Source organism: Rhodococcus sp. NKCM2511 (assembly GCF_014905595.1).
GTDB classification, from domain to species: domain Bacteria; phylum Actinomycetota; class Actinomycetes; order Mycobacteriales; family Mycobacteriaceae; genus Rhodococcoides; species Rhodococcoides fascians.
This window is the reverse complement of record NZ_BNHJ02000002.1, coordinates 515,964-573,634: the sequence shown is the minus strand read 5'-3', so window position 1 is coordinate 573,634 and position 57,671 is coordinate 515,964. Positions and strand designations below refer to the sequence as shown.

The 57,671-nt window shown below is 64.1% G+C and carries 52 protein-coding genes, 2 tRNA genes and 1 pseudogene (2 of these 55 cut by a window edge); 30 read left to right on the top strand and 25 right to left on the bottom strand.

The window, feature by feature from the left end; genetic code table 11:
- On the bottom strand, positions 1-1,221 hold the 5' portion of the coding sequence (locus JLZ96_RS19340) for a nicotinate phosphoribosyltransferase (protein ID WP_230074693.1). The gene continues 36 nt to the left of window position 1, outside the view; only the first 1,221 of its 1,257 coding nucleotides appear in the window; it begins with the start codon at positions 1,219-1,221; its stop codon lies beyond the left edge, outside the window.
- A 150-nt stretch (positions 1,222-1,371) separates the two neighbouring features.
- On the opposite strand from JLZ96_RS19340, the gene clpS reads away from it, so the two are divergent.
- From clpS to JLZ96_RS19300, 8 genes are all read left to right on the top strand, one after another.
- A complete protein-coding gene (gene clpS / locus JLZ96_RS19335; RefSeq protein ID WP_228139244.1) occupies positions 1,372-1,731 on the top strand; it encodes an ATP-dependent Clp protease adapter ClpS in 360 nt (119 codons plus the stop codon).
- 48 nt (positions 1,732-1,779) lie between these two features.
- Positions 1,780-2,349 carry a DUF2017 domain-containing protein gene (locus JLZ96_RS19330; RefSeq protein ID WP_027497669.1) on the top strand — a complete coding sequence of 190 codons (570 nt, stop codon included), beginning with the start codon at positions 1,780-1,782 and terminating at the stop codon, positions 2,347-2,349.
- 9 nt (positions 2,350-2,358) lie between these two features.
- On the top strand, positions 2,359-3,444 hold the full coding sequence (locus JLZ96_RS19325) for a P1 family peptidase (protein WP_032399489.1): 1,086 nt from the start codon (positions 2,359-2,361) through the stop codon (positions 3,442-3,444).
- Between the two features lie 100 nt (positions 3,445-3,544).
- The gene (locus JLZ96_RS19320; RefSeq protein ID WP_371128990.1) at positions 3,545-4,126 is read left to right on the top strand and encodes a rhomboid family intramembrane serine protease; all 582 of its coding nucleotides are present in this window, start codon (positions 3,545-3,547) and stop codon (positions 4,124-4,126) included.
- Positions 4,127-4,238: 112 nt separating this feature from the next.
- Positions 4,239-4,997, top strand: coding sequence for a cyclic nucleotide-degrading phosphodiesterase (locus tag JLZ96_RS19315; protein WP_027497666.1), 759 nt, complete (start codon positions 4,239-4,241; stop codon positions 4,995-4,997).
- A 21-nt stretch (positions 4,998-5,018) separates the two neighbouring features.
- Complete coding sequence (rph, locus tag JLZ96_RS19310) at positions 5,019-5,804, top strand: ribonuclease PH (RefSeq protein WP_027497665.1); 786 nt, start codon at positions 5,019-5,021, stop codon at positions 5,802-5,804.
- Entirely contained in the window at positions 5,797-6,411 is a 615-nt protein-coding gene (rdgB, locus tag JLZ96_RS19305; RefSeq protein WP_032370160.1) for an RdgB/HAM1 family non-canonical purine NTP pyrophosphatase, read from the top strand. The genes rph and rdgB overlap by 8 nt, the downstream gene beginning before the upstream one ends.
- A 2-nt stretch (positions 6,412-6,413) precedes the next feature.
- On the top strand, positions 6,414-7,223 hold the full coding sequence (locus JLZ96_RS19300; protein ID WP_201011009.1) for a triacylglycerol lipase: 810 nt from the start codon (positions 6,414-6,416) through the stop codon (positions 7,221-7,223).
- 2 nt (positions 7,224-7,225) lie between these two features.
- Here JLZ96_RS19300 and JLZ96_RS19295 read toward each other — a convergent pair whose 3' ends face one another.
- The 5 genes and pseudogenes from JLZ96_RS19295 to JLZ96_RS19280 form a co-directional block, all read right to left on the bottom strand.
- Positions 7,226-7,579, bottom strand: a complete 354-nt coding sequence (locus JLZ96_RS19295) for a DUF3817 domain-containing protein (protein WP_027497662.1) — start codon at positions 7,577-7,579, stop codon at positions 7,226-7,228.
- Positions 7,576-7,977: a glucitol operon activator gene (locus JLZ96_RS19290; RefSeq protein ID WP_048318727.1), complete on the bottom strand. Its 402-nt coding sequence runs from the start codon at positions 7,975-7,977 to the stop codon at positions 7,576-7,578. Before JLZ96_RS19290 ends, JLZ96_RS19295 begins: the two co-directional genes overlap by 4 nt.
- 89 nt (positions 7,978-8,066) lie before the next feature.
- Positions 8,067-8,384: a hypothetical protein gene (locus tag JLZ96_RS25040; RefSeq protein WP_236254171.1), complete on the bottom strand. Its 318-nt coding sequence runs from the start codon at positions 8,382-8,384 to the stop codon at positions 8,067-8,069.
- 238 nt (positions 8,385-8,622) lie between these two features.
- Positions 8,623-8,727, bottom strand: a pseudogene (locus JLZ96_RS25035) (maleylpyruvate isomerase family mycothiol-dependent enzyme); the annotation flags it as partial.
- A 71-nt stretch (positions 8,728-8,798) separates the two neighbouring features.
- Positions 8,799-8,880 (bottom strand) — tRNA-Leu (locus JLZ96_RS19280).
- A gap of 83 nt (positions 8,881-8,963) precedes the next feature.
- Between JLZ96_RS19280 and JLZ96_RS19275 the strand changes: the two genes are divergently transcribed.
- A complete protein-coding gene (locus JLZ96_RS19275) occupies positions 8,964-9,722 on the top strand; it encodes a TetR/AcrR family transcriptional regulator (RefSeq protein ID WP_032374509.1) in 759 nt (252 codons plus the stop codon).
- Positions 9,723-9,752: 30 nt separating this feature from the next.
- Here JLZ96_RS19275 and JLZ96_RS19270 read toward each other — a convergent pair whose 3' ends face one another.
- Positions 9,753-10,241 (bottom strand): hypothetical protein, encoded by a 489-nt coding sequence (locus tag JLZ96_RS19270; protein ID WP_143544786.1) that lies wholly within the window; start codon positions 10,239-10,241, stop codon positions 9,753-9,755.
- Between the two features lie 676 nt (positions 10,242-10,917).
- Here JLZ96_RS19270 and JLZ96_RS19265 point away from each other — a divergent pair.
- Both JLZ96_RS19265 and JLZ96_RS19260 read left to right on the top strand, forming a co-directional pair.
- A complete protein-coding gene (locus JLZ96_RS19265) occupies positions 10,918-20,217 on the top strand; it encodes a type I polyketide synthase (protein WP_201011007.1) in 9,300 nt (3,099 codons plus the stop codon).
- Positions 20,217-20,609: a holo-ACP synthase gene (locus tag JLZ96_RS19260; protein WP_008715184.1), complete on the top strand. Its 393-nt coding sequence runs from the start codon at positions 20,217-20,219 to the stop codon at positions 20,607-20,609. Before JLZ96_RS19265 ends, JLZ96_RS19260 begins: the two co-directional genes overlap by 1 nt.
- A gap of 77 nt (positions 20,610-20,686) precedes the next feature.
- Here the strand turns inward: JLZ96_RS19260 and JLZ96_RS19255 are convergent, their stop codons facing one another.
- Positions 20,687-21,325 (bottom strand): TetR/AcrR family transcriptional regulator, encoded by a 639-nt coding sequence (locus JLZ96_RS19255; protein WP_080729227.1) that lies wholly within the window; start codon positions 21,323-21,325, stop codon positions 20,687-20,689.
- A gap of 358 nt (positions 21,326-21,683) precedes the next feature.
- Here JLZ96_RS19255 and JLZ96_RS19250 point away from each other — a divergent pair, with 358 nt between their 5' ends.
- Together JLZ96_RS19250 and JLZ96_RS19245 are read left to right on the top strand one after the other, a co-directional pair.
- Entirely contained in the window at positions 21,684-22,964 is a 1,281-nt protein-coding gene (locus JLZ96_RS19250; RefSeq protein WP_201011006.1) for a hypothetical protein, read from the top strand.
- Between the two features lie 74 nt (positions 22,965-23,038).
- On the top strand, positions 23,039-24,403 hold the full coding sequence (locus JLZ96_RS19245) for a dipeptidase (protein WP_201011005.1): 1,365 nt from the start codon (positions 23,039-23,041) through the stop codon (positions 24,401-24,403).
- On the opposite strand, the gene bcp is transcribed toward JLZ96_RS19245, so the two are convergent.
- Positions 24,392-24,865: a thioredoxin-dependent thiol peroxidase gene (gene bcp / locus JLZ96_RS19240; protein WP_045841316.1), complete on the bottom strand. Its 474-nt coding sequence runs from the start codon at positions 24,863-24,865 to the stop codon at positions 24,392-24,394. The genes JLZ96_RS19245 and bcp overlap by 12 nt on opposite strands.
- 78 nt (positions 24,866-24,943) lie before the next feature.
- Between bcp and JLZ96_RS19235 the strand changes: the two genes are divergently transcribed.
- The 3 genes from JLZ96_RS19235 (at position 24,944) to JLZ96_RS19225 (ending at position 28,088) form a co-directional block, all read left to right on the top strand.
- Positions 24,944-25,165, top strand: coding sequence for a DUF3618 domain-containing protein (locus JLZ96_RS19235; protein WP_027497653.1), 222 nt, complete (start codon positions 24,944-24,946; stop codon positions 25,163-25,165).
- A 92-nt stretch (positions 25,166-25,257) separates the two neighbouring features.
- A tRNA-Lys gene (locus tag JLZ96_RS19230) sits at positions 25,258-25,331 on the top strand.
- Between the two features lie 951 nt (positions 25,332-26,282).
- The gene (locus JLZ96_RS19225) at positions 26,283-28,088 is read left to right on the top strand and encodes an FAD-dependent monooxygenase (protein WP_201011004.1); all 1,806 of its coding nucleotides are present in this window, start codon (positions 26,283-26,285) and stop codon (positions 28,086-28,088) included.
- A gap of 102 nt (positions 28,089-28,190) precedes the next feature.
- On the opposite strand, the gene JLZ96_RS19220 is transcribed toward JLZ96_RS19225, so the two are convergent.
- Together JLZ96_RS19220 and JLZ96_RS19215 are read right to left on the bottom strand one after the other, a co-directional pair.
- Positions 28,191-28,952, bottom strand: coding sequence for a GntR family transcriptional regulator (locus JLZ96_RS19220; RefSeq protein WP_201011003.1), 762 nt, complete (start codon positions 28,950-28,952; stop codon positions 28,191-28,193).
- Positions 28,953-29,221: 269 nt separating this feature from the next.
- Positions 29,222-29,980: an IclR family transcriptional regulator gene (locus JLZ96_RS19215; protein ID WP_201011002.1), complete on the bottom strand. Its 759-nt coding sequence runs from the start codon at positions 29,978-29,980 to the stop codon at positions 29,222-29,224.
- A 47-nt stretch (positions 29,981-30,027) separates the two neighbouring features.
- Between JLZ96_RS19215 and JLZ96_RS19210 the strand changes: the two genes are divergently transcribed.
- From JLZ96_RS19210 to dmpG, 3 genes are read left to right on the top strand one after another with little or no spacing between them, the layout of a single operon-like run.
- Positions 30,028-30,819 (top strand): 2-keto-4-pentenoate hydratase, encoded by a 792-nt coding sequence (locus JLZ96_RS19210; protein WP_201011001.1) that lies wholly within the window; start codon positions 30,028-30,030, stop codon positions 30,817-30,819.
- Between the two features lie 40 nt (positions 30,820-30,859).
- Positions 30,860-31,807, top strand: coding sequence for an acetaldehyde dehydrogenase (acetylating) (locus JLZ96_RS19205; RefSeq protein WP_201011000.1), 948 nt, complete (start codon positions 30,860-30,862; stop codon positions 31,805-31,807).
- Complete coding sequence (gene dmpG, locus JLZ96_RS19200) at positions 31,804-32,853, top strand: 4-hydroxy-2-oxovalerate aldolase (protein WP_201010999.1); 1,050 nt, start codon at positions 31,804-31,806, stop codon at positions 32,851-32,853. The genes JLZ96_RS19205 and dmpG overlap by 4 nt, the downstream gene beginning before the upstream one ends.
- A 123-nt stretch (positions 32,854-32,976) precedes the next feature.
- Here the strand turns inward: dmpG and JLZ96_RS19195 are convergent, their stop codons facing one another.
- The gene (locus tag JLZ96_RS19195) at positions 32,977-33,504 is read right to left on the bottom strand and encodes a PadR family transcriptional regulator (protein WP_201010998.1); all 528 of its coding nucleotides are present in this window, start codon (positions 33,502-33,504) and stop codon (positions 32,977-32,979) included.
- A gap of 171 nt (positions 33,505-33,675) precedes the next feature.
- On the opposite strand from JLZ96_RS19195, the gene JLZ96_RS19190 reads away from it, so the two are divergent.
- Both JLZ96_RS19190 and JLZ96_RS19185 read left to right on the top strand, forming a co-directional pair.
- A complete protein-coding gene (locus JLZ96_RS19190; protein WP_201011041.1) occupies positions 33,676-34,656 on the top strand; it encodes an NADPH:quinone reductase in 981 nt (326 codons plus the stop codon).
- A 43-nt stretch (positions 34,657-34,699) separates the two neighbouring features.
- Entirely contained in the window at positions 34,700-35,119 is a 420-nt protein-coding gene (locus JLZ96_RS19185; protein ID WP_201010997.1) for an ester cyclase, read from the top strand.
- 122 nt (positions 35,120-35,241) lie between these two features.
- Here JLZ96_RS19185 and JLZ96_RS19180 read toward each other — a convergent pair whose 3' ends face one another.
- Positions 35,242-36,600 (bottom strand): MFS transporter, encoded by a 1,359-nt coding sequence (locus JLZ96_RS19180; protein WP_236254159.1) that lies wholly within the window; start codon positions 36,598-36,600, stop codon positions 35,242-35,244.
- 182 nt (positions 36,601-36,782) lie between these two features.
- Entirely contained in the window at positions 36,783-37,610 is an 828-nt protein-coding gene (locus JLZ96_RS19175) for an IclR family transcriptional regulator (protein ID WP_201010995.1), read from the bottom strand.
- Positions 37,611-37,753: 143 nt separating this feature from the next.
- Between JLZ96_RS19175 and JLZ96_RS19170 the strand changes: the two genes are divergently transcribed.
- Genes JLZ96_RS19170 through JLZ96_RS19155 form a run of 4 tightly spaced genes read left to right on the top strand, consistent with a single transcriptional unit; the run spans position 37,754 to position 42,312 of the window.
- On the top strand, positions 37,754-39,343 hold the full coding sequence (locus JLZ96_RS19170; protein ID WP_201010994.1) for a bifunctional 3-(3-hydroxy-phenyl)propionate/3-hydroxycinnamic acid hydroxylase: 1,590 nt from the start codon (positions 37,754-37,756) through the stop codon (positions 39,341-39,343).
- Between the two features lie 46 nt (positions 39,344-39,389).
- Positions 39,390-40,379, top strand: coding sequence for a gamma-resorcylate decarboxylase (gene tsdA / locus JLZ96_RS19165; protein ID WP_201010993.1), 990 nt, complete (start codon positions 39,390-39,392; stop codon positions 40,377-40,379).
- Entirely contained in the window at positions 40,376-41,470 is a 1,095-nt protein-coding gene (locus JLZ96_RS19160; protein ID WP_236254158.1) for a maleylacetate reductase, read from the top strand. The genes tsdA and JLZ96_RS19160 overlap by 4 nt, the downstream gene beginning before the upstream one ends.
- Complete coding sequence (locus JLZ96_RS19155) at positions 41,467-42,312, top strand: dioxygenase (protein ID WP_201010992.1); 846 nt, start codon at positions 41,467-41,469, stop codon at positions 42,310-42,312. Before JLZ96_RS19160 ends, JLZ96_RS19155 begins: the two co-directional genes overlap by 4 nt.
- A 261-nt stretch (positions 42,313-42,573) precedes the next feature.
- Here JLZ96_RS19155 and JLZ96_RS19150 read toward each other — a convergent pair whose 3' ends face one another.
- Both JLZ96_RS19150 and JLZ96_RS19145 read right to left on the bottom strand, forming a co-directional pair.
- The gene (locus JLZ96_RS19150) at positions 42,574-43,962 is read right to left on the bottom strand and encodes a S9 family peptidase (protein WP_201010991.1); all 1,389 of its coding nucleotides are present in this window, start codon (positions 43,960-43,962) and stop codon (positions 42,574-42,576) included.
- A gap of 16 nt (positions 43,963-43,978) precedes the next feature.
- Positions 43,979-44,728 carry an MBL fold metallo-hydrolase gene (locus JLZ96_RS19145; protein ID WP_236254157.1) on the bottom strand — a complete coding sequence of 250 codons (750 nt, stop codon included), beginning with the start codon at positions 44,726-44,728 and terminating at the stop codon, positions 43,979-43,981.
- A 96-nt stretch (positions 44,729-44,824) separates the two neighbouring features.
- Here JLZ96_RS19145 and JLZ96_RS19140 point away from each other — a divergent pair, with 96 nt between their 5' ends.
- Positions 44,825-45,730 carry a fumarylacetoacetate hydrolase family protein gene (locus JLZ96_RS19140; protein ID WP_201010989.1) on the top strand — a complete coding sequence of 302 codons (906 nt, stop codon included), beginning with the start codon at positions 44,825-44,827 and terminating at the stop codon, positions 45,728-45,730.
- A gap of 2 nt (positions 45,731-45,732) precedes the next feature.
- Positions 45,733-46,413 carry a TetR/AcrR family transcriptional regulator gene (locus tag JLZ96_RS19135; protein ID WP_201010988.1) on the top strand — a complete coding sequence of 227 codons (681 nt, stop codon included), beginning with the start codon at positions 45,733-45,735 and terminating at the stop codon, positions 46,411-46,413.
- 254 nt (positions 46,414-46,667) lie between these two features.
- Here JLZ96_RS19135 and JLZ96_RS19130 read toward each other — a convergent pair whose 3' ends face one another.
- The 8 genes from JLZ96_RS19130 to JLZ96_RS19095 form a co-directional block, all read right to left on the bottom strand.
- Entirely contained in the window at positions 46,668-46,853 is a 186-nt protein-coding gene (locus tag JLZ96_RS19130) for a hypothetical protein (RefSeq protein ID WP_201010987.1), read from the bottom strand.
- Positions 46,854-46,894: 41 nt separating this feature from the next.
- Positions 46,895-47,863 carry a fumarylacetoacetate hydrolase family protein gene (locus JLZ96_RS19125; protein WP_201010986.1) on the bottom strand — a complete coding sequence of 323 codons (969 nt, stop codon included), beginning with the start codon at positions 47,861-47,863 and terminating at the stop codon, positions 46,895-46,897.
- A gap of 133 nt (positions 47,864-47,996) precedes the next feature.
- A complete protein-coding gene (locus tag JLZ96_RS19120) occupies positions 47,997-49,169 on the bottom strand; it encodes a S9 family peptidase (RefSeq protein ID WP_201010985.1) in 1,173 nt (390 codons plus the stop codon).
- Between the two features lie 44 nt (positions 49,170-49,213).
- Entirely contained in the window at positions 49,214-50,047 is an 834-nt protein-coding gene (locus tag JLZ96_RS19115) for an SDR family oxidoreductase (protein ID WP_201010984.1), read from the bottom strand.
- Between the two features lie 66 nt (positions 50,048-50,113).
- Positions 50,114-51,355: an NAD(P)/FAD-dependent oxidoreductase gene (locus JLZ96_RS19110; RefSeq protein ID WP_236254170.1), complete on the bottom strand. Its 1,242-nt coding sequence runs from the start codon at positions 51,353-51,355 to the stop codon at positions 50,114-50,116.
- Positions 51,355-51,570, bottom strand: coding sequence for a ferredoxin (locus JLZ96_RS19105; protein WP_201010982.1), 216 nt, complete (start codon positions 51,568-51,570; stop codon positions 51,355-51,357). Before JLZ96_RS19105 ends, JLZ96_RS19110 begins: the two co-directional genes overlap by 1 nt.
- Before the next feature lie 16 nt (positions 51,571-51,586).
- Entirely contained in the window at positions 51,587-52,141 is a 555-nt protein-coding gene (locus tag JLZ96_RS19100; RefSeq protein WP_201010981.1) for an aromatic-ring-hydroxylating dioxygenase subunit beta, read from the bottom strand.
- Positions 52,141-53,520, bottom strand: coding sequence for a Rieske 2Fe-2S domain-containing protein (locus JLZ96_RS19095; RefSeq protein ID WP_201010980.1), 1,380 nt, complete (start codon positions 53,518-53,520; stop codon positions 52,141-52,143). Before JLZ96_RS19095 ends, JLZ96_RS19100 begins: the two co-directional genes overlap by 1 nt.
- A gap of 408 nt (positions 53,521-53,928) precedes the next feature.
- Here JLZ96_RS19095 and JLZ96_RS19090 point away from each other — a divergent pair, with 408 nt between their 5' ends.
- Genes JLZ96_RS19090 through JLZ96_RS19080 form a run of 3 tightly spaced genes read left to right on the top strand, consistent with a single transcriptional unit; the run spans position 53,929 to position 57,492 of the window.
- A complete protein-coding gene (locus JLZ96_RS19090) occupies positions 53,929-54,906 on the top strand; it encodes an ornithine cyclodeaminase family protein (RefSeq protein WP_201010979.1) in 978 nt (325 codons plus the stop codon).
- A gap of 10 nt (positions 54,907-54,916) precedes the next feature.
- Positions 54,917-56,413 carry an NAD-dependent succinate-semialdehyde dehydrogenase gene (locus tag JLZ96_RS19085; protein WP_201010978.1) on the top strand — a complete coding sequence of 499 codons (1,497 nt, stop codon included), beginning with the start codon at positions 54,917-54,919 and terminating at the stop codon, positions 56,411-56,413.
- Between the two features lie 59 nt (positions 56,414-56,472).
- A complete protein-coding gene (locus tag JLZ96_RS19080; protein WP_201010977.1) occupies positions 56,473-57,492 on the top strand; it encodes a dihydrodipicolinate synthase family protein in 1,020 nt (339 codons plus the stop codon).
- A gap of 10 nt (positions 57,493-57,502) precedes the next feature.
- On the opposite strand, the gene JLZ96_RS19075 is transcribed toward JLZ96_RS19080, so the two are convergent.
- Positions 57,503-57,671: the end of a LysR family transcriptional regulator gene (locus JLZ96_RS19075; protein WP_201010976.1), read on the bottom strand. 824 nt of this gene lie beyond the right edge of the window; only the last 169 of its 993 coding nucleotides appear in the window; its start codon lies beyond the right edge, outside the window; it ends in the stop codon at positions 57,503-57,505.

Genomic DNA, 57,671 nt, shown 5'->3' with positions numbered 1-57,671 from the left:
GCCCTGGGACAGGGCGAGCCCCTCCCACGGCAGGCTGACCAGGCGTCGCGCGAGGAGGTCCCGGGCTTCGGCGAGAGTCGGTAGATCGGCGACGCGCCGGCCGCCACGCATCAGCGGCGTGGTCAACGTCTCCACCGTCAGACCGTCTTCGACCGTCGGGGCGGCGTCGAACGGGTGCACTATTTCCTCGACAGCCGTACCGGTCCCACGCGCGGTCCGCAGCGCTGCCTTGGTACCCCCGCGCGATTCCTTGTGACTGCTGCGCTTGGCGACGGGTATGCCGTCCACGGTGACCAGCTTGTAGACCATTCCTGCCGTCGGCGCGCCCGAACCGGTGACCAGCGACGTGCCGACGCCGTACGAATCGACGGGTTCGGCGCGCAGCGCGGCGATCGCGTACTCGTCGAGGTCTCCGGAGACGACGATCCGCGTGTTCGGCGCACCGAGGGCGTTCAATTGGGCGCGGACCTGACGGGCGAGGACACCGAGGTCGCCGGAGTCGATGCGGACACCACCGAGCTCCGGACCGGCCACCTCGATCGCGTTGGCCACGCCCTGCTTGATGTCGTAGGTATCGACCAGCAGTGTCGTTCCCACCCCGAGCGCTCGGACCTGAGCGGCAAAAGCGGCCTTCTCGTCGGGGCCGTCGGCGGTGGTGTGCAGCAGCGTGAACGAGTGGGCCGACGTGCCTGCTCCGGGGACGCCGTGGCGTCGGACTGCTTCGAGGTTGGAGGTCGCGGTGAAGCCGGCCAAGTAGGCCGCGCGCGATGCCGCGACCGCCGCCTCCTCGTGGGTGCGCCGCGATCCCATTTCGATGATCGGCCTGGCCTCGGCGGAGGCGACCATGCGCGCTGCCGCAGAGGCGATTGCGCTGTCGTGATTGAGAATCGACAGCACCACGGTTTCCAGGACCACGCACTCGGCGAACGTGCCGCGGACCGTCAGGACGGGGGAGCCGGGAAAGTACAGCTCGCCCTCGCGGTAACCGTCGATGTCGCCGGTGAAGCGGTAGTTGCGCAGCCACTCGACGGTGTCGGCGTCGAGAAACTTCGACACGACACGCAGCTCGTCCGGGCCGAATCGGAAGCGATCGACGGCGTCGAGAATGCGCTCGGTGCCGGCCACGACGCCGTATCGGCGGCCGCCGGGTAGCCTGCGGGCGAAGACCTCGAAACTGCACGGTCTGTCTGCATAGCCGCTGGCCAGGGCCGCGGACAGCATCGTGTACTCGTACTGGTCGGTCAGCAGTGCAGTGCTGGCTCCGTCGCTGGAAAGCGTGTGATCGGTGGTCGCGTCATTGCTCACCTCGATCACACTACGAGCGCAGGGGCGAACGTGTGGGGTCGGCCCGACACGCCGTACCCTGTTGCCATGCCTTGGTTGACGGTGGATGGATCGCTTCTGCCCGTGGACGGCTTCTCGGCACTCGAAGTCGCGGCGGCGTCGCCGCAGGCGGTGCCGGCCGAAACCGAGGCCGTTGCTGCCGACGAAGCGCACGACACTCCGTGGGTCACCATCGTGTGGGACGACCCGGTCAACTTGATGCACTACGTCACCTACGTGTTCCAGAAGCTCTTCGGCTACAGCAAGGCCAAGGCCACCGAGTTGATGATGCAGGTGCACTCCGAGGGCAAGGCGGTCGTGTCGAGCGGCGAGCGCGATGCGATGGAGAACGACGTCAAAAGGCTGCACGCGGCGGGCCTGTGGGCCACCATGCAGCAGGACAAGTAGTCAGCAGTCAGTTCGCCACCTCTACGTCAGAGAAGGACATCACCGACAGTGCGCACGTGGACGAGACGGAATTCGTTGTCCGGGGTCAAGATCAAGTCCGAGATCGACGCTCGTGAGGCGGCGGTGCTCAAGTCCCTGGTCGCATCCGTTCTCGGCCTGCTACGCGATCGTTCCGCCGCGGCACCCACCGACGAGCTCGCCGCGCTGACCGGGCTGCGTACCGGCCACAACAGCCCGCCGGACGATGCAGCGCTGGCCCGGTTGCTGCCGGACTTCCACCGCGCCGATCCCGAACACGACGATCAGGATCCGGCCGATCTGAACGGTGCCCTCCGCGGGTTGCACGAGCCCGAGATCATCGACGAGAAGTTGGCTGCCGGGGCAGTGATCCTCGCGACCCTGCCCGATTCCGGCGGAAAGATCGTGCTCACCCAGGAACAGGCCGACGCGTGGTTGACGGGTCTCAACGACGTGAGGCTGGCGCTCGGGACCACACTGGGCATCAGTGCGGACACTCCTGACGTACTCGACGAGGGCGATCCTCGTGCTCCCCATCTGGACGTGTACCACTGGTTGACCTGGATGCAGGATTCCCTCGTCCAGGTCCTCGTTCCCTAGGGTGCCGACGTGACCGCAGCCTTCTCGAAACCCGGCCCCCGGGACTGCTTGACCGATGTGGCAGGTCTGTTGGTCGGCCATCATCACGAACTCGACGACGACGCCGCGATGGGGTCCGGTTCGGCCACCGGCTGCACTGTGGTGCGCGTTCTCGGTGGGGCGACGGCGGCCGTCGACGTGCGAGGCGGCGGACCGGGAACACGCGAGACCGATCTGCTCGATCCGAGCCATTCCGTTCAGCAGGTCGACGCCATCCTGTTGACCGCGGGCAGTGCGTACGGGCTCGCGGCCGCCGACGGCGTCATGCGGTGGCTCGAAGAGCACGAACAAGGGATCCCGATGGGCAGTCCGGCTCACGTCGTGCCGATCGTGCCGGCTGCGGTGATCTTCGACCTTCCGGTCGGCGACTGGGCCGCGCGCCCCACCGCGGAGTTCGGCTACCGTGCTGCGGCCACGGCGGCGACCGAGTTCGCGACGGGATCGGTCGGGGCGGGAGTCGGTGCTCGCGCCGGCGTGCTCAAAGGTGGGGTGGGCACCGCGAGCACGGTGATCGAGGGCGGTCCGGCCGACGGAGTGACGGTCGCAGCTCTGATGGTCGTCAACCCTGTGGGCGCGGTGTTCGATCCGCGCACCGGGTTGTTGTGGGGCACCGGCACATTGGGGCCCGCGGACTTCGGCATGCGCAATCCCGACGTCGACGAGGTGCGGACCGCGGCGGCGCTCGAACCCAAGGCCACTGCTCTGAACACCACGATCGGCGTGGTTGCGACGGATGCGCCGCTGTCGTCGGCGTCGTGCAAGCGAATAGCCGTCGCGGGTCACGACGGACTCGCGCGGGCCATCCGGCCTGCGCACTCGCCACTCGACGGCGACACCGTCTTCGCCGTGTCCACGGGTACCAGGGCCGTCACCGCCGAGTCCTCAGTGCCCGCAGCATTCTCCCCGGAACTACCGGTACTGGCCGCGGTCACCGAAGCCGCGGCGATCGTCGTCGAGCGAGCCATCGTCCGGGCCCTGCTCGACGCCACGTCGGTGGCCGGCATCCCCACCTATCGCCAGATCTTCCCCTCCGCATTCACGGCGTCGCGTCTCTGACCGGCAGGTAGCCGCTACCGGTACCGTGGAGAGACCGAGGTTGGAGGCGATCATGAGTGAGACCGGCAAGCTTCCCGGTGAGCGAGTGCGGCCCGCGTGGATGCAGGCAGCCGTCTTCGTCGGAGGATTCGTGGCGCTGTTGTGGATCATCGAGATCATCGATGTGGCCAGCGGATCACGGCTCGAGCAGAACGGTATCGAGCCTCGTTCCGCCGACGGGTTGTGGGGCATCCTGTTCGCGCCCGTGCTGCACGACGACTGGCAGCACCTGATAGCCAACACGGTTCCCCTGATAGTGCTCGGATTCCTGGTGTTGCTCTCGGGCATCGCGCGTGGTCTGGCTGCCACCGGCATCGTCTGGGTGATCGGTGGCGTCGGTACCTGGCTCACGGCCGGCACCTACAGCAACACCATCGGCGCGTCGATTCTGATCTTCGGCTTCATCACGTATCTGCTCGTTCGTGGATTCTTCACCCGCCACCTCGGCCAGCTCGCGATCGGGGTCGTGGTGTTCGTGCTGTACGGCAGCGCGCTGTGGGGCGTGCTGCCGAGCGATCCGAACATCTCCTGGCAGGGCCATCTGTTCGGCGCAGTGGGTGGGGTCGTCGCAGCTCGGCTGCTGTCCGCCGACGCCCGGGCCGACAGAGCGCGGGCCAGAGCACTCGATCGTCCCACTCCGTAGGCGGTAGGTAACCGCGAGCACAGCTGTGTTCGAGCGTGAAATTCGCCGACTCGCGCGGTCAATACTGCCCGAACGTTTCGAGTGACGCGCTCGGCGTGGCAGCATGGCTTACATGCGAATTACCGTCCTGGGATGTTCGGGCAGTGTGTCCGGACCCGATTCACCCGCGTCGGGTTACCTCCTGGAAGAAGAGGAGACCGCGCCGGTCGTTCTCGATTTCGGGCCCGGCGTCCTCGGGGCGTTGCAGCGTTATGTCGATCCGGGTGACGTGAGCGTTCTGCTTTCGCATCTGCACGCCGATCACTGCCTCGACGTTCCCGGTCTGCTCGTGTGGCGTCGCTACCATCCGAACCCGCCGGAAGGGCGCGCGATCGTCTACGGACCGAAGGACACTGCGTTTCGGCTCGGAGTGGCGTCGGCCGAGTGCGGCGGTCAGATCGACGACATGTCCGACACCATCGACCTACGCCGCTGGGTGGACGGTCGGACCATCGAATTCGGACAGCTGTCGATTCTGACCCGGCAGGTGTTCCATCCGCCGGAGTCGTACGGCATGCGGGTCACCACCGGCGGCGGAAAGACATTCGCGTACAGCGGCGACACCGGTATGTGCCAGGCGGTGCAGGATCTGGCTCAGGGTGCCGATGTCTTTCTCTGCGAGGCGTCGTGGACCGACAGCCCGGATCGGCCCGAGGGCGTCCACCTGTCCGGTATCGAGGCCGGTCGCATCGCTCGGGAAGCCGGAGTGGGGGAGCTGCTGCTCACCCACATTCCGCCCTGGACGTCTCGCGAGGATGTCATAGCCGAGGCCAAGGCAGAGTTCAGCGGACCGGTGCATGCCGTCGAGCCAGGGGACGCCTTCACCGTATGACGACGCGCTAGGCTTCGAGTCGTGTCCAGACGAGAAGACGGCAGAGCGGACGACGAGCTCCGCACCATCAAGATCACCCGCGGATTCACCACTCACCCGGCAGGGTCGGTGCTGGTCGAATTCGGCAACACCAGGGTGATGTGCACGGCCAGCGTCGAGGAGGGCGTACCGCGCTGGCGGAAGGGATCCGGTCTCGGCTGGCTCACCGCCGAGTACGCAATGCTTCCCGCAGCCACCCACACGCGTAACGGACGCGAGTCCGTCAAGGGCAAGGTCGGCGGCCGCACTCAGGAGATCTCCCGACTGGTCGGACGCTCACTGCGCGCGTGCATCGATCTGGCAGCGATCGGCGAGAACACGATCGCCCTCGACTGCGACGTGTTGCAGGCCGACGGCGGCACCCGTACTGCTGCCGTGACCGGAGCGTTCGTGGCTCTCAGTGACGCCGTCACCTACCTACGAGCAGCCGGACGCCTGGCCGACCCGCAGCCGATCTCGTGCATGATCGCCGCGGTCAGTGTCGGCGTCGTCGACGGCCGGGTGCGTCTCGACCTTCCGTACGAAGAGGATTCGCGAGCCGAGGTCGACATGAACGTCGTCGCGACCGATACCGGCACTCTGGTCGAGATTCAGGGAACCGGCGAGGGCGCGACCTTCCCGCGCACCACCCTCGACAAGCTCCTCGACTCGGCGTTCGTCGGCATCGACAAGCTGTTCGAGGTGCAGAGGGAGGCGCTGGCGTTGCCGTACCCGGGGGATCTGCCCGAGCCTGCCACCGCAGAAACGAAGAAGAAGTTCGGTGCCTGACACCAAGCTACTGGTAGCCAGTCGTAACGCCAAGAAGCTGCGAGAACTGCGACGGGTACTCGACGCCGCCGGCCTCGTGGGTATCGAGTTGGTCGGTCTCGACGAGGTGCCGCCGTTTCCCGAGGCACCCGAAACCGGAGCGACGTTCGAGGACAACGCGGCGGCCAAAGCGCGCGACGGTGCGGCGGCAACCGGATTGCCCTGCGTCGCCGATGATTCCGGGATCGAAATCGACGCATTGAACGGAATGCCCGGGGTGCTCTCCGCGCGCTGGTCCGGAACTCACGGGCAGGACGAGGCCAACACGGCGCTCGTGCTGGCGCAGTTGAGCGATACCCCCGACGAACGGCGCGGGGCGGCTTTCGTGTCGGCGTGTGCGTTGGTGGTCCCGGGCGGAGCCGAGACCGTCGTTCGCGGCGAGTGGCGCGGCGTTGTAGCGCGAGAGCCGTTGGGGGAGAACGGATTCGGGTACGATCCGATCTTCGTACCGGAGGGGGACGGCCGCAGTGCCGCGCAGTTGGCTCCGGACGAGAAGGACGCGGCCTCTCATCGTGGCCGCGCGCTGCGCAAGCTGGTTCCTGCTCTCGAAGCGTTGACGGGGCGATAGTCGTGGCGGCGCGGGCAGTGCTGACGAGAACCACGGCCGTATTCGCGGCCGCTGCCCTGTGCCTGCTCGGCACCCCTGCTTCGGCAGCGCCGGTTGCGGGATCGTTCGCCGAGGCGTTGGTCTACTCGGTGGCTCATCCAGGTGCGACGCCGGCGGGCGCGAACGATTATTCGTGCGTTCCCAGCGCTCGGCATCCCGAACCGGTGATCTTGGTGCACGGTTTTTTGGAGAACTCTTACGCGAACTGGTCGTCGCTGTCACCGGCCCTGGTCGACGCCGGATACTGCGTGTTCGCACTCGACTACGGCAACACCGGGCCGGTGCCCGCGTTGGGAGCGCTGGGAACGATTCCCGAGAGTGCCGCGGAATTGTCCACGTTCGTCGATTTCGTGCTCGCGGCGACGGGTGCGCAGAAGGTGTCGATCGTGGGCCACTCGAAGGGCGGCACGGTGCCGCGCTACTACGCCCGCTTCCTCGGCGGTGATCACACCGTCTCGCGCATAGTGGCGCTCTCTCCGCCGAACTATCCGACCGCCGGTCTGCCGGTGCAGGACGACGTGCTCAAGCGGTTGAACGAGGGCAGTGACACAGTCGCGGGAATCGATTACACGACGATCGTGACCCGATACGACCAGGTTGTCGTTCCGTACACGGCGTCGCTCCTCACCGGAGCGGGAAATACGAACGTGGTGCTGCAGGACGTGTGCCCCGGCAATGTCGTCGAGCACACAGGAATCTCGTACGATCCGCTGGCGCAGCGGCTGGTGGAAAACGCGCTGGATCCGGAGAACGCACAGCCGATCACCTGCTGACGTCAGACGCCGAAGTCGGCCTTGACCTGCTTGGTGCGCTTGTGTTCGACGTAGAACGACAGGAACGGAACAGTTCCGGCGAGCAGGGTGCCGATGGTCCGACCGGCCGGCCACCGCACCTTGATAGCAAGGTCGATCGTCAGGATCAGGTATACGAGGTAGACCCAACCGTGCACTACCGCAATCCAGTTGGGCACATTCTCGACCTTGAAAATGTACTTCGCGACCATTTCGGTCACGAGGACGAGCAACCAGATACCGGTGACGTAGGCGAGCACGCGATAGCGCAGCAGCGCCGACGCGATCTTCCGAGTCTTGTTGGTGGACGCCTTGGTCTTGTCCGGTGCCGAACTCACGTGGTGCTCCTGTCGGTCCCGCGGGATTCGTTCAGCTCCGCGAGGTAGCTGTTGTACTCGAGAAGTTGCCTGGCCTCGGGGTCGTCCAGATCGCCGACGTCGGGGTCTGCCGCGCGGCGCTGGGGGAGCAGGTCGAGAGGGACCTCGGTCGGTCCGTCGGGCTGCCCGGAGTCGGGCTCGTCCTGGTCCTCGTCTTCGAGGCGGACGAACTTGCGGTAGGCGTAGACGACGAACGCCGCGAACAAGGGCCACTGGAACGCGTATCCGAGGTTCTGCCCGTTACCGCCGACCGCCTCGAAGCGTTCCCACTGCCACCAGCCGAGACCGAGACACACCGCCGCGGACACGATCACCAGCGCAATGAGCGCGGGTCGACGCTTCGGGCGGGATGAGGTCACCACTCGACGGTACCGGAGCGACTACTACCGAAGGTAGTCACATCGGGTGGTCGGCCGGTGATTCTCACCATGGACGAGCCGGGTGCGACTCACGACCGACGACGGTTCGCCCGTGCTTCGGCAAGTTGCTCGGCACCCGGGCCGGTGATGTCGGCGAGAGCGCTGCTGCGCCCCGTCAGCACCAACGCCAGGGTGCCCGCCGATCCTTCGACGACGGGGCCCTCGCCCCGACTCCAGTCCAGATCGGTTGCGCGCCACTGCAGTCGAAGATCCGGTCCTTTGAACGGTGCCGCACCGCTTTCCGGCACCAGGAAGTCGAGAATCGTAACCATGCGGTGCTCGGGAACGTGGTGCTCGATTCCCAGCGGCCTGCACACATCGAGCCCGTGCACGATGACGTCGGACAACGGGGCCAGCGGACCCGTGGCCCGGCGGGGTGAACTTCTTGTCTGCGTGAGCTGTCAGGAGCGCGGGTAATTCGTCGCCGTGCTTGCGCTTGATTCGCTGGGTCATCATCTGATTGGCCCGGTCGAAGTTCCCTCGAGTGCGCACCATGGCGAGTCCGAACTGCCAGAGCGGGACGATCAGGGGCACCACGAGATGGGCGGCGACGTCGCGGACCGTCCAGGCGTCGCACAGCGATGGGGTGTCCCACTGTTCGGGTGTCAGGGTGTCGAAAGTGCTTGCGAGAGAGCGTCGTTCGTCGGAAGTTGCGGCGAAGATCGCGTCGTCGTCGGGATCGCTGGACATACGAGCCACCTTCACACGTTGAAACCGGTAGACCTGGGAGTCTCGAGAAAAGCCGGGTCGAACGACCGTTGTGCGCGAGGGGGGACTTGAACCCCCACGTCCTGAGACACTGGAACCTAAATCCAGCGCGTCTGCCAATTCCGCCACTCGCGCGTGCCGGTGAAGTCTACAACCGATGCTGCTGTGCGTGCGACGCGGTTCTTCGAGCCACGTCGACGTCCGATTAGGCTCGCCGGGTGGTGAAGAAGGAGAACTCGTTCGATCCGGCGCGCATCCTCGAACTGCTGTGGCGGGTCGACGCGAAACCGAGCCGAACCGGCCTGAGCGTCGACGCGATCGTCGACGCGGCCATCGAGATGGCCGATACGAACGGGTTGGAGTCGGTGTCGATGCGCAATGTGGCCGAGCATCTGGGGGTCGGTGCGATGTCGCTGTACACCCACGTGCCGGGGCGTCAAGAGCTGACGGACCTGATGATCGATCGGTCCCTGGCAGATCTGTATGCACACGTCGACGAGCCGGCATCGGTTCCCGGAGGGTGGCGGCCCGCGTTGCGATTCGTTGCCGAGCGCAATTGGGAGCTCTATCAACGACATTCGTGGCTGCTCGACGCCGTCGGTGCGCGTCCGGTGCTCGGTCCGCACACCAACGACAAGTACGAGGCAGAGCTGCGCACCCTCGTCGGTACCGGGCTCGGTGACGTCGAGATCGATTCGGTGTTGACACTGGTTCTCACTCACGTCTCGGGGACCGCGAGAGCCTCGGCCGCGGTCGATCGGGTGAAGAAGCAGTCGGGGATGTCCGACGCTCAGTGGTGGGCGGCTACCGCACCCGTCATCGAGCGGGTGATGACGCGCGAGCGTTTTCCGGTGTCGTCCCGCATCGGGACGGCCGCGGCGACGTCGTACGACGCCGCCAGCGACCCCGTGCATGCCTATCGTTTCGGTGTGGAGTGCATCCTCGATGGCGTCGAGGTGATGATCTCGCAGAGGTGATGATTTCGCAGAGGTGATGATCTCGCAGAGTCAGCTCGCCGATCGGAGCGCAGCCTCGGAGTGACGCTGCGGCGGCCTGCGCAGCTTGTGCTGGTAACGCCAGAGCGCGTGCTCGAGCGAGGCGAGATCGACGTGGAGTGCGTCCGCTACGGCGTCGAGAATCACGGGGGAGCGCTCCTCGGCGATGTCGGCGGCCAGGTCTCGATGGAGTGGTTCGAGAGCGTCGGCAACGAACGCGGTCAGATGTGCGGTCGCCTTGTCGGTGCGTACGCCCAGATGCATGAGCATGCACTCCCAGGTGGTCTCGCCGAGGCCAGGGATCGCGCGGAACGCATCGAAATGTTCCTTCGTGTGCTGCTCGAAATCGGTCGAACGGCTCAACCCCACCGAGATCAACGTCTGTGCCGCCACGGCTGCTGCCGCCGCCTTGGTTCGGCTGTTTCCTGGAACGAGCTGACGGTTGCACAGGATCTGCACGAGCTGATCCGGATCCGAAGTCAGTTCTGCAAGGGTTGTCAAGTCGTCGAGTCGGTTATCGCCTCGGTGTGACCGCCACCGTCCGATGACCGCTCGCACCCCACTGGTCGGTCCTCCATAAGGAGCGCGCGCGGAGAAGATCGCGTCGAGTAGCGCCGCCTCGGATTCGCCGCACCACCCCGGTGTCCAGTGCGGTGAATTCGATTGCGAGGCAAACGATTCGATGTGCAATAGCATTGCTTCGAGCTCGCCCGTCGTGCAAGTGTCCGTAACCGATGAATACATGAATTCCCCCCGGAGTTCGTCGACCGACCTATCGGATGCGGTTCGTAGGAGAAAGCTAGACGACCCCACCGACAGGTCACCGGACGCTCGTGGAGTGCTCGAGATCACATCACAAAAAGATAACGAAAAATGCGAGGGTTCCCTCATGTTTCGCCGTCGCCGCCGAGTCTCCCGCCAGGGTCGATGCGGGTTACTCGCGAGTTGGGTAAACAAAAAGTAAAGGCGCTTGCGCAGACGTACTCGCTGGTAGCACTCGGACGTCCGAGCAAACCTGAGGATTTCCTCATGATTTTGTGTCAACCTGGAGCAGCGCGAAGGAGACCTGTCGACGAAGACAGGCTCACGCTTTGCCCTGTTGCCCACGACGCACCACGGCAGTCATCACAGCGAACGCCTCGACCCCCCGAGACGTCCACGAGAGGAATCTTCAGCCTTGACGATCAACGAGAGCACACCATCACACGGACGCGGCTCGCGAAGCACAGGCAACGCAGGCAAAGCCCCTAGAAGCAGTGGCGGCTCTCGGACTCTGGCAGATCGATTCGCCGCGGGCGAGCCGTACGCCCTGGCGTTCGGTGGTCAGGGTGCGCCCTGGCTGAGTTCGCTCGAAGAGCTCGCGCGCGATTCCGCACTCGAGCCCGAACTGACCGATCTCGTCAACGAGGCCGCAGCAGTGCTCGCGCCCGTGTCCGACGAGCTGCTGGTCGTCCGCTCGGTCGGCTTCGACCCGATCGGTTGGATGCTCGAGCAGGACCTCGCCGACGACGGCACCGCCGGCTCCTACGGGCCCTCCGAAGCGGCACTGACCTCGGCTGCGGTGTCTCTGCCGGGCGTCTTCCTCACTCAGGTCGCCGCGTTGCGCGCGCTGAAGCTGCAGGGCCTCGACCCCGCCCAGACCCCGCCGGTCAAGGTGGTCGGACACTCGCAGGGCCTCATCGCCGCCGAGTCCGTCGCCGCGGACGGCGCACAGGACGCCAATTTCCTGGCCATTGCGCAGTTGGTCGGTGCGGCTGCCGGACTCGTCGGACGTCGCCGCGGCATCATCGGTGCCGGTGACCGTGCGCCGATGGTCTCGGTCGGCAACGTCGAGCCCGAACGTCTGCAGGCGATCGTCGACGAGCTAAGGATACCGGGAGCACCCGAACGCTCCGCTGCTCTGGCCATCCGCAACGGTCGTCGCCGCGTCGTGCTGTCCGGCCCGCCGGCTCAGTTGGCTCGCGTGCAGGAGAAGTGCGAGCAGATCGCGGCTCGGGAAGAGCGTGAGCGCGATGCCAAGAAGCGCGGCGGCGCGGTGTTCGCACCCGTCTTCGAGCAGCTCCCGGTCGAGATCGGCTTCCATCACCCCGCATTGACCGACGCAGTGGAGCTCGTCGACGCCTGGGCGCAGCGGTGCGGTCTCGACGCCGCCCTGGCCCGCGAACTGGCGCAAAAGATACTCGTCGATTCCGTGGACTGGGTCGACGCCATCGACGGTGTCGTCGAGGCCGGCGCGGACTGGATCCTCGACCTCGGACCCGGTGACCTCCTCACCCGCATGACCACCCCGGCGCTGCGTGGACAGGGCGTCGGCATCATAGCGGCATCCTCGCGCGGTGGCCACCGAAATCTACTCACTCCCGGTGCCGCTCCCGAGGTGCAGCCGGCATGGTCGGCATTCGCGCCCAAGCCTGTGACGCTGCCCGACGGCCGTGTCGTCGTGGAGACCTCCTTCACCAAGATGACCGGGCGTTCGCCGATCCTGCTCGCCGGCATGACGCCGACGACGGTCGACGCGAAGATCGTCGCGGCCGCAGCCAACGCAGGCCACTGGGCCGAGCTCGCCGGTGGCGGACAGGTCACCGAGGACATCTTCACCGACCGCGTCGCCGAGCTCTCCACGTTGCTCGAGCCCGGCCGTGCCATCCAGTTCAACTCGCTCTTCCTCGACCCGTACCTGTGGAAGCTGCAGCTCGGCGGTCGCCGCATCGTGCAGCGTGCCCGTGCAGCGGGTGCGGCCATCGACGGCGTCGTCGTCACGGCAGGCATCCCCGAACTGGACGAGGCAGTGGCTCTCATCGAGGAGCTCTCCGAGGCCGGCATCAGCTACGTCTCGTTCAAGCCGGGTACCGTCGCGCAGATTCGCGCCGTGATCCGCATCGCCAACGAGGTTCCGTCCTACCAGGTCAACGTCCATATCGAGGGTGGCCGCGCAGGCGGACACCACTCGTGGGAAGACCTCGACGACCTACTGCTGACCACCTACGCCGAGCTCCGCTCGCGCCCCAACCTGGTGATCTGCGTCGGCGGCGGTATCGGAACACCCGAGCGGGCCGCTGACTACCTGACCGGAACCTGGTCTGCCGTGCACGGATACCCGAAAATGCCTCTCGACGGCATCCTCGTCGGTACCGCTGCAATGGCCACTCTCGAAGCCACGACGGCTCCCGAGGTCAAGCAGCTTCTCGTCGACACTCCGGGGACCCCAGACTGGGTCGGTGCCGGAACCGCCAACGGCGGAATGGCCTCCGGCCGCAGCCAGCTCGGTGCCGACATCCACGAGATCGACAACGCGGCATCGCGTTGCGGTCGACTGCTCGACGAGGTTGCTGGTAACGCCGACGCCGTGGCCGAGCGCCGCGACGAGATCATCGCCGCACTCGACGGCACAGCCAAGCCGTTCTTCGGCGACGTCGCCGAGATGACCTACCAGCAGTGGCTCGCTCGCTACCTGGATCTGGCCATCGGAACGGACTCACGCAGTGATTTCGACTGCGGCGGCGAGTTCACCGATGCGGTGTCCGAAGCCCGTGAGTCGGTGTGGCTCGATGTCACCTGGCGCACCCGCTTCCTCGAAATGCTGCAGCGCGCCGAGGCACGCTTGCACCCGGTCGATCGCGGACCCATCCCCACCCTGTTCGCCGACGCCGAGGTACTCGAGCGTCCGCGCGCTGCACTGAAGTCGCTGCTCGCACAGTTCCCCGACGCCGGTGACGTGATTCTGCACCCGGCCGACATCACCTTCTTCACCTCGCTGTGCCGCATGCCGGGTAAGCCGGTCAACTTCGTCCCCGTCGTCGATGGTGACGTGCGCCGCTGGTGGCGCAGTGACTCGCTGTGGCAGGCACACGACGCTCGCTACTCCGCCGATCAGGTGTGCATCATCCCCGGAACCGTTGCCGTCGCCGGTATCACTCGCGTCGACGAGCCGGTGGGCGAACTGCTGAACCGCTTCGAGAAGGCCACCGCGGACCAGCTTCTCGCCGAGGGCGTAGAGCCGGCGGCCATCGCCAGCCGACGCCACGCCGAGATTGCACCGGGACTGCTGGGCATCGTGCTGGCAGCACCCGACGTCACGTGGGCCTCGCGTATGACGCAGAACCCCGTTGCACGTCTGGGCGATCCGGCCGACTGGACCGTCGACTCCGATACGGTCGCCTCGCATCCGCAGACCGGCTCCTCGCTCACCGTGCTCGATGCCGAGCACGTCGAACTGCTGGTCCCGCTCGCCCCGGGCAAGGAAGTACGCATCCGTCTGACGGTGCCTGCCTCCACGATCGACGGCGGCGCTCCGGTCGTCACCGCACAGGATGCACAGCAGGCCATGTCCGCTCTGCTGGGAGTTGCGGCAGGACAGGACCTTCCGACCGTCAAGAACGGTGTCGCGCGGCTGAACATTGCCTGGATCCCCGATCTGATCGCCGACCACGCCGGCGTCACCGGATCCGGACTGCCCGACACACTGACCGTCAGCGGAAAAGCTGTTCCCGACGTTCTCGTCGGTGCCTGCTGGCCCGCCGTCTTCGCCGTCCTCGGAGCGACGCGCAACGCCGAAGGCATCGACGTCATCGAAGGCATGCTCGACCTGGTGCACCTCGATCACAGCGTCAACCTCGTCGGTGAATTGCCGACCGACACTTCGATTCTCGTGGTCAAGGCCGCTGCAGGAGAGGTGCTCGACACCGATCTCGGTCGCGTCGTCGAGGTCACCGTCGAGATCGGTGCCATGCTCGGTGAGGGTCTCGACGCCCCGGCCGTCGCAACCCTGGTGGAGCGCTTCGCCATTCGTGGACGCACCGGCAAGGGCGAGTTGGTGGATCCGGCTCGCGCCGGCGGTTCGCTGAGCGCCGACGCCAAGGACACCCCGCGTCGTCGCCGTCGCCAGGCCACCATCGTGGCCCCGCGCAACATGGCCGCATTCGCGCAGGTCTCGGGCGACCACAACCCGATTCACACCTCGGATGCCGCGGCGTTGCTCGCCGGCCTCGGGAGCCCGATCGTGCACGGTATGTGGCTCTCGGCTGCGGCGCAGCAAACCGTCACCGCAGTCGACCACGAGGACACCAAGACTCCTCCGCGTCGTCTCACTGCCTGGACTGCTCGTTTCCTCGGGATGGTCCGTCCCGGAGCGGAGATCGACGTTCGCGTCGACCGCACCGGATTCGACCAGGGTGCCGAACTGGTCGAGGTGTCCTGCCGAGTCGGCGGCGAACTGGTCATGGTCGCCACCGCACGCACCGCCGCGCCGAAGACCGTCTACGCGTTCCCCGGCCAGGGCATCCAGCGCCCGGGTATGGGACTGGACGCACGCGCTCGCTCCAAGGCTGCGCGTGAGATCTGGGAGCGTGCCGACAAGCACACGCGCAGCGCGCTCGGCTTCTCGATTCTCGCTGTCGTGCGCGACAATCCGACGTCGCTCAAGGCCCGCGGGGTCACGCACAAGCATCCCGACGGTGTGCTGCACCTGACGCAGTTCACCCAGGTTGCGATGGCCGTTCTCGGTGTCGCACAGGTTGCCGAACTGCGTGAATCCGGTGCGTTCGTGGAGAATTCGATTCTCGCCGGCCACTCGGTGGGTGAGTACAACGCTCTGGCCGCTGTTGCCGGTGTGCTCCCGCTCGAGGCCGTTCTCGAGGTCGTCTTCCAGCGTGGCTCGGCCATGCACGCACTCGTTCCCCGTGACGAGAACGGCCGCAGTGACTACCGCATGGCTGCCATCCGCCCGTCCCAGATCGGCCTGGCCGACGAGGACGTGCAGGGCTTCGTCGCCGGTGTCGCAGAAGAGTCCGGTGAGTTCCTCGAGATCGTCAACCTCAACTTGCGTGGCTCGCAGTACGCCATCGCAGGCACCGTTGCCGGCCTCGGTGAGCTCGAGAAGAAGATTGTCATCCGCCGGGCAGAGTTCGGCGGCAAGGCGGCCTACATCATGGTTCCGGGCATCGACGTGCCGTTCCACTCGACGGTTCTGCGCGGGGGAGTCGACGACTTCCGCAACCGCCTGCAGACCCTGCTGCCCGAGCAGCTGGATCCGGCGATCCTGGTCGGTCGCTACATCCCGAACCTGGTGCCCAAGCCGTTCTCGCTCGACCGCGAGTTCGTCCAGGAGATCGCCGATCTCGTGCCGTCCGAGCCGCTGAACACCGTTCTGGCGGACTTCGATTCGTGGGCCGCACGGCCGAGCGATCTGTGCCGCGTGATTTTGACCGAGCTGCTGGCATGGCAGTTCGCCAGCCCGGTGCGGTGGATCGAGACGCAGGACCTGCTGTTCGCAGACGAGTCGGACGGCGGCATGGGCGTCGAGCGTTTCGTCGAGATCGGGCTCGGTGCAACACCGACCGTGGCCAACCTCGCGTCGCAGACTCTCAAGCTGCCGGGCCGCTTCGGCCACCCGGTCGAGGTGCTGAACCTGGAGCGCGAAGCCGCGATCGTCTACGGCACCGATACCGACCCGGCTCCGGCTGACGAGGACGAGGCGACTCCGGCTCCCGAGGCGGCTGCTCCGGCAGCTGCGGCGGCTCCGGCTGCAGCACCTGCTCCGGCCGCGGCACCGTCGGGTGGACCTCGTCCCGACGACATCGCGTTCGTGGCCGCCGACGCGACGAAGATCCTCATCGGGCTGTGGACCAAGCTGCAGCTCGATCAGATCGGGCCCGCCGACACCATCGAGGCTCTGTGCGACGGCGTGTCCTCACGTCGTAACCAGCTGCTCGTCGACCTCGGCTCCGAGCTCTCGCTCGGTGCCATCGACGGCGCAGCCGACGCCGACATGGGCGCGCTCTCGGGCACGGTCAACAAGCTGGCTCGTACCTACAAGCCGTTCGGCCCGGTGCTCAGCGACTCGATCAACGACCATCTCCGCAAGGTCTTCGGCCCCTCGGGACGACGCCCGGCCTCCATCGCCGACCGCGTCAAGAAGACCTGGGAACTGGGCGACGGCTGGGCGCACCACGTCACCGCCGAGGTCGCTCTCGGTACCCGTGACGGTGCCTCGGTTCGTGGTGGCGCACTCGGTGGCCTGGCCGACGGCGCACTCGCCGACGGCACTGCCGTCGACAACGTCATCGACGCCGCGGTTGCTTCGGTTGCCGCTCGTCGCGGAATCGCAGTGTCCATGCCGCAGGCAGGTGGCGGGGCCGGCGGAACCGTCGACGCTGCTGCTCTGGGCGAGTTCACCGAGCACATCACCGGTCGCGACGGCGTTCTCGCCTCCGCAGCCCGGTTGGTGCTCGAACAGCTCGGCCTGGCGGACGCACCCAACGCGCTACTGGCCGAGAACCCCGATGCTGCTCTGGTGGAGCTGGTTTCGGCCGAGCTCGGCTCCGACTGGCCTCGCCTCGTCGCTCCCGCGTTCGACGCCAAGCGCGCCGTGCTGATCGACGACCGGTGGGCCACCGCCCGTGAGGATCTGGCTCGGTTGTGGCTCGGTACCGCAGGTGATGTCGCTGTCGAGTCCTTCGCCGGTGCAGGCAATGCCGTTGCAGCTCAGGCACAGTGGTGGAAGGCCAAGGCCGACTACGAGAACAAGACCGTGCTCGCCGAGACCTTCGGACGCATCGCAGACATCGCGGTCGCATCCGAGGACAAGGGGCAGTGGGCCGACGACGTCGCAGTCGTCACCGGCGGCAGCAAGGGCTCCATCGCCGCGGCAGTGACCGCTCAGCTGTTGGCCGGGGGAGCGACGGTCTTCGTCACCACCTCCAGGCTCGACGACGAGCGCCTGGGCTTCTACCGCTCGCTGTACCGCGACAATGCTCGCAACGGAGCGTCGCTGTGGGTAGTTCCGGCCAACATCGCGTCGTACACCGACGTCGATGCCCTCATCGAGTGGATCGGCAGTGACTACATCGACACTGCCGGTGGCGCAAAGACATTGGTCAAGGCAGCTGCCACTCCGACGATGCTGTTCCCGTTCGCTGCACCTCGGGTCATGGGCGAGATGTCCGACGCCGGAGCTCGCGCCGAAATGGAGATGCGCGTGCTGCTCTGGTCGGTCGAGCGTCTGATCACCGGACTGTCGAAGGTCGGCTACGACAACGACATCGACACTCATCTGCACGTGGTGCTCCCCGGATCGCCGAACCGCGGAATGTTCGGTGGCGACGGTGCCTACGGTGAGTCGAAGGCCGCGCTCGATGCAGTCGTCGCGAAGTGGGGCTCGGAGAAGAACTGGGCCGAGCGGGTGTCCATCGCGCACGCTCACATCGGGTGGGTTCGCGGAACCGGCTTGATGGGCGGCAACGATCCCATCGTCGAGGCCGTCGAAGCCGAAGGTGTCCGTACCTGGTCGACCGAGGAGATGGCGACCGAGCTGCTGCGGCTGTGCACCTTCGACGCACGTCGTCAGGCTGCTCAGGAGCCCATCGTCGCCGATCTGACGGGCGGCTTGGCCAACACCAAGCTCAACCTCGTCGAGCTTGCTCGCGACGCTGCCGCTGCTGCGGCCGAGAAGACCGAAGAGGCCGTGGACAGTTCGGTCATCGCCGCGCTGCCTGCACCTCCGCGGCTCGCCCCCACCACTGCTCCGGCGTGGCCCGCCCTCGATGTCGATCCGAAGGACCTGATCGTCATCGTCGGTGCAGGTGAGCTCGGACCCTACGGTTCGGCGCGTACACGCTTCGAGATGGAGGTCGACGAGCAGCTCTCTGCCGCAGGCGTTCTCGAACTCGCGTGGAACACCGGCCTGATTGCCTGGGAGAACGATCCCAAGCCGGGTTGGTACGACATCGCGTCCGGTGACCTCGTTCCCGAGGAGGACATCGCCGACAAGTACCACGACATCGTGGTCGAGAAGTGCGGTATCCGCACGTACGGCGACGACGGCGCAATGGTCGGTAACACTGCTCCGCTGATGACCTCGATCTTCCTCGACAACGACCTCACGTTCGTCGTCGGAACCGAGATCGACGCACGGTCGTTCGCGGCTGCCGATCCCGAGCACACGCTGATCACACCGGTTCCCGATTCGAGCGACTGGCAGGTCACTCGCAAGGCGGGCACCGAGATTCGCGTTCCGCGCAAAATGAAGCTCACCCGTACCGTGGGTGGTCAGATTCCGACCGGATTCGATCCCACCAAGTGGGGCATCTCGCCCGACATGGCGAGTTCGGTGGATCGTGTTGCCCTGTGGAACATCGTCACCACGGTCGACGCCTTCATCTCCTCTGGCTTCAACCCGTCGGAACTGATGCGCTGGGTGCACCCGACGCTGGTCGCCAACACTCAGGGCACCGGCATGGGCGGCATGGAGTCCATGCGCTCGCTGTACATCGACACCCTGCTCGGCGATGCCCGTGCGAACGACATCCTGCAGGAGGCTCTGCCGAACGTCGTTGCTGCACACGTCGTTCAGTCGTACATCGGTAGCTACGGCGCGATGGTTCACCCCGTCGCCGCCTGCGCCACCGCGGCCGTCTCGGTCGAGGAGGGCGTCGACAAGATCAAGCTGGGCAAGGCGCAGCTCGTGGTCGCCGGCGGATTCGACGACCTGAGCACCGAAGGCATCATCGGCTTCGGCGACATGTCGGCCACGGCGGACTCGGCAGCGATGTCCGCCAAGGGAATCAGCGATCGACGCTTCTCCCGGGCAAACGACCGCAGGCGCGGAGGATTCGTCGAATCGCACGGCGGCGGAACGATTCTGCTCGCTCGCGGCGATCTGGCACTCGAGATGGGCCTGCCCGTCCTCGGAGTGGTGGCCTACGCACAGTCGTACGGCGACGGAGTGCACACGTCGATCCCGGCTCCGGGACTCGGCGCACTCAGCGCCGGTCGCGGCGGCAGAGATTCGGCACTGGCGCTCTCGCTCAACGCACTCGGCGTCAGCGCAGACGACGTGGCCGTGATCTCCAAGCACGACACGTCCACCGCAGCCAACGACCCGAACGAGGCCGAGTTGCACACGCGCCTCGCCAAGGCCATCGGCCGCTCGGACGGCGCTCCGCTGTTCGTCGTCTCGCAGAAGTCCCTCACCGGGCACTCGAAGGGCGGAGCGGCTGCCTGGCAGCTCATCGGCCTGTGCCAGGTGCTGGCCAACGGCGTCATCCCGCCGAACCGCAGCCTCGACTGCGTCGACGACAAGATGACCGGTTTCGAGCACTTGGTGTGGGCTCGCGAGCCGCTGCGCTTCGGTGACTCGGTTCCGCTGAAGGCGGGTCTGCTCACCTCGCTCGGCTTCGGGCACGTGTCCGGACTCATCGCGTTGGTGCACCCGCAAGCATTCCTCGAGGCCGTTCCGGCCGAGCGGCGTGCGGAGTACATCGCGAAGGCGAACGAGCGTCGTATCGCCGGTCAGCGCAGGCTGATCTCCGCGATGGTGGGTGGCGACTCCCTCTACGAGCGGCCCGACGATCGACGACTGGGACATGACGGGACGCCGGCCAAGGCGTCACGCGAACTGGAGGCCAACGTGTTGCTCAACGAGTCCGCTCGCCTCGGCGAGGACGACGTCTACTCCTCCGGTCTGCCGGGTGCCATCTGATGGCAATCCTGGGAGTGGGTTTCGACCTGGTGACGGTGTCCGACTTCGCCGAGCAGATGGAGAAGGTCGGCACGACGATGATTCGCGACAGCTTCACCGCGGGTGAACGTCGGCACGCGGCGACCAAGAGCTCCGACCCGACGCGGCACTACGCGGCACGGTGGGCAGCCAAGGAAGCAGTCTTGAAAGCTTGGGCGACATCACGTTTCGCGCGGCCGCCGCAGATCGGCGACAATCCGTACCCGTTGATCGAGGTCGTCAACGATGCGTGGGGTCGACCGTCCATCAAGCTGCACGGCATGGCACAGGAGTTTCTGCCGACGGTCAAGATTCACCTGTCGCTGACGCACGACGGCGATATCGCCGCCGCGGTGGCGATCCTGGAGGAGTAACTCCGCGCTGAACGACGACGAAGGCCCGTCCGATCCACGAGATCGGGCGGGCCTTTCGTATGGGTGAAGCGGCTGGGTCAGGCGTCGTCGGTGTTGACCGACCCACCCGAGCGCCTGCTTTCCTTCTCTGCGACGAGCAGATACGCCATCATGATTCGCTTGAGTTCGGCCACGGCATCTTCGTGGCTCTGGCCGTCCTGCACCGAGAAGTTCAGCATCGAGTAGACGATGTGCACCAACACCTGGGCCATCAGATTGCGACGATGCCGCGGTGTGCGCGGCGTCAACGGTCCGAGCATGCGTGAGACCTGATCGGCGAACTCGCGCTCGTGAATGACCCCGGTGGCGCGGGTGGACGGTGTCGACTGCATCGCGAGCCATACCTCGCGGCGCGACGGGTCCGTCATCCACATGCCGGCCATGTGGTCGACGAAATTGTTCAGGAACCGCACCCAGTCCAGGGACGGGACCTCGCCGTCGAACTCTGCCAATTCCTGTTGGACGCCCACGAGGTCCTGACGATTGAGTTCGCAGACGATGACGTACTTGTTGGCGAAGAACTGATACAGCGTGCCGATCGGCAGCTCTGCCCGTGACGCGACTTCTTCACAGGTGAACGACTCGAAGCCCACGTCGCTGAGCAGTTCACGCGACGCCTGGAGCAACGCGTCGAATTTGCGTTGGCTGCGTTCCTGCGTGGGACGGCGCCTCGGCATCAGCTCCTGAGTCTGCGCCGTCGACTCGAGCGCGGCGTCGAGACGGCGCGAGGACTGGGCACGAGCAGAGGATTCCACCCGGTCAGGCTATCCGTCGTGGGTGCACGGTATCCACTTCTGTCGTGCGGGTCGCATCGCCCACTCAGGATTCGGTCGTTCTTGTGGGGGACCGCTGTGTGCGTCGACAGCTGTCGGACCGTCTTGCTGTGACAATCTCCAAGTTCAATTTGGGCCAGCCAAACGGGCAGCCGGTATGGTTATAGGTATCGAATCAATTTTCGTGCAGGGTGGCCGTCGTTCGTGTCCGTGGGACGACGTTCATGGTCGGGAGCCTCACCCCGAGCACAGGGAGACTGCAGTGGCAACAATCGGTACAGCGATCGAATCCGGCTCGATGCAGACGGTCCTGCTAGAGCCGACCTCGGGGGAGGTGCTCGCGCACTCCACCACCTCGCTCGACCCCGACGTGACCGCCGTTCTACCGCGCGCGATCTCGGATATGCGTGCCGAGGCAGCAACGCTGAACGTGTCGGTCGACGCCGTCGCCGTCGTGCATCGGTCCGAGTCCGAGCGCGCCGAACTCGCCACGGCAGTGACCGACGAGTCGACGGTGTTCGTCTCGGCATCCCAGTCGTTCCTGTCCTGGTTGGCCCGTACGAAGGACCTCGACGCGAGCACGGTGCTGCTCTATCACATGGGCGAACGCGGCGTATCCATCTCTCTCGCCGACGCAGCCGATGCCACACTCACGCCCGCCAGGAATGCTGCCCTGGACTCGATGTCCCCCGAACGAATCGGCAGCACGATTCCCCTGGCATGGGAAGTGGTCGACGAATCCGGCAAGAAACCGCAGGCCGTGGCGCTGTTCGGAGACAGATCGAGCAACCGGGACTTGATCGACATTCTCTCCCTCGGTCTCGGTGTGCCCGTCGTGCGAGTGGGTGCCGCTGATCGGGTCGCCGCCTGCGGGGCAGCCTGGCTCGCGTCGGTTCCGGTCGAGGATCAGGCCGCTCTCGTGGAAACGGAGAGGGCCGACGACGCGGAAGAAGCCGCAGTGCCGGAGACGGTCCCTACGGTGGTGCCGGCGTCCCCGGTGACAGCAACGGGCAGGTCGAGTTCAGCGACCGGCGGCCGCAAACTGATCTTCGCTGCGGTGCTGCTCGCCGGGGTGGCCTCGGCCGGTGTCGCCGTTGCAGCCACGCTGCCGAGTAATGGGGATGCGACCGCCGGGCAGAGCGCCGACCGACGCGACAGCGGAACCGATTTGGCCGTCGCAACGCGATACGTCGATCCGACGACTATTGCGCCTGCACTGCCGGTCGACGCCCTGCCGAAGACGCTCCCGCCCACGGCGGATTCGGCCGTCGAGCCGACGACTACGCCGACTGGGACGACGCAACAGTGGACTCCACAGCAAGGGACTCCGCAACAATGGACGCCGCAGTCCTGGGTGCCGCAGGGCGCTGCGCCTGCAGGTACCCCGAAGCCCGCTGCGGCGACTGTGGATCCGCCGCAATTGACTGTGCCCACCGTCGTTCCCGAGCCGGGCAAATCCCAGGAGCAACTCGAGCAGGAAGCCTGGGATCGGCACTGGCAGCACACAGGTGAGTGGATCGCGCAGGAATTGGCCGGAGGCTGACGTGTCGCTTCGATAGGTGCGAGCAAATGACAGACTGGCGAGAGCCCGTCTGTCATTTCTCGTCTGGAGGAACCATGCCGACCGATGTACGCCCCGCCGACATTCGATCCGCGATCGCGGAGTCGATGCCTCGCGCGAAATCGGAGCTGGCAGAACTGGTCCGGTTCCGATCTGTGCACGATCCTCGGCAGTTCCCGGTGGAGGACTGCGTCGGTGCAGCGCAATGGGTGCATCGGGCGTTCGTCGACGCCGGAATTCCCGACGTGCAGTTGATCGAGACCAACGACGGCTCACTGGCTGTCGTCGGTTCTCGGCCGGCACTGGCGGGAGCACCGACCGTTCTGTTGTACTCGCACTACGACGTCCAGCCTCCCGGCGACAGAAGCTATTGGGACAGTGAGCCTTTCGAGTTGACCGAGCGTGACGGTCGGTGGTACGGCCGAGGTGCGGCCGACTGCAAGGGCAACGTCTTGATGCATCTGCTGGCGCTGCGCGCGCTGGGGGAGTCGCTCGACGTCGGCGTGCGCATCGTCTGCGAGGGTTCTGAAGAGATGGGCACGGGCGGACTCGAAGCACTCGTCGACGAGCGGCCCGAGTTGTTCGCTGCCGATGTCGTGGTGATCGGGGACACCGGCAACACTGCGGTGGGTCTGCCGACGGTCACCACCACCCTGCGTGGGATAGCCAACGTCGTCGTACATGTGGAAACGCTTGCCGGAGAAGTGCATTCGGGAATGTACGGGGGACCGGCACCCGATGCGCTCGGCGCGCTGATCCAGGTGCTGGCAACTCTGCGTAACGAGCACGGTGACACCACGGTCGACGGTCTCGATGGCACGCGGACCTGGGATGGGGTGCCGTACGACGCCGAGCAGTTCAGATTCGACGCCGGGGTGCTCGACGGAGTCGCACTGGCAGGTTCGGGCACCGTGGCCGACGCGGTATGGGCACGGCCGGCTCTGACCGTTCTCGGAATCGACTGCCCGCCCGTCGTGGGCTCGGCCGCCGCAATCTCCCCTCGAGCCTCGGCACGGCTGAATTTGCGAGTTCCGCCAGGGATGGATCCGCAGCAGGCGCAGGATGCGTTGGTGGCGCATCTGGAGGCACGCACGCCGTGGAATGCGCGTGTCACCGTCGAGCGTGAGGCGATCGGTTCGCCGTTCCGGGCCAGAACGGACGGCCCGGGCTACGCGGCGTTGTCAGGTGCCTTGGAAGAGGCATTCGGACGTCCCATGGGGACGGCGGGGCAGGGCGGGTCCATTCCGTTGTGCAACGCGTTGGCGGAGGCATTGCCGGACGCCGAGATCGTGCTCATGGGCGTCGAAGAGCCCCGATGCCGGATCCACGCCCCCAACGAGAGCGTGGACCCGACGGAAATCGAGAAGATGGCCGTCGCCGAGGCGCTGTTCCTGCAGCGGCTGGCCGGTTCAGACAGCTAGGTCGCGGCGGAGCTTGGCGACGTGGCCGGTGGCGCGGACGTTGTACTGCGCCACCTCGATCTTGCCTTCCTCGTCGACCAGGAACGTCGAACGAATGACGCCCTCGTAGACCTTGCCGTAGTTCTTCTTCTCTCCGAACGCACCCCAGGCCTGCAACGTCGTCTTCTCCTCGTCGGAGAGCAGCGGGAATGTCAGCTCCTCCTTGTCGCGGAACTTGGCGAGCTTGGCGGGCTTGTCGGGCGAGATGCCGATGACTTCGAGGCCTTCGCCGTTGAGCTCGGCGAGGCTGTCGCGGAAGTCGCAGGCCTGTTTGGTGCAGCCAGGGGTGCTCGCGGCGGGGTAGAAGTACACGATCACCTTCTTGCCGGAGTAATCGGCGAGAGAGACATCATTGCCGTCGGCATCGGGCAGGGTGAACGCCGGAGCGGTGTCGCCCGGCTCGAGCTTGCTGTATTCGGTCACCGCACGAGAGTATCGAAATACCGCCGTGCTCTAGGCTCGAGTACGACCAAGACTATTTGCAGACAAGTTGGAGGACACGTGGCCAAGGACACCGACCGAATCGAGCGCGAGATCGAGGCCGCTCGCAATCAGCTGGCCAGCACGCTGGACGAGCTGAGCGTCCGTGCCAGCCCCAAGAACATCGTCGCCAACACCAAGCAGACGGTGGTGGCCAAGCTCAACGAGCCGGCCGTGAAGTTCACTCTGCTCGGAGTCGGCGCAGTGGTAGCAGTTCTCGTGGTTCGCAGGATCTTCAACTGACGCAACAGGTGCCTTGACCAGCCGATTTCACATCTGGCCGCATCTGCTGTTAATGTTTCTCCCGCACCGCAGAGAACACGCGGTGCGGATCGGCGCCATTAGCTCAGTTGGTTAGAGCAGCTGACTCTTAATCAGCGGGTCCGGGGTTCGAATCCCTGATGGCGCACAACCAGTGCCCCTGAACAGCGTAATCGCTGGTCAGGGGCGCTTTTTGTTTTCCGGGGTCGCCTGGGAATCCGCAAGCTTCGCGAAAATCGACAACTCCCTGACCTGCGGGTTTTCAAGCGGCGGAGGGCGTTTCGGAGACTTGACTCCCAATCGCAAATACTGGGAGTCAAGTTCTGGCTGCCATGCTGCTGACCTGCGAGTCGTGTGCCGGATTCGCGCCGCCGGGTAGCTGACGGACGTCTGTGGATGGTCCAGTCATCACTTACTCATCATTTTGAGCCCCTGATGTACATGGGAAGGCCCGCGCAGCGGCGGTGCAGTGCGGTGCGCTTCTTGCTCACTCAGCAGTCCGCTCGGTAACACGGCAGCCGGCCAGCGTCGGCGCGAGCTCGTCCTCTGACGCCTCGACCGGACGAAACACGGTGGGCTTCTCTGGCGCGGTTTCCGACCGTACGGCCAGCACGACGCAACCCGATGTGGGGGGCAGCTGCTGCTGCGTGATGATCCGAGAGGCTAAGTGCGAATTTCTTGACCGACACATCACCTGGGCAGCAACTAATGGGCCGTGGTCGTCGATCTCTTACAAGCCCGCGTGGAAATCGCGTTTCGTCGCTCGCATTGACAGCGAGCTCAGTTCAGCCGTAACGCTGCACTCATCTTGCTGCAGGTGTTCCTCGAGTCGCCTGCAGTATCAACGAGAAAGGTCATCCGCGGTACATCTGGCGTTCTAGAGTGTCTCACCAGTGGGCGCTTTGCTTCATTGCGCAACAAGATTGCCTGTCGACCGTACGGATAGCTTTCTGAGGTGCACATACAGACGGTGCAACGATCGATCGCTGGGAAGGACTTTGTTTATAGTCCTTTAACTGGCATGCTAGTTGCAGCGATGCCGATCACTTGCGGAGGCCGATGTGGCCTCTAGTCCATTGGATTGTTCTAAGAAGGTGCCATGCAGACTTCAGACTTGCCCGCCCCGGGATTTTTGCCGTTTCCCGACGACGGAAGTGGTTACGACACGGACGTCGTCATCGTCGGGCTGGGCCCGGCGGGCGGTACGGCCGCTCTCGCGCTGGCGACCTACGGGATCCGCGTACATGCCGTGTCGATCTTCCCGTGGGTAGCGAACTCGCCCCGCGCGCACATCACCAACCAGCGCGCCGCCGAGGTCCTCCGCGACCTCGGAGTGGAAGAAGAAGCGCGCCGCTACGCAACGCCGTGGGATCAAATGGGCGACACGCTGTTCACCACCAGTTTGGCCGGACGAGAGATTGTCCGCCTGCAAACCTGGGGGACCGGTGACCTGCGCTACGGCGACTACCTCAACGGCAGTCCCTGCACCATGCTCGACATTCCACAGCCCCTCATGGAGCCGGTGATGGTCAAGAATGCCGCAGAACGTGGAGCGATCATCAGCTTCCACACCGAATACATCGACCACGTCCAGGACGAGCACGGGGTGACGGTCCGGCTTCGAGACGTCCGATCCGGCCACGTCTTCGAGCAGCGGGCCCGCTACCTGCTCGGCTTCGACGGTGCCCGGTCGAAGATTGCCGAAGAACTCGAACTACCCTTCCAAGGCGAGCTCGCGCGGGCGGGAACTGCATACATTCTGTTCAAGGCCGACCTGAGCAAATATGTCGCCCACCGGCCCAGCATCCTGCACTGGATCATGAACTCTAAAGCCGGATTCGGTGAAATCGGCATGGGGCTACTGCGAGCGATCAAGACCTGGAACCAGTGGATCGCAGGTTGGGGCTTCGATATGGCCGATGGCCAACCCGACGTGTCCGACGAGACGGTCATCGAGCAGATCCGGACCCTGGTCGGTGATCCGGAACTCGACATCGAGATCGAGTCACGGTCGTTCTGGTACGTCAACCAGCAGTACGCAGAGCACTACCAGTCCGGCCGGGTCATCTGCGGCGGCGATGCCGTGCACCGCCACCCACCGAGCAGCGGACTGGGCTCGAACACCTCGGTCCAGGACGCCTTCAACATTGCCTGGAAGCTGGCCTTCGTCATCAAGGGCTACGCCGGCACGGATCTGGTCGAAACCTACTCACCGGAGCGAGTGCCGGTGGGCAAGCAGATCGTGGCCCGGGCCAATCAGTCGCGGAAAGACTATGCCGGCCTGCGGGAATGGTTCGATAACGACAGCGCGGACCCGGTGCTCGACGGACTGGCCAAGCTCGAAGACCCATCGCCCGAAGGGGTCGCTCGTCGCGAACGTCTCTACGAGGCGCTCGAGCACAAGAACACCGAGTTCAATGCCCACGGCGTGGAACTGAACCAACGGTACGAGTCCACGGCTGTCGTCCTGGACCCGAATCTCGCCGACGAGCAGTGGCCGCGAGATCGAGAGCTGTTCTTGCAGGCGACAACTCGCCCCGGTGCGAAGCTGCCACACGCGTGGTTGGTCGGAGACGATGGTCGCCGAATTTCCACCCTCGACGTGGTCGGTAAGGGCATGATGACCTTGTTGACAGGGATCGGCGGACAAGCCTGGAAGCATGCCGCTGTGTCTCTGGATCTGCCATACCTGCGCACCGTCGTGGTCGGCGAACCGGGCACCCTCGACCCGTACGGGTACTGGCACCGGCTTCGGGAGGTACACGAAGCAGGGGCGATTCTGGTCCGCCCCGACGGGTACGTGGCGTGGAGACACACCGAGCCCCTGTGGGACGACGCCGAGGCGCTTGCAAGTCTGCAGGGTGCGCTGAGCAGCATCTTGAGTAGCCCTGTTAACTCTACCTAACACCAGCGTGCAGCGATTCCGACTATCGAGAGAATCCCATCGTCCAAAAACTTTCGGCAGTAGTTCGACGATGAACTGACACAAATTCGAGAGCCATTCTGCTCACACAGTCGGGTCACGCCCGGACTCGTCGCGGATGACCTCGACCGTCCCGACGATGTGGTGCTCCATCGCTTCACGAGCCCAACGCTGGTTACCTGCTCGGATTGCCTCTGTGATGCTGCGGTGATCGTGCTGTCGATCGTCCAGCGCACTCGACAGCGGATTGTGGACTCCGGTGGTGTTGATCAGAAAATCGGACAGGTCCCACATTCGCTGCGAGGTCTCCGCCATGATGCGCGAGTGAGCCATTCGGTGAATCACCGCGTGAAATTCTCGGTTCTGCACTCGGTAGCCACGAGCCCGCACCGAAGCGTCCTCGGATGAGATCAAGCGGTCTACGTTGGCGGAGACGGCGTCGAGGTCGCGGAGTTGGGCATCGCTGCGGCGCAGAGCAGCGACGCCGGCAATGGTCCCCTCGAATCCGCCGAACAAGGTGAAGAAGTCCTCGACTTCCTGGCGCGTGTACGAGACGACCTGCACACCGACCTGCGGAACGATATCGACCAGTTTGTCACTCGACAGACGCCGGAGTGCATCCATGACCGGTTGCTTGCTGACACCGAATTCGTGCCGGATCGACTCGACGACGATCTTTTCGCCGGCCGCATACACGCCCTCGAGCAGACGCCCCTTGAGCGTGTCGTACAGAACCGCGGACAGCCGTGCCCCGGACAGTCGCACATCGACGGGTTCTCCGATGCCGACTCGGTTGGTCCGATCTTGTGTGGGGTTCGACGGGTGACTCCCGACGTGATGGGACATCGATAGGACCTTCTTCCTTGGCCGGTACCGATCTGGAATTCGAGGCCACATTGCAGTGGCTCATACCGGCCTAGCTGCAGAAAGGCTAGCATTTCAGCGATTTGGTGGGAGATCCCCCGCCGTCCACACTGTTACGCGCCGCGAGACGCTGCTCAGAGTCGGCTTCAGGGCGGCGTCATCGGGTTCACCCTGCCCGGATTCTCGAACAGCGGGCTACCGCGGACACTTTCGCGAAGTCGGGAAAGATGTGGCCGGAATACAGGGTGCAGTCAACCCCGTGATAACTCGGTGGGTGTACGCGTAAGCACGCGCCCGAGCGCCAAGGCCGCAGTACGTACTGCGGGAGCGAGCAGTTCAGGCTTGAAGCTGGTCGTGGGTACCGACACTGACAGTGCAGCAATCGGTTTCCCTGCCTGAAGCACCGGCGAGGCGAGGCAACATCCACCGAGGGTGGCTTCTTCGCGTTCGATGGCGACGCCTGTGCGTCGTATCGAATCGAGCTCCTTGGTGAGAACTCGAGCGTCGGTAATCGACTGTAGGGTGAAGCGTCGGATTGGACGGGCGAGAATCTCGTTCTGCACCGCGGGGTCCTCCGATGCCAATAGCGCCTCCCCGACCGCAGTACATGTCAGCGGTAATCGGCCGCCGATCTGCGAGGGCAGTGAAAGTGCCGAGTGGCCGTGAATCTTCTCCACGTACACCGCATCGTGGCCGTCACGAACTGCCAAATGCACGGTCTGCCCAGTCACCGCGAACAGATCCTGCATGAACGGCACTGCGGCAGTGCGCAATCGATGCTTGAGTCCGACGCGTTCGCCGAGTTCGAACAATGCCATCCCCAGCTCGAAGGTGTTGCCACGCCGCGAAAGCCACCCAAGTTCTGTCAGGTCGACCAACAACCGGTGCGTGGTCGAGCGGGGCAAACCCGTGCGGGTCGACACCTCGGCCAGCGTCAACGCGTCGCCTCCCGGGAACACGTCCAACACCAACGCCGAACGCTGCAGCACCGACAAAGCATCCCGTTTCATGGGACAGATCCTATCCACGATGACCGAGCGAGAATAGCGTGAAAATCATGACCACAGTGGAACAACACACGATCAGTGAAGCGGCCGACCGGCTGGCCGAAGCCGTCAACACGGCCACGCCGTGTGCTCCGGTCCGTGACCTCATCGGACGCAACGACATCGACGCCGCCTACCGTATCCAATCACGCAACATCGACGCACTCCTTGCAGCCGGTCGCACCGTAGTCGGCCGAAAGATCGGGCTGACCTCTCCAGCAGTGCAGAAGCAGCTAGGTGTCGATCAGCCTGATTTCGGTGTCCTGCTCGACGATTTCGACGTCTCCGGGGAGGGTCCGGTCGATTCCGCACGACTGCTTCAGCCACGCATCGAAGCCGAGATCGCGTTCATCTTGTCCTCGGACATCGACGAGCCGATCACGGCGGAGCAGGCACCGCAGTTCGTGGAACAGGTGTTCGCATCGTTCGAGATCGTGGACAGCCGGATCGCGGGCTGGGACATCAGCTTGGCCGATACCGTCGCCGACAACGCATCGTCGGGCCTGTACGTTTTGGGGGAGAGCATCTCTCGCGCCGACGCGCCCGACCTTGCCGAGGTCACCATGACCATGATCGCGGATGGTGAACAGGTTTCTGCCGGTAAGGGCTCGGATTGCCTGGGTAGCCCCTGGGCGGCGCTGGTGTGGTTGGCCAACACCAGCCTGTCCTACGGATCCCCGCTTCGTGCCGGTGAAGTGGTCCTCTCCGGTGCATTGGGTCCGATGGTTGCTGTGACACCTGGTTCGACTTACACCGCATCCATATCCGGAATCGGCGACGTCACAGCCACTTTCACAGCGTGATCAACGACGGACGAACCCCCACACAGAATCGAAGGACATCATGAGCAAGACCAAAGTAGCGGTGATCGGGTCCGGAAACATCGGGACCGACCTCGTCATCAAGTTGAAGCGTGTAGCCAAGAACGTCGACATCGCTGTGTTGGTCGGAATCGACCCTGCCTCCGACGGTCTCGCCCGGGCGCGCCGTTTGGGTATCAGCACCGTGGATTCGGGAGTGCAGGGGTTGATCGATCACCCTGAGTTCGCCGACATCGACATCATCTTCGACTCGACCTCGGCCACAGCGCATGTCACCAACGAAGAAGCCCTGCGGCCGTACAACAAGCGGCTGATCGATCTCACGCCTGCCGCGATCGGGCCGTACGTCGTTCCCGCGGTCAACCTCGACGAGCACCTCGGTGCGCCGGATGTGAACATGGTGACCTGCGGCGGGCAGGCGACCATCCCGATCGTCGCCGCGATCTCACAGGTCACGCCGGTTCACTACGCAGAGATCGTCGCCTCGATCGCGTCGAAGTCGGCAGGTCCCGGTACGAGGGCGAACATCGACGAGTTCACCGAAACGACCTCTGAGGCAATCGAAAAAGTCGGGGGAGCGGCCCGCGGCAAAGCCATCATCGTCCTCAACCCGGCCGAGCCGCCGTTGATCATGCGCGACACCGTCCTTGCACTGGTATCGAACCCAGATCAGGACTCGATCCGGCGATCCGTTCTGGACATGGTTGCCAAGGTCGCGGCCTATGTCCCCGGCTACCGCCTCAAGCAGGAAGTGCAGTTCACTCAACTCGACGACGCCGAATCCGTCGCCACCTTGACCGGCGGCGTCGACAAGGGGCCCGGCCTGTGGAAGGTCTCGGTGTTCCTCGAGGTCGAAGGTGCCGCGCACTACCTCCCCGCGTACGCAGGCAACCTCGACATCATGACCTCGGCCGCCCTACAGGTTGCCGAAAAGATCGCGGAGAACAAGACCTTGGAGTCGGCACGATGACCGAAACGACAACTACTCGCCCGAACGCGACAGACGGTGCCGCCCTGTACATCCAGGACGTGACCCTCCGCGACGGCATGCACGCCATGCGGCATCGCATCAGTCCAGACAACGTCGCCCGCGTCGCCAGTGCTCTCGACAGCGCGGGCGTCGACGCCATCGAGGTCACGCACGGGGACGGCCTCGCCGGCCACAGCCTGACGTACGGGCCGGGCAGCAACACCGACTGGGAGTGGATCGAAGCTGCGGCCTCGGGGGTGCACCGAGCCAAACTCACCACCCTGCTCCTCCCTGGAGTCGGGACGGTGAAAGAACTCGAGCACGCCTTCAGGCTCGGTGTCACCTCGGTACGAGTGGCGACGCACTGCACCGAAGCCGACGTCTCCGCCCAGCACATCGGCAAAGCCCGCGAGCTCGGCATGGACGTGTCCGGATTTTTGATGATGTCCCATCTTGCGGAGCCCGAACAGCTTGCTGCACAGGCGAAGTTGATGGAATCGTATGGTGCGCACTGCGTGTACGTCACCGACTCGGGCGGTCGGTTGACGATGAACGGTGTCCGCGACCGTGTGCGCGCCTACCGGGATGTCTTGGACGCGGATACCCAGATCGGTATTCATGCGCATCAGAACCTGTCGCTGTCGGTCGCGAATTCTGTTGTGGCGGTAGAAGAGGGAGTCACCAGAGTCGACGCATCTCTCGCCGGGCACGGTGCAGGAGCAGGTAACTGCCCGATCGAGCCGTTCATCGCCGTCGCCGACCTGCACGGATGGAAGCACAATTGTGATTTGTTCGGGTTGCAGGACGCGGCCGACGACATCGTTCGCCCGTTGCAGGACAGGCCTGTTCAGGTCGACCGCGAGACGCTGACCCTCGGATACGCCGGTGTGTACTCCAGCTTCCTTCGCCATGCGGAGTCCGCCGCTAAGCGGTACGGACTCGACACTCGCGCGATCCTGCTCGCCGTCGGTGAACGCGGACTCGTCGGCGGGCAAGAAGACCTCATCACCGACATCGCTCTCGACCTCGCAGCATCGAAGGGTTGACTCAGCGGATCGTGGACATTGACTCGGGTCTACCGGCGAAGCAGTGAACGGCCACCTTCCATGCACAGGGCTTGGTTCAACTGCGCGATCGCCGAACCGCGTCGGTGCCTGCGAGGTAGCAGGTCATCGACAAGGCGGAGAGCCGTCGAGTACCGATGTGAGCCAGGCTCGTTCTGCGCGACTCGTTTCACGCGCGACAAGCAACAGGCCACGCCTGTAGACGTCAACGACATCCTCCGCTCGGATGGTTCGATCGCCATCGTAGTAAAAGCTCGCCGGCTGCTCGAGGAAGTCCAGTCTTCGGCGCAGTACTGCGTGCTGTTCCTCGACCGACGGCACGAGGGACAGAAAGGTCAACACCACGATGAATCTCGAGAAATCCGAGACTTCGTTGGCTTGTGGATCTCGCAGACGTGCCAACAAGGCATCTCGACCGGCACCGGTGATGGTGAGCACGTAACGCGCCGGACCCCCGCCGGGTTCGGCACGTCTTTGGAGCAAACCGTCACGATGCAGGCGCTTGATCGCCGGGTAGAGGGTGCCGTCGCTCACCGGCCGGGCATATCCCGTCAGCTGTACGACTCGGCGCTTGAGTTCGTATCCGTGCAAGGGCCCTTCGGAGAGAAACCCGAGGATCGTGACTTCCAACATTGAACCATAGTGTCAGAATTACCTCGTATCGAGGTGTACATCGAAACGAGGTAGCCTGACGAAACCGAACGATCTCGTTTCAATCCGTCTAGGAGTGTCGATGATGAGAACCATCTGGCTGCGTCATGTTGCACAAAGCTTTGTCGAGAGCGTCTGCCGGGTCACGGTGTGATGCTCGCGGCGTGGTACGACTCGCAAGGGGACGCCCGGGACGTTTTCCGAATCGGAGAGATTCCGACACCCGACCTTGGACCAGGCGAGGTTCGAGTGCGACTGTCGCTGTCCTCGGTCAACCCGGGCGACACCAAGAAACGACGAGGATGGCTCGGCTCGTCGATGCCGTACCCGCGGGTCGTCCCGCACAGCGACGGAGCAGGGCACATCGACGCGGTGGGGGAGGGCGTCGAGCGAACACGAGTGGGCGAGCGAGTGTGGGTTTTCGGTGCGCAGTCCTATCGTGCATTCGGTACCGCGGCGCAATACACCGTCGTACCCGACTGGCAGGCAGTCGAGCTGCCGAATTCAGTAGAGCCGAAACTCGCGGCTTGCCTGGGTATTCCAGGCATCACGGCACACCGGGCAGTGTTCGGTGACGGTGAGGTTGCCGGGCAGACGGTCTTGGTGCACGGCGTGTTGGGCGGCGTAGGTTCCCTCGCTGCGCAGTTGGCTCGGTGGAACGGGGCGACGGTTATCGGAACTGTTCGCACCGAAGCGGACGCGGATCTAGCGCGTGCTCACGGTGCCGACCACGTCGTGGTGCTGAGCGACGACGATGCGGTGACGCATGTGCGGGATCTTGCGGTAGGTGGCGTCGACCGCATCGTCGAAGTGTCGTTCTCGGACAACATCGAATTCGATGCGGCAATTGCCAAGAACAACACAGTGATTGCCGCCTACGGCACCCGCGAGGATCGTCCAAGTCTGCCGTTCTGGCCGATGCTGTTCGACAACATCACCATTCGCCTACTGGGCAGCGACGATTTCTCTCGAGAGGCGAAGTCGGCTGCTGCGGTGGACTTGACCGAGGCTGCTTCCACCGGTGCGCTGTCCATCGCCGTCGGTGATCCGCTGCCCCTGGATCGAATAGCGGACGGCCACGATCGCGTCGACGCAGGGACTCGGACGCGAGTCCTCCTCCAGATACCTGAGTGATCGGCACACAGACGCCTCGCCTCGGAAAACAGAAAGAAACAACATGATCATAAAATCCCCCGAAGAGGTGATGACGCGATTCGTCGAGTTCATCAACACCGCCGACGAGCAGCTCGCCGACGAAGTGATCGCGCCGGAGGCCCTCTTTCGTGCCCCGACCCATCCCGAACCACTGCGTGGACCCTCGGGCTACCTTGAATTACTCGCGATGTTGCGCAACGGCTTTTCCGACATCCAGTGGACCATGGAGGAGACGATCATCGAGGGCGACAGGGTCGCGGCGCGATTCACCATGCGTGGCACACACTCGGGCGAATTCTTCGGCGTTCCGCCCACCGGCGTGACGATCGCTGCCCAAGCCTTCAACTTCTACTACCTCGCCCACGGACAGATCGTCGGCGAGCACGGGCAGCCGGACCTGTTGGGAATCTTGCAACAGATCGGCGCCGTACCTGCTCCGTGATGTCGTAGCTGAAAGCCTGTGTCCGGTTCGAGGGACTACATCCTCGAACCGGACACAGGATTGTTTGTGATTCAGCAGCTCTTCGAGACTGTGCGGCCCATTGATTCTTTGCAGCCTGCTGCTCAGGGCCGACGAGTGGAATCCGACGCCGCATCCGCAAGTGATGTGTCGGTAATCGGATCGGTCGTGGAGTGCCGGGTTCGAGGCCGCGGAACGGCTACGGCGGTGATGGCACCGGCGAGTCCGACGATGGCGAAGCTGTAGAAGTTCCAGTCGACGCCGCTCGCCCGATCGAGAACGAATGCACCGAGGGTTGGGCCGACGATGGCCCCGAGGCGTCCGACCGACAGGGCCCAGGCCAGTGCGCTGCTGCGATTCTCAGGATCGTAGACGGAGAGGATGAAGGCGTTGGCCAGGATCTGAGAGCCGATGAACCCGAAACCACTGACGAACATCAGCACGAACAGCACGGGGGTGGGCGGTGAGAGGCTCATCAGAATCAGGCTCACCGTGCCGGTCAGGAAGGCTGCGACCACCACGATGCGTGGGCCGAATCTGTCGGCCACGGGCCCGGCTGCGATGACTCCGACGAACACGCCCAGCCACATGGCGGCAGTTTGCATCAGTGCGGAGCCGAGCGAGTATCCAGCGGCTTGCATGATCGACGGCAGCCAAGCGCTGATGCCGAAGACGAGCAGCAGCCCGCAGAAGGACATCACCCAGGCGAGAATGGTGGTGGGGGCGAGTCGTCTGGTCAGGAGCGGGCCGAGGCCGAGGAACCGCCCGGCTGAGGTGCTGGTTGCCATCGGTTCATGGGCGAGTCCGTAAAGATTCTCGATCTGCTTCGCATCGCCATCTCGGCCGGTGAGGCGCAGGTGGAACGGGCTTTCCGGCAACCGGAACATCAACGGCAGAGCGACGAGCGGCAGGATGACGCCGATCAGGTACAGCCAGTGGTAGGAGATTTCGGGTAGCAGTGCGGCCCCGAGAAGCGGAGCTGCCAGTGCACCGATTGCGTAGCCGCTCATCATCAGTCCGATATGCCGGGCGCGGCGTCCTGGTTCGCTGAGGTCGGCAACGTAGGCGTTCAGCGTGGGAAGCACGACACCCAGGCCCAGGCCGACGACCAAACGGCCGAGCCCGAAGATCTCCGCGCTCGTCGCGACCGTGGACAGCAGCATGCCGACGGTGAAGATGGCGATCGACCCGAGCAGCAGCCTGCGAGGCCCGACGCGATGCATCACGGCTCCGGCGAAGGCTGCTCCGGCCAGCATGCCGACGCCGACCAATGATCCGATGGTTCCCGCCGACGCCCGGTCCATGCCGAGCGAGGGCGTCTGCAGTAGGACGGGCACCGTGGCCCCGTAAATGGCGAGATCGAAACCTTCCAGGGTGGCGACCAGCCACGTCACATACAGCATTCTCTTGGTGGCGCGGGGCAGGCTGCGCCCCTGTGTGCTTGATGTTGTCGAGCGACTCACGTGAATCTCCTGTCGAGGCAAAGTCGTTGGTGCGCAGCGAATGCCGACGTGCGACGTCGATCGGCACGGCATGTGATGTGCGGTCGGCTCGACGCCCGTATGGCGCAGATCACAGTTCAACATAAAGAAACGAGTTGCGCAATAGTGAATCCAAATGCTGCGACGCGACGATGGTCTTCGTGTCAGGCGGGACGCTCGACCACGGTGCCCGAGCTGCCGAAATCCTCGGAGATTGCCTGTGTTGCGCGCAGCAATTCCTCGGTAGCGGCAACGACCACCTCGGCGCTGCCGATCTTTGCCGGGATCGCCACTGCTACCACCAGTGGAATGGACTGGCCCGCAGGGAATACCGGGGCTGCTATCGACATCACGCCGGGGATCACCTCGCCGGAGATCGTCGCGACACCCTTTTGCCGGACGCGCGAGCGAAGATCCGCCACCTCGTCTGCGTCGGGTGCGGCGGCACCCATCGACTCGAGTTCGTCGTGCAGGAAGGGTGCGACCATTGTTTCGGGGAGATGCGCGAGGTAGACGTGACCGATGGCGGATGTCAGTAGTGGCATCGTCGAACCGACGCGGATGGTGATCGGTAGCGCGTGTGCGCCGTAGTCCCACCGCACCAGAACCGGACCGTGATCCCCCCACGCTGCCAGGTTGATCGAGTGGCCGGTGCGGTCACGCAGGTTTGGGAGGTGCTCGGATGCGACGCTGACGTCATCCATTCGGCGTAGCGATTCGATGCCGAGCCGGCGCATGGCGGGGCCGAAGTCGTACAAGCCCGACCGGCCGGACTGCACGATCAACCCGGCACGTCCGAGGCTGACCAGGTAACGGTGGACCTTGCTGGCCGCCATGCCCGAAGCATTCGCAATCTGGGTCAGGCTCATCGGTCCGAGACCTCGTTCGAGCGCTTCGATGACACCCATCGCAAGTTCGACCGACTGGATGCCCTGGCGAGCACCCGTGCGTTCGGAGGCGTCGATGGAATCGGAGTCTGGGTTATCGGTCACGGATCCACCCTAGGCACTCGGGGAGAATTCGACGGCCTTCAAAGAAATTCACTACTGTGCATTGACTTCACTAATAATGAACTCTAGCGTTGTGGTTGCCATCACATTCGACGACAGAACGTCACAGCGAGAGGAGCAGTCACATGTCTGCTTTCGAACCAACGCAGGCCGGCCACCAGACGACGGCTGACGTCGTTGTCGTCGGCTGCGGTCCCACCGGCATGGTGCTGGCCGCCCTTCTCGGAAGCCAGGGGCGCAGCGTCGTGGTTCTCGAGCGGTACAGCGGCCTCTACAACCTGCCGCGAGCTGCAGCATTCGACGACGAAACGATGCGCACGTTTCAGAAGCTCGGTATCGCGGAGAAGATGCTGCCGGGTGTCAATGTGCAGCGCGGATACATCTGGGTCAACGCCGAGGACGACGTTCTACTCGACATCGAGTACGACAACCCGGGCCGCAGTGGGTGGCCATCGCAGTACATGATGCATCAACCGCACGTCGAGTCTGTGCTCGACGGATTGCTGACCTCGCTTCCAACGGTCGAGGTGCGGCGCGGACATACCGTGATCGGAATCGAACAGTCCGATTCCAGGACAACCGTTCTCGCCACCGACGGAGAGGGCCGCACCGTCCGAGTCGACACCGAATTCGTCGTCGGCTGCGATGGCGGCAACGGAATCGTCCGGGAGGTCGTCGGCGGGGAGCTCGACGATTACGGCTTCTTCGAGAACTGGCTGGTGTGCGACTTCGAACTCTCCCGCGACGTCCCGACGCTGCCCACGTTCCGCCAAGTGTGCGACCCCGCCGAGCCGATCGCGATCGTGAACATCGGGCCGCGCCACCACCGGTTCTCGTTCCGTCTCGACAGTGGCGCGCAACGAGACGAAGTGGTGCAGCAGGACAGGGTGTGGTCTCGTGTGTCTGCATACTTGACCCCCGACGACGCCGAGCTCGTCCGCGTCGCGAACTACACCTTCCGATCGTGCATCGCCTCGAAGTGGCGCGCAGACAACGTCTTTCTGGCCGGCGACGCCGCACATCAGATGCCGCCGTTCCTTGCGCAGGGCATGGTGTCCGGTATCCGCGACGCCCGAAACCTGGCGTGGAAGCTCGACATGGTTCTCTCCGGGCATCCCGACGCGCTCCTCGACTCCTATCAATCCGAACGCGAGCCGCACGTCCGATTCATCACCGAGAAGGCGATCGAACTGGGCCGGGTCCAAACGATGCGGGACCCCGTCCTCGCAGCTGAACGTGATGCGCGAATGATCGCCGCTCGCAAGGCCAACCAGAAGCCCGACAAGTTGCAGTACCCGGCGCTGTCCGGTGGTTTGATCGCCAACAGCGGCGATATCTTTCCCCAGGGACTGGTCTCCACATCGTCCCGCACTGCACTGTTCGACGACATCGCCGGAACCGGATGGCTTGTCGTGTCGGACGGAAAGGCTGCGCTACGCACCATCTCGGTCGACGACCGCGACAGGTTCGCGAGCATCGGTGGCAAAGAAGTCGTCTTCGGGGTGTCCTCGATGTTCGACGGTGCGCCGACCTCCGACACCGCCGGCGTGTACACCCGTTGGTTCGCCGCGCAGAAGTGCGTCGCAGCAATCGTGCGGCCCGACGGCTACATCTACGGACTGGCCCGCACCGGCGACGAACTGGCCGAGTTGATGACAAGCCTCATCGAGGCGGTAACACCGGCCCGGCCTGCGCTGCTCGCCACTACCTCCTGACACCCCCACAATTTCAGGACCGAACGACAACACCCGAGGAGAGATAATGCAGGGCAAGATCGCACTGGAAGAACACTTCGCCATCCCCGAGACACTGAACGACTCTGCGGGATTCGTGCCCGGCACCTACTGGGACGAGCTGCAGCGGCGGTTGCTCGACATCCAGGATGTCCGACTGAAGTTGATGGACGACAACGGCATCGAGACCATGATTCTCTCCCTCAATGCCCCTGCTGTGCAGGCTATCCCGGACCACAAGCGCGCCGTCGACATCGCTCGCCGCGCCAACGACGTGCTCGCGGAGGAAATCGCCAAACGCCCAGACCGGTTCCGCGGCTTCGCCGCCCTTCCCCTGCAGGATCCCGACGCAGCCACCGAGGAACTGCGGCGATGCGTCACCGAACTCGGATTCGTCGGTGCACTGGTCAACGGGTTCTCACAGAGCGAGTCCGTGGACGACGGAAACACCCCGCTGTACTACGACCTTCCGCAGTACCGTTCCTTCTGGGCCGAGGTGGAACGACTGGACGTGCCGTTCTACCTTCACCCGCGCAATCCGCTCGAGCAGGATGCGCGCATCTACCAGGGCCACCCGTGGCTTCTGGGGCCGACGTGGGCCTTCGCCCAGGAGACCGCCGTACACGCACTGCGACTGATGACATCCGGTCTGTTCGACGAGCATCCCGGTCTGAACATCGTGGTCGGCCACATGGGGGAGGGCATTCCTGCCATGCTGTGGCGAATCGACAATCGCAACGCGTGGGTGGACGTGCCGCCCACCTATCCCGCGAAACGTCGGATGGTCGACTACTTCACCGAGAATTTTTTCATCACCACCTCGGGCAACTTTCGCACCCAAACTCTGATCGACGCGCTTCTCGAACTCGGATCCGAGCGCGTGATGTTCTCCACCGATTGGCCTTTCGAGAACGTCGACCACGCGGCGAACTGGTTCGACTCGGCCAGCATTTCCGAAGCCGACAGACTCAAGATCGGGCGCAGCAACGCCGCCGCGCTGTTCAAGCTCGACCGATGATCCGGGAAACGACTCTGTCTTCCTTCGTTCACAGCGGATCACCCGCCCGCATCGTCTTCGGACGCGGCAGCGTGAAGACGGTGTCCGCTGAGGTCGAGAGGCTCGGATGCAGTCGGGCGGTTGTGCTGTCCACCCCGCACCAGCACGACGAGGCGACGCGCCTGCTGGGGAGTCTGGGTGCACTCGGGGTCGGCGTCGTCGCCCTCGCCGAAATGCACACACCGACCGCGGTGACAGCTCGGGCGTTGATCGAGGTGGAGAACTTCGGCGCGGACTGCATCGTCGCCATCGGCGGAGGCTCGACCACAGGGCTGGGCAAGGCAATTGCGGCACGAACCGGACTGCCGCAGGTCGTTGTGCCCACCACCTACGCGGGTTCGGAGGTGACACCGGTTCTCGGAGAGACCGAGAACGGGGTCAAGACCACGCGGCGCGGACCGGAGATCCTCCCCGAAACCGTGGTCTACGACCCTGATCTCACCGATTCGATGCCGATCGACCTCACCGTCGCCAGCGGCCTCAACGCCATGGCGCACGCCGTCGAAGGCACCTACGCTCACGACGGCAGCCCCATCTACACCTTGATGGCGCTGGAAGGTCTTCAAGCACTTCGCGATGCGCTACCGGTACTGGTTCGGGAACCCGATAACCAGGACGCACGCGACCGCGCCCTGTACGGCGCATGGCTGTCCGGCACGGTCCTCGGCGGCGTGGGAATGTCTGTGCACCACAAGCTGTGTCACACCCTGGGCGGTGCATTGGACCTCCCGCACGCACAGACCCACGCAATCATGCTGCCCCACACCATCGGGTTGGTCGAAGAATCTGTGCCGCAGGCACTTACCGACGTCGCGGTAATGTTCGGTGGGTCGGCGGGCGCAGGACTGCACGATTTTGCGGTCGACATCGGCGCGCCGCTCCGGCTCGCGGATCTGGGCGTCACCGCCGATCAGCTGGATCTGGTCGCGGACCAGGCCATCGCCTCGCCGTACTGGTCGTCGCGCCCACTGGACCGCGATTCCATCCGCAGCGTCCTACGGGACGCCCACGGCGGCACGCGCCCGAACCCGAGGAGCGGATCACCCTCATGAAGTACTTCACCGAACATGCATCCGTCGACATCGTCAACGAGCGAATGACCGTGCCCGCCGACGACCGTGTCGCCGTCGTCATGAGCAGCCTCGTTCGTCACGTGCACGACTTCGTCAAGGACGTGAACCTCACCGAGGCCGAATGGGACCTCGCCATCGACTTCCTCACCCGAACCGGGCAGATCAGCGGCCCCGAACGACAGGAATTCATATTGCTCTCGGACGCGCTCGGCGTGTCCATGCTCGTCGACGCCGTCAACCACCGCAGACCCGAGGGAGCCACCGAGAGCACGGTATTCGGACCGTTTCACGTCGAGAACGCACCGATCCGCAAGATGGGCGAGAACATCAGCCTCGACGGGAAAGGCGAACCCTGCCTGTTCGAGGGGCGCGTCACCGGCACCGACGGCTCGCCGATCGAGGGCGCATGCATCGACGTGTGGTCGGACAACGCGGACGGCTACTACGACGTCCAACAACCGGATATTCAACCGCGCTGGAACAACCGAGGCCGTTTCGTCACCGGAGCCGACGGCACGTACAGCTTCCGCGGCATCAAACCCACGTCGTATCCGATCCCCGACGACGGACCGGTCGGGGAGATGCTGGACCGCCTCGGGCGACACCCGTACCGGCCGGCGCACAAGCACTTCCTCGTCTCGGCCGACGGTTACGAACGGTTGGTGACACACACCTTCGTCGACGGCGACGAATACCTGGAATCAGACGCAGTATTCGGAGTCAAAAAATCGCTTATCGCGACATACGAGAAGTGCGAATCAGACGCAGCCACGATGTGGATATCCCAATACAACTTTGCACCCTCAGCTCACTGGCGATGATGCCGCTTGGTCAGAGCATCCGCTCGCACGTGCTCAACTTGTGGGACTCTGTAACCAGCTGAGTATTGTGAGGCGGCTCGCCCGTTCTTGGATTCGCGTTGCAGAGCACCCGTCGGGCCGAGCCGCATGCCCTGTACGACTGCGGTTGGAAATCGATCGCCCCGCCGCCCGACAGCGTCAATGGGGTTGTCTCGACCAAACCCGGTCCATCGGGACGGGGTCATCGAACCCGATGCTTATACCGTCTGGAACAGGAAGACATCAGGTGGCCTGCCCTTGCGGTGTTGATTGGGGGCTGATCGGCTTTGAGAGAAGGCGTTCGGCGAGCCAGTGCTGAGAGTAGTCGAGCCATTGCCGGTAGTGGCCCATCGCGCAATGATCGTCGTCGGGGTAGAGCAGCACGGTCCCGTGCGGCGCTGTCTCGGCGAGGTCGATGCTGTCCTGGGTGTTCATCAGGGTGTTGTTGTCGCCGTTGATCGCCAGCAGCGGCATCGAAATGTCGGCGTAGCGGTCCTCGATGGACAGTGCCGACAGTCTGCGCATCAGATCGAGCGGATGTCGCGCGCCGAGTGTGTCGGTGAGCGCGCCGAGGATGATCTGCGGGGTGCCCAACGCGCCGCCGCTGAAGGAGTGGTGAGTGGGTGCTCCGCAGGCGATAGCGCAGGCGATTCGGTCGTCGGTAGCGGCCAGGCGCGCAGTCCAATACCCACCGAAGCTGACCCCGACCATCGCGATCCGTTCGGGGTCGAGACGATCGTGCGCCACGAGGTGATCTATGACGTCGTGGTAGATCGCTTCGGAGTCCGGGCCCATGGGCCCGGTGTAGGCATAACTTCCGGGCATCTCCATCAGGAACATCGCCATGCCAGAATCGCGATATCGCAACTGAGGGATCGCAATTTCTTGAGCGGTGCCCTCGAGTCCGTTGGTGGTCAACACAACCGGGTGCGGTCCCTGTCCCGGCGGCAGAATCAGATATCCGGTCACCGTTTCGCCGCCGGAGACTGCAGTCTCGACGTACTCGACAGTGAGATTCAGCGCCGGGGCCAACGCGCCGATCAGGACGTCGAACATCCGCCGGGAGCGCCAATACGCAAACATCCGTCGTTCGGTGTGTCCGGGGAACGCGCTGACCTGGTAGTAGGTGATGGCTTTGACCCACGCGTCGATCGCCTGGAAAGCGGTCGTCGTGCGGAGTCGATCGGCGGCAGGGGCGTGGACGGCGATGAGGTCGGAGACCGCACCGAAACTTCGTTGCGGCCCGTGGTCGGCGAACAGTGCCGCAGCGGGCCCGATAAGGCCGGTGAGGGCGTTGAGCGCTTCGGCGTCGGTAGCGGTGGGGCTACCGATGTCGGGGATCGGAGCCGAGGTGGAAACGGCAAGAGTGCGAAGGAGCCCCGCTGCGTGGTCGGCGTAGCCGGCCGCGATCCGGTCCCAGTAGCTGCACCAGCGTTCGTCCCGAAACGATCGGGCCCTGGACAACTGATCCGCGAACTCGTCGCGGTCGAGTCCGCCCATGTTGGCGTAGCGCAGGGCGAACAACGCGGGCAGGAACGGCGTCGCACCGGTCGTGCGGGCGGCGAGATCGGTGGTGCGGGTGACCGCGCAGGCGGTCACCAACAGCTTCCGCAGGAAGGTTGCGTCGGTCATGTCGGGTTCCTTCAGTTCAGAGCGTGTCGGTGACGGCCGCGTTGCGGCGCGCGAGTTCGACTGCGGCGGAGGGCTTTCCGTGCCAGGGCAATCCGTGCCCAGGGACTATCCAGTCGGCGTCGATGTCGGCCAAGACGCCCAGCGCGGTGTGCGCCTGCTCGGGATGGTGGGCAAAGAACGGCGGGAGCAGTTGCGGGTCGGTAATGGGCGAGAGGCCATGGCCGGTGACCAATGCGTCACCGGTTATCAGGACCCGTTTGTCGGGCAGATGAAATGCACTGTGCCCGGAGGTGTGCCCGGAGCAATCGACGGGGACCGGGGTGCCGGGTAGATCGAGTGCACCGGCGCGGGGGTAGGGCTGCGCGTGCGAGATGGTGATGGGTTTGAGCGCGCCCACGCCGATGATCCGCGCCGTCCAGCGCATCCCTCGAGGTTGCGCACAGCGTTTGATGATATCGATGCGTCGGGACTGTTCGAGATCGCCGCTGCGGGCGTGCTCGGCATCGGCTGCGCTCATGAACACCGGGGTGCCGTACCTGTTTTGGAAGTGGTTGATGGCTCCCATGTGATCGAGGTGTGCATGGGTCAGCAATATCGCCTGGACGTCGCTGGGTTGGCAGCCCAGCGCTCGAATCGAGGCCTCCACTCGCGGCGTGTCTCCCGACCAGCCCGCGTCGATCAGCGTCAGCGCTGCGCCATCACGTAGCAGGACCCAGTTGACTGCAGTTCCCTCCACGCAGAAGACATTCTCGGCAACCTCGTGCATGTGCACCCCTCACGACTGACGGAACGACTGTTCCAAAGCTAGCATGTAAGCACCGGATAACGGAACAGCCGTTCCGCAGGCGAAAGGACCCCGGCGTTGAAGTTGAGACGAGTACGCACCGCGGACGGCATCGAAGTGCAGGCCTGCGATAGCGGTGGGTCGTGGCAGACTGTCACGGACCGAACTGCTTTGGGCGGACGCGTTTTCGATTCCGGGTGGGAACTGGCTCGCGCCGACGAACACCTCGAAAACAGTGCGACGCTGCTGCCGTTCCAGCCGGCGTCGTTCCGGGATTTCATGCTCTACGAACAACATGTCCTCGACGCAAGTCGGGGACTGCTCCGCCGGCTCCACCCGAGACAGGCACGAGTGGTCATGACCGTCGAGACCCTCACCCGGCGCACGTTCCCGCTTTTGAAGCCGAAGCCGCTGTTTTACAACCAGCCGATCTACTACATGTCCAACGCGCTCACCTTTGTCCCCTCGGGAACTGGGATAGTCGCGCCTCCATACACCAGGGCTCTCGACTACGAACTCGAAATCGGGTTCGTTCTGAAACGCGAATTGTTCAACGCTACCGCTGGCGAAGCCCTCCAAGCTATCGGTGCCTTCGTCGTCCTGAACGACCTCAGTGCCCGCGATGTGCAGCGCGCCGAGATGGACAGCGGATTCGGCCCGCAGAAGTCCAAGCACTTCGCTACGTCCCTGTCCGAGGTAGCTGTCACCGCCGACGAAATCCTGCCGCGCATCGACGCCCTTCGGGGAACGGTCAAGATCAACGGCACCACGGTGAGTACTGTGTCCAGTGCCGGGATGCAACACAGCATCGGAGAGATACTCGCGCACGCCTCTCGCGGCGAGACGCTGCGACCGGGCGAATTGTTCGCCACCGGAACCCTTCCCGGAGGCAGCGGCATGGAAACCGGCCACTGGCTCGAACGCGGCGACGTACTCGAACTCGGTATCGGTGGAATCGGCAGCATCCAACACGCCATACTCTGATCGTGACTGCGCAAGCCCCAGACAACCCGCAACCGCGCACCGCACGCGAGGCCAAACGCGCCGGACTGCAAGAGCGGCTGCTCGACACCGCCGAGGAACTCTTCGCCAACCGCGGCTACTTCGGCGTCAGTGTCCGTGACATCACCGACCGAGCCGACACCCGATTGGCCGCGGTCAGTGAGCAATTCCGTGGCAAGGAAGGACTGTTCCAAGCCGTTCTGGCTAGACGCATTCGACCTCTGAATGACGACCGACGCTCCCGACTGGAAAAACTACCCGCCCATGGATCCCGAGCTCGACGTCTACGTGCACTGATCGATGCGTTCACCGAACCGATGCGCAGCCGCGCCGGTGATCGCGGGTGGGACAACTACTTTCGGCTCATAGCGCAACTGGCCAACTCCGGACATCCAATCGGACGGCTGATAGTCGACGACTTCAACGCCATCGCCGCCGACTTCATAGCCCACTTGAACACACTGTTCCCGAAGGCAGACGACGCCGCGATTCACGACGCCTACCTCCACCTGGTCGCCGCCGCGATGCACACCTACTCCAACAATCTGCGGCTCGACAGCCTCACCGAAGGCCGAATGCACACACACGACCTCGATCAACGCCACCGAGCACTACTGCATTTCGCCGAAGGCGGTATCACCGCGACTGCGACAGGCGAAGCGTGACATCACGACACCCCCGACATCCGCTTGATCAGTCTCAGCGTGGGCGGTAAATCACTACGGCCACGGTGTTGACGATCATGAATGTGGCATTCCCTTGTTTCTTTGTCGGCTTACTTTCAGTACCCCGGATCTCTTCAGGTCGACCGGCTCGAACGATGATGTGCACCCGTTGATCCGGTGACGTTGCTGACCATCGCGACAGCCCCCGGAACTGATGCGAAAGACGGGCGGGCTTCGGCTCTGAATCGAAAATGTTATGGCCGTACGTCGAGGGCATGCACCAACACGTCGAACGCACGGTCGGTTCGGCGCTGCAGCCTCTTTCCGGACCAATAGTCACAGTCGAATGGGACGTAGGTCGCCGCGATGCCTGCACCACCCTCTGCGATGTACCAGCCGACCTCCGAGATCAGCCATTTGATGTTCAATTTCGTGATCACGTACTGCCCCAATTATCGAATGATTGATTCGGTGAGTGTGTTCAGTTGCGGCGCTGAGCTTTCCAGTCGTGCCGCCGTGCCTCACAGAGAGCCGGCGCTTCTGAGCCCGCGACGACGGTGTTGCGGATCGTTCCGAGTTTCTCGACCGTCATCTCGACCACGTCACCGGGCCGGAGTGGTTCCGGTGTGCGCGTACCGGAGCGCCCCCACAACTCCACGAGACACCCGCCGTTGCCGAACGTTCCGGATCCCAGGACGTCCCCGGCCTTGACCCACGTTCCGCGTGACGCTTGAGCCACGAGTTCGTCGAACGACCAGCTCATGTTGCGTAAGTTGTCTCGGCCGGTGACTGTGCCGTTCACCGAGACCGTACCGTCGAGGTCCAAGAGACCGTCGGAGGTCAGATGAGGATCGAGCTCGTCGGCTGTGACGAGGAACGGGCCGAGCGTGGTGGCGAAGTCCTTGCCTTTGGTTGGGCCGAGGCCGACCTTCATCTCCCCGCCTTGGGTGTCCCTCGCCGACCAGTCGTTGAAAATCGTGTATCCGAAGATGTGGTCTCGAGCCTGTGCCGGGGAAATGGACGCTCCATCCCGCGAGACGACGGCCGCCACCTCGAGTTCGTAATCCATTACCCGGCATTCCGGTGGTACGGCCACGTCGTCGTGAGCACCGATCATCGCGTACGGATTGCTGAAGTAGAAGACCGGTCTCCGATACCACTCGGGCTCGACCTCGGCCGAAGCCGCCATCGATTTTCCGGCCCCATCCATGTGCTCCTCGAAGGCTGCGAAGTCGCGCACTGTGGGCGGCTCTATCGGCGGAAGCAGCCGCACTGCTGCGAGATCGACGGGACGGTTGCCCACTGCTTCGGCACCGACCTCCAAAGCGATCGGGAGTCCGGCCCGAACGAGTTCGAGGATCGAAACCTGCCGGTCGAACGCGTGCAGTCCGTCGTCGCTCGCTACGCCGGTAGTGACTCGACCATCGTGAACCCACGTGGCGAAACGCATGGTGAAGCTCCTTCGTGTTTTTTGGGGGACTCAGGCCGCAGGTCGAGTCAAGTGATCGCGATGGGGTTGACCGCTGTTTCCGGACACAAGACATCCACGGCAGATGGATTGGTGCGCAGTGTGATTGGTTGGCTCAACCAGCCGGCTGTGGGAGTACCGCCGCGAAGGTGTCGGAGACCCAATCGGCGATGTCGGTACTGACCCGGGGTAGGTCGTCGATCCCGATATGCTCCGCGCCGCCTTGCTCTGCTGTGAAGATACGAAGCTCGCGAGAGGGTGCGTTCACCGCCTGGTCGTAGGACCGATGTGCGTACTCCAAAGGAATTTGTCGGTCGTTCTCGCCGTGCACGATCAAGAACGGCACCGTAATTTTCTCCACGACTCCATCGAGGTGAATCGAGTCGGCGAAATCGATGAACTCGTCGAGATCCTTGTGACCCCAGACCCACAAGACGTGGTCCCAGTAGTGCGGCACAGGGTGCTCGCCTTCGCGGTCGAGCCGCCGCCGCTGCACTGCACCCCAGTTGTGGTTGGCTCCCCAAGCGACACACAGGGCGAAGCGCTTCTCGAACGCCGCGACCCGAGGTGAGTAGTAGCCGCCCAACGACCAGCCCACGACCCCCATCCGGGCGGCATCGACGTCATCTCGTGCCGTCAGCCAGTCGACGACCGGGCCGGCCCAGGTCTCGGACTCGCGGCGTGCGATCAGACCTTGCAGGCGAAGTGCCTCCCCGGATCCTGGTTGGTCGAGCATGAGGCACGAAATTCCCCGATCTGCCAACTCGGCCCAGAATCCCGAGATATACATGTGTTCCTTGGTCGAGTCCAAGCCGTTGATGAGCATGATGACCGGAGCCGGCCCGTCCGCGGTCGCCGGTGCAGCCGAGAAATAACCGGGCAATGTCGTGTCCTCGAATGGGATGGAAACACGGGAGATGCTGTGGTCACGAAGGTCGAATCCCTTCTGGGCCAACTCCATCACTCGGCGGTAGATGGACGCACGGTCGGGGTGGCTCGCGGAAAGCATCCGCTCGGCGGTGCACAGGTAATTCGTGGCACGGGCATAGATCCCGCCCGCGGTCAGATCGTGGCCCGCCTTTTCTGCGGCCAGAGCCGTCTCCACCAGCGAATCCGTGAGGTCGGTCCAGACCTTCAAGAACTCGCCCGTGCCGGCATCGCTACCGCCCTTTGCGGCCTCGAGCAATGGTCGGCACGCGCGGTCGACCTCGTCGATCCGGCCGCCGGAGTTCATTGCGCCTACTACGGACATGTTCCAGACGTAGTTGCCTGGGAAGTATTCGAACATCGAGTTCTTCCTGTTGCGTGAATGTGGTTGGGCGGCAGGGGTACTCAGGCACCCGGCATTGTGGCGAGAAGTTCGGGAATACTGATCAGTGCCCGGTTCAGGGACCCCGAATCCGCCAGGATCGTCTGTCCGGTCATCACCGTGTTGTGTCGCGACGCGAGGAATGCGTAGATCGGACCGTATTCCTCGGGTGAGGGCATGTGCTGAAGCGGTGCCAGCCACTCGAACTGCTGTCTGTAAGCGTCAGCTGGGATGTCGGACTGAAGGGAGTTCTGCAGATCGAGTGCGGCAGGTCCGCGCAGCTGACTGTTCGCGATACCGGTCGGCGCAACCGCATTGACGCGGACTCGGGGTGCGAACTCGAAAGACATTTGGTTGACCAACGCGCGAATGGCACCCTTGCTTGCGGTGTAGGCCACTCCGCCCCCGTCGGCGGCGAATGCTGCCTGCGAACAGGTCCACACGACAGCACCCCCTTCTGCCTCGAGCAGGTCGAGGAAGATGCGTCCGGTCAGGACGTAGCCCTTGACGTTGATACTGAAGACTTCGTCCAGAAGAGTGTCGATACGCTCCACCGGGGTGTCGGCCAATCGGACGTTGCCGTCCCAGATGCCTTGGGCTCCGACGATCGAGGTGAGCCGGCCGAAGCGACCGACGATTTCGTCGCGGCAACGCGTCAGGTCGGTGATGCTGCGAACGTCGCCCTGCACCACCAGAACGTCGTCGCCGAACTCCTCCCGGAGCGTCGCAACCTTCCTTTCGTCGTATTCGAAGAGCGCCAGCGTTGCACCCTCCTCACGGAAGTGCCGGGCGATGCCGAGTCCGAGGCCGGAGCCCGAGCCGGTGATGAGAACGACGTGGTCGTCGAGAAGTTGCATAGCTGTTTTGTCCCTCTGTGGATGTGACAGGCATGAGTTGTGGCGTGAATCGACTGCCGACACCGATCAGCGGACTGCTGAAGGGGCCTGCTCAGGGTTCGACGCGTGCGCGAGGGCGAGGGCCTCGTCCCAGGTGCCGCCGCGAGCGAGGATCTTGCGATAACCACGCAGAGACCGTGTGAGGCCGCTGGCGAAGACGGAGTGAAACTCACCGCCCTGGCCGAACAACACCAGGAACTCGTCGGTGAAGAGTGATCCCTCGGCGACGACGATGTCGTCACCAGGGGCTCTGCGTCCGTAGCTGTGGAATCGATATCCGAACTGGTCGCTCCAGAAGTAGGGCACGCCGCCGAAGGCGTCGTCGGTGCCGCGGGCGATGTTGAGGCCTACGTGTCTGCCCTTCTCGACGGCGTGTGTCCAGTGCTCGATCCGCAAGGGCTCGCGAAACATCGGATGATCGGAACGGGCCACGTCGCCGGCCGCCCACACTCCGGGCACGTTCGTTCGCCCCGCCGCGTCGGTGAGCACTCCTCTGTCCAGCGTGACACCGGACTCGAGAAGCCAATCGACGTCAGGGTCGACTCCGATGCCGGCGACCACGTACGACGTCCGATGCGTCGATCCGTCCGCCAGGTGCAGCGTGTAGGCACCGAGTCCACCCGACACGGACGTGACGGCACTCGACATCTTCAAGTTGACACCGTGTCTGGCGTGGAGGTCGGCGATCACCTGGCCGAGTTCGGGCCCGACGATGGTCTCCAGAGGTCGCTCGGTGTCGTGCACAACCGTGATGGATACACCGTGTGCGGTGAGGCCGGCTGCGATCTCGAGTCCGATGAGACCAGCGCCGATAACGGTCACGTCCCCGTGGCGGGCTGCTGCCCGCCTCAGGGCGCTGAGATCTTCAGGGGTTCGGAGCACCGGCAGTGCTTCACCCTCGTCCGTGGTGAGTATCCGTGGGCGACCACCACACGCCAGAACGACAGCGTCCCACGACAGCGTTTCACCGTGGTCGGTGATCACGTATTTGCGATCGATGTCGAGGCCCACTGCTCTGTGCCCCAGCATGAGTGAAATACGGTTCTCGCTGATCCGCTCTGCCGAGCGAATTTCGAGAAGCTCCGGCTCTCCACGGCCGAGAAGCAGGCCCTTCGACAGCGTCGGGCGGTCGTAAGGATGGTGCAGTTCTGATCCCAGCACGGTGATCCGACCCTCGAACCCGCCCTCACGCAGTCCATCGGCTGCGGCCAAGCCCGCCGCCGACGCCCCGACCACGACGACATTGTCGGCCTCCGACTGTGTGCCCATCACGTTGGCTCGGGGCCCTGCAAAATGGCTTGGGCTGGGCACGCCCGTACTGCTTCTGCCAGGTCGTCGACATCATCGGCATCGACCTCGTGTCGCAGCAGGACCGCTGCTGGGGCACCGGCCGGAAGGTCGAAGACATCGGGCAAAATGCTTGTGCAGATTCCATAGGAACGGCACCGGACGCTGTCCAAACGGACGACAGTCTGGTCACTCATCGAAACAATCCTTTGCTCACAGAAAAAGTCCGAGATTGGGAGTGGCGATCGCAACTTCGGTCAACAGGATCTCCCTGCGCAGAAGTCGTGGCCCGTCCGCCGTGATGCGGAGTTCATCGTTGCGCCGATAGGGGATCAGATCGAAGTGGGGATCGATACCCCGCTGGCGATACAGAAGCACAGCGCTCGAGACGGAAATGACGTCGTCACGGTCGGTTGGTCGGGCCAGTACCGAACCGACGAGACGCATGGTGCGTGACGGCGGAATTTCCGAATACGCCTGGGAAGTAGCGAGACGGTCAATCCGAAGTCTTACGTGCGCCAAGGTGTCGCGGACTCGAAACGCGGCGCGGTCGACCTCGTCCGACCTCAATTCGGTCGCCTGCCTGATCGGGATCACGTACAGCAGCTCGGGATCCAGAAGCTCGAACCAGTCTTCTTCGTGAGCCTCGTCCAACAATTTGGATTCGAGGGACAAGAACTGGGTCGCAATGTTCTGCAGCTCGATGTCTGTCCGGGAACTCGGATCAGCAGGTCGGGGCTCGTGCTCGGTGGTTGCGATAGTGGTCATCACGCGGACCGTCCGTCGCTCGTCTCGGGCGACGAGTCGTCGCCGCGCATGACGGCGAGCCAGTGCCGGTAGAACTCCAGTTGAGCGAACTCCCCGAAACCAGTGGGTCGTTTTTTGCCGGGGCCGTGATAGTCGGGGTCCGGCGCGGTGTCCACTGTGGTCCGACCGGCCTGCTCGAAGTTGAAACTCAGGTTTTCGCGTTGCATCCACGCGCTCTTCGCCGCGCGACCGGCACCCTCCCAGGCAACGGTGTCATCGGTCTCGAAGGTGCCGGCTGATCCGAACAGCAGCTGGCCCGTCACGTAGGCATCGAGCTGCTCCTGCTCGCTCTGGCACTCGTAGACGAACTGCCAATTCCACAATTCCATCTTTCCCGGCGCGATGGGCTGCCACACCCGGAAAGTGGTGACGACCGCTGGAGGGCCGCCGGGAACCGTAGGGGCGACTGCGCGCAGGTAACTGAAGTTCGGAAAGATGTTTCCGATCGTCGGCGGGTTGGTCTCGAGAACGTACCGCTGAGCGTCGTCGAAGGCCGAGAGATCGAACTGAGCGACAGTTTCCGGTGAGTAGCCCCACATGGGCATGCCGATTCGTGCCCACGGAAAACCGAGCGTTGCGTGGCCGCCGCCGAAATCGTATGAATCCATCATCTCGGCATTGGCGCTCGTACCCTGAATCATTCCCACTTCTTCATTGCTGAAGTGCAAAGTATCGACGTGGTACGCGTCTCCGGAGAAGTTCTCGGCACCGGCTTTCCAGTCGGCGTTGATCTGGTACCGCTCTGGCGGGCCGGCCACTTTCATACCGCCGGGAGCGAGGTTCACCAGGACGTCCAGCATCCACCCGCCCCCGCCCAGGTATTCCTCCAAAGAGGAGCCTTCCGCCGCCAGCGACGCAAAGATGAAACCCGAGCGGACGTCGACGCGTGGGGCTTTCTTGAGACCCCACTCCTTGGGGTCCAGCCGCGTGCCGTACGCCTCGCGCATGTGCGGCGTACCGATCAGGTCGCCATTGTTGGAGTAGGTCCAGCCGTGGTACGGACATTTGAAGAAGCGCGAATTGCCCGTGTCCGTCTGGCATACCTGCGTGCCGCGGTGGCGGCAGTAGTTGGACAACACGTTGATGCTGCCCGAACCGTCGCGCGTGACGATCACGGGATCGAGACCGATGCGGCGTTGAACGAAGTCGCCGGCATTGGGTATTTCGCTCTCGTGCGCGACGAAGACCCAGCACGTGCCGAACACTTGGTCCAATTCGGCCCGGAAAACTGCGTCGTTGTTCCAAATCTCCGCTGGTACTCGATTTTGCTCGAGTTCCGTCTCGACACGGTCGAGGATCGGCGTGACATCCGAAGCGACGGCGGGCGTGATGACTGTCATGTAGCTCCCTTGCAAAAACCGAATCGATCAGGGTGAAGCTCTGATGGTAGAGCCCATGGTATGACCGCCATCACAACGCCGGAAGGTGCAAGTTTCGATGCCGGAGAATCGATGAAATCAATGGATTATTTCTGTCGAATGGCAGCGATCCGCCTCTGGGGTGTGCACCCATTATCGATGTCATCGATGGCGTCATATCGAAACGAATCGTTTCTGCGGGTGGTAGGTGCCGCTTAGCCTGAGGACGCGCAGCACCATTGCTGCGCATCCGTTGTTCGCGGAACACCCGGACCGAACGAGGTGGCTTTCAATGATTCGACTCGAACACATCAATTACGGCGGGGGCAGGCGCGGTACATCTGCCGCACGCCTGATGGCACGCGCCCTCGATCGTCGGGACTTTGCCGCATGACGCTGCTACTCGACGACCAGACAGTTCGAGATTCGTTCGGTTGGACACAGGCAATCGAGGCGCTCCGCGTCGCGTACGCGGGCGATGTCGCAGAATCGCGCTACCCGGAACGGTCGATGGCCCGCGGTGACGCCAGCTGGCTGCGAACCCTCACCGGGATCTCGGCCGGCGGCTTCATGGGTGCCAAACACATCGCTGCAGCCATGACCACCCGTCAGGTGTCCTATCTGATTCCTCTGTTCGACGAGCGCACCGCTGAGCTGGTGGCTCTGATGGACGGCCAGTCGATCACCGGATTTCGTACCGCCGCCACCTCGGCGCTCGCCGCGCAGCTCATGGCGAGCTCCGGCGACCTCGACGTCGCCGTCATCGGATCCGGCTTCGAGGCCGGAAAGCACCTGCGCGCCATTGCTGCAGCCCGCACCCTGAACACGGTCACCGTCTGGAGCCCCCGTGAGCAGAGCCGATCTCGGTTCGTCGCAGAATTCGCAGACTCGGACCTGCCCGTCTACGCGGCCCGCGATGCCGAGAGTGCAGTCGCTACCGCGAATCTGGTGATCTGCGCGGCCCGCTCGCGCGATGAGTCACCCACCGTCCGCGGTGCCTGGATCCAGCCCGGCACCACCGTTGTCTCCGTGGGATCGACCCTCCCCGAACAACACGAGGTAGATGTCGAACTGATGGATCGCGCCGAGCTGATCGTCGCTGACATGGTCGACGAGGTTTTGCACGACACCGGGGATGCACAAGCGGCTACGGCAGCGGGTGTCGACTTGAGGTCCAAAACAATCCCGCTGGCGGACCTGGTGGCTGAGCGGCATCCGGGTCGCACGGCTGGTGACCAGATCTTGCTGTACAAGTCGGTCGGCTCAGCGGTGCAGGACATCGCCGTCGCGGCGATGTGTCTGGCCGAGGCTCGCCGCCGTGGACTCGGAGTCCCACTGCCCATCTCGATCCCGACAGTCAAGAAATGAGAGTGCATCGATGATCTCCTCCCTCGAGACCGCACCGAGACCCAGCCATGGTCTGACCGACGCCCTTCTGTCCAGGTCTTCCTCCTACGTCGACGGTCAGTGGCTGACGCGAGACGGTGGCGAACGGCTCGTGGTGCACAACCCCTCCACGGGCGAACCGATCGCTGATCTGCCGTCGTCCGGCGCGGATGACACCGAGCTCGCCGTCACCGCTGCGCAACGCGCCCTGCCTGCGTGGCGCGGGTTGTCCGGCAAGGAGCGCTCCAACATACTGCGTCGGTGGTTCGAGCTGGTTCGGGACAACACCGAGGACCTGGCACGGCTCATCGTTCTCGAAGAAGGCAAGCCCCTGTCCGAGGCAATCGGCGAGATGAAGTACGCAGCTTCGTTCATCGAGTGGTTCGGTGAAGAGGCCAAACGCGTTCACGGCGATATCTTTCCCGCCCCCGAATCGTCTCGACGAGTCGTGGTGCTGCGTGAGGCGATCGGTGTGTGTGCGGCCATCACGCCGTGGAACTTCCCCGCCGCGATGATCACTCGCAAGGCTGCTCCTGCGCTGGCCGCCGGGTGCACGATGGTGGTCAAGCCCGCCGAACAGACGCCACTGACAGCGCTTGCTCTGGCCGAACTCGCCGAACGAGCGGGTGTGCCTGCCGGCGTGCTGAATATCGTAGTCGGGGATGCGCAGAAGATTGGCCCGGTGCTGACCGGCAACTCAGTCGTTCGCAAGGTCAGCTTCACCGGGTCGACAGAGGTCGGGCGGCTGCTGCTCGCCCAATCTGCGCAGACCATCAAGAAGACCTCGATGGAACTCGGCGGCAACGCGCCGGTCCTCGTCTTCGACGACGCCGATCTGGACGCAGCGGTCGCCGGCGTTATCGCAACCAAGTACCGCAATACGGGTCAGGCCTGCATCAGCGCCAACCGCGTCTATGTCCAGTCGGGGATTTACGAGCGTTTCGCCGCGGCGTTGACACGTCAGGTCGAAGGCCTCGTGGTCGGTGATGGATTCGAGGTCGGTGTTCAACAGGGGCCGCTCATCGACGCCGACGCTGTAGCGAAGGTGGAAGAGCATGTTGCCGACGCGGTGAGCCTTGGTGCGCGTGTGCTCTGCGGCGGTCGGCGTCACGATCGCGGCGGTTTGTTCTACGAACCCACGGTGCTCGCCGAAGTCGACTCCACGATGCGCATCACACGAGAAGAAACATTCGGACCCGTGACGCCACTGATCCGATTCGAGGCGGAGGATGATGCGATCCGCATGGCAAATGACACCGAATTCGGTTTGGCTGCCTATCTTTTCACCCGTGATGCAGAGCGGACGTGGCGGGTCGGTGCAGCTATCGAGGCGGGAATGATCGGCATCAACACCGGCCTCATTTCCAATGAAATTGCGCCATTCGGCGGCGTCAAGCAGTCGGGTCTGGGCCGGGAGGGATCGGTGTACGGCATCGACGAATACATGGAGATGAAGTACCTCGCTTGGGAGGGTGCCGGAGCGTCGTAGCAGTCGCCTTTTCAGAAACCACGACTTGGTCTTCGAAAACAACCCCGAGAGGAAACAACATGGCTGTATACACGCGAAGCGAGGCCCGCGAATGGGCCCGCGAGAAGCTCGTCGGCGCAGTGAACTGCACCATCCCGTCGTTCACCGGCGATCTGAAATCCATCAACGAGGCAGGGATCCGCCACGACATCCGTCTGGCGAAAGAGCACGGATTCCTCGGGACGCTGGGTGTCTCCGAGGTGAACATCACCTTGCCTGAATATCTGGAATTTCTTCGAATTTCACGCGATGAGGCCGGTGAGGACTTCGTTGTCGTACACCACGGCAGTTGGAGCACACTTGCCGATAACATCGAGGCCGTTCGCGGTGCCGAGGAGGCCGGCGCAGATATCGTGCTGTGTTCGTATCCGCCGAACTTCTACCCGGAGTCCGAAGAGGAGATCTACCAATATACGAAGGCGGTGTGTGACGCCACCGATCTTGCCGTCATCGTCTTCCCGATGTTTCTCTGGGGATTCAGTCCACGAATTCACCAGTCGGACATCCCCACCCGCCTGATCCGTCGACTTCTCGACGATTGCCCCAATATTGCCGTCATCAAGGCCGAAGGCGGGTTTCCCTACATCCAGGGAATCATCGAGTGCGACCGTCTGTTCGGCGACGAAGTCGTCATCTCGGTACCGATCGAGGCCGATCTGATCACCCTGTCACAGTTGATGCCCATTCAGTTGTCTGCAACCAGTGACCACGAATTCTATGGGCCCATCATCCCGCGGATGATGAAGCTTCTCGCGGACGGCAAGCACGACGACGCGACAGAACTGTTCTGGCAAATGCATGCTGCGCGCAAGGCCAAGGCGGGCCTGGGCCAAGTGCTCAACGGCGGCGCGTTCATCAACAGGCAGGCGTGGAAATTTCAGGGATGGCTACAGGGATACAACGGTGGCCCTCTGCGTCAGCCCACCCAGCGAATCCACGACGGCCAGATGCTCGTACTTCGGAAGGGACTCATCGACTCCGGCTTCGAACCATCCATGGATCCGCTTCGCGAGTTCTTCGTGGGCCGTAACCCGGCCTGACACTGTCCCCTCAGCGACTCGGGGTAGCGACCAGTTTGGCCGCCTGCGCTCGCAGGCGGCCACGGAACCACGACTGAGCGGGATCTCCGTCGAGCCGACGCAGCCAGATGAGCGTTTCGGTGACCGGCTCGAGCTGCATGGGTGGATCGATGAGCTGCAAATTGGCAGCCTTGGCCACA

What these genes read in the sequence shown, in the direction of transcription:
- JLZ96_RS19150 (WP_201010991.1), bottom strand. Translation starts at nt 43,962, where the DNA reads ATGACCGACGCAACCTTCCTGCGGAAGCTGTTGGTGACCGCCTGCGCG.
- JLZ96_RS19245 (WP_201011005.1), top strand. Translation starts at nt 23,039, where the DNA reads ATGCCGACCGATGTACGCCCCGCCGACATTCGATCCGCGATCGCGGAG.
- JLZ96_RS19205 (WP_201011000.1), top strand. Translation starts at nt 30,860, where the DNA reads ATGAGCAAGACCAAAGTAGCGGTGATCGGGTCCGGAAACATCGGGACC.
- JLZ96_RS19190 (WP_201011041.1), top strand. Translation starts at nt 33,676, where the DNA reads ATGCTCGCGGCGTGGTACGACTCGCAAGGGGACGCCCGGGACGTTTTC.
- JLZ96_RS19320 (WP_371128990.1), top strand. Translation starts at nt 3,545, where the DNA reads ATGCAGGCAGCCGTCTTCGTCGGAGGATTCGTGGCGCTGTTGTGGATC.
- dmpG (WP_201010999.1), top strand. Translation starts at nt 31,804, where the DNA reads ATGACCGAAACGACAACTACTCGCCCGAACGCGACAGACGGTGCCGCC.
- JLZ96_RS19160 (WP_236254158.1), top strand. Translation starts at nt 40,376, where the DNA reads ATGATCCGGGAAACGACTCTGTCTTCCTTCGTTCACAGCGGATCACCC.
- JLZ96_RS19225 (WP_201011004.1), top strand. Translation starts at nt 26,283, where the DNA reads ATGCAGACTTCAGACTTGCCCGCCCCGGGATTTTTGCCGTTTCCCGAC.
- JLZ96_RS19105 (WP_201010982.1), bottom strand. Translation starts at nt 51,570, where the DNA reads ATGAGTGACCAGACTGTCGTCCGTTTGGACAGCGTCCGGTGCCGTTCC.
- JLZ96_RS19210 (WP_201011001.1), top strand. Translation starts at nt 30,028, where the DNA reads ATGACCACAGTGGAACAACACACGATCAGTGAAGCGGCCGACCGGCTG.
- JLZ96_RS19170 (WP_201010994.1), top strand. Translation starts at nt 37,754, where the DNA reads ATGTCTGCTTTCGAACCAACGCAGGCCGGCCACCAGACGACGGCTGAC.
- JLZ96_RS19260 (WP_008715184.1), top strand. Translation starts at nt 20,217, where the DNA reads ATGGCAATCCTGGGAGTGGGTTTCGACCTGGTGACGGTGTCCGACTTC.
- JLZ96_RS19220 (WP_201011003.1), bottom strand. Translation starts at nt 28,952, where the DNA reads ATGTCCCATCACGTCGGGAGTCACCCGTCGAACCCCACACAAGATCGG.
- JLZ96_RS19085 (WP_201010978.1), top strand. Translation starts at nt 54,917, where the DNA reads ATGATCTCCTCCCTCGAGACCGCACCGAGACCCAGCCATGGTCTGACC.
- JLZ96_RS19185 (WP_201010997.1), top strand. Translation starts at nt 34,700, where the DNA reads ATGATCATAAAATCCCCCGAAGAGGTGATGACGCGATTCGTCGAGTTC.
- JLZ96_RS19120 (WP_201010985.1), bottom strand. Translation starts at nt 49,169, where the DNA reads ATGTTCGAATACTTCCCAGGCAACTACGTCTGGAACATGTCCGTAGTA.
- JLZ96_RS19145 (WP_236254157.1), bottom strand. Translation starts at nt 44,728, where the DNA reads ATGCACGAGGTTGCCGAGAATGTCTTCTGCGTGGAGGGAACTGCAGTC.
- JLZ96_RS19155 (WP_201010992.1), top strand. Translation starts at nt 41,467, where the DNA reads ATGAAGTACTTCACCGAACATGCATCCGTCGACATCGTCAACGAGCGA.
- JLZ96_RS19110 (WP_236254170.1), bottom strand. Translation starts at nt 51,355, where the DNA reads ATGGGCACACAGTCGGAGGCCGACAATGTCGTCGTGGTCGGGGCGTCG.
- JLZ96_RS19100 (WP_201010981.1), bottom strand. Translation starts at nt 52,141, where the DNA reads ATGACCACTATCGCAACCACCGAGCACGAGCCCCGACCTGCTGATCCG.
- JLZ96_RS19125 (WP_201010986.1), bottom strand. Translation starts at nt 47,863, where the DNA reads ATGCGTTTCGCCACGTGGGTTCACGATGGTCGAGTCACTACCGGCGTA.
- JLZ96_RS19255 (WP_080729227.1), bottom strand. Translation starts at nt 21,325, where the DNA reads ATGCCGAGGCGCCGTCCCACGCAGGAACGCAGCCAACGCAAATTCGAC.
- JLZ96_RS19115 (WP_201010984.1), bottom strand. Translation starts at nt 50,047, where the DNA reads ATGCAACTTCTCGACGACCACGTCGTTCTCATCACCGGCTCGGGCTCC.
- tsdA (WP_201010993.1), top strand. Translation starts at nt 39,390, where the DNA reads ATGCAGGGCAAGATCGCACTGGAAGAACACTTCGCCATCCCCGAGACA.
- JLZ96_RS19215 (WP_201011002.1), bottom strand. Translation starts at nt 29,980, where the DNA reads ATGAAACGGGATGCTTTGTCGGTGCTGCAGCGTTCGGCGTTGGTGTTG.
- JLZ96_RS19095 (WP_201010980.1), bottom strand. Translation starts at nt 53,520, where the DNA reads ATGACAGTCATCACGCCCGCCGTCGCTTCGGATGTCACGCCGATCCTC.
- JLZ96_RS19195 (WP_201010998.1), bottom strand. Translation starts at nt 33,504, where the DNA reads ATGTTGGAAGTCACGATCCTCGGGTTTCTCTCCGAAGGGCCCTTGCAC.
- clpS (WP_228139244.1), top strand. Translation starts at nt 1,372, where the DNA reads ATGCCTTGGTTGACGGTGGATGGATCGCTTCTGCCCGTGGACGGCTTC.
- JLZ96_RS19315 (WP_027497666.1), top strand. Translation starts at nt 4,239, where the DNA reads ATGCGAATTACCGTCCTGGGATGTTCGGGCAGTGTGTCCGGACCCGAT.
- JLZ96_RS19080 (WP_201010977.1), top strand. Translation starts at nt 56,473, where the DNA reads ATGGCTGTATACACGCGAAGCGAGGCCCGCGAATGGGCCCGCGAGAAG.
- JLZ96_RS19090 (WP_201010979.1), top strand. Translation starts at nt 53,929, where the DNA reads ATGACGCTGCTACTCGACGACCAGACAGTTCGAGATTCGTTCGGTTGG.